The following is a 57,671-nucleotide window of genomic DNA, read 5'->3' as shown; positions in this document are numbered from 1 at the left end:
GAGTTTTGCATGACTGCCACCAGTAGTTAGCAAAGCTAACCATTTAATTAGCAAGACTAACTAAATGGTTAAATTAAAGAAAAGAAAATGAAACACCAAAGGCTAATTCGTACAGCGGAGGCCTTTGGTTTAATTTAAAATGACTTATTGCTCAATGCTTTATTCAGTAAAGCTTGTAACTGCTCAGCTTCTTGCTGATTTAATTGTTGCATCATTTGTTCAGAGATATCTTTGTAAACCACCTGCTCCAAAGACATTTTTTCTGCGACTTCTTCTGTCAGCAATACACGCTTAGCACGGGCATCCTCATTACATGCGATGCGTTTCACCAAACCCTTTTTTTCCAAACGAACAACCATTGTCGATGCGGAAGGCTTAGTCACTTGCAACTCTTCTGCAAGATCGGTTATTCGTACACCCTCAGGGTAAACCTGAATCACACGTAAATAATCGAACTCATTAAAGCTTAGATGTGATAACGGATCTTCTTTGGCATAAACACGCCAAGCTTTGGCGCAAAAACGCTCTAAATCAATCAAGCTTTCTTCTAGTGCCATAAAATCCACCACCACTTAGTTAGCAAGGCTAACTATTTTAAATGAGTCACTCATCAAGTTCAATCATAAAAAAGCCGCTCTCATCGAGCGGCTCTAAATCATTCAATTTCCTGCTTCTTAGCTGCCTTTAGCTTGGCCAATCTGTCTTGCTGTAATTGATCGTAGATTTGTGCCAGTTCCAAGAAGGAATACCGGTGCTCAACATAATCATAAACGTTGAACGAAATCGCGAGCTTATAAAGTGAGATGGCACTTGCGATGTCACCTTCAAGCTGATTACGCTTTCCAAGGTAGAAATACGTTTCCGTCAATCGTTCAGCTAGGCGATAATTCTCTCTCGTTCCATCCATAATGGCTTTAAGAGCGTCTTCGTCCGAGACGTCTCGCAACATGATAGCAACAAGAACCCATCCCCACTCTTCACTACGATCTCGTAAATAACGCTGTTGAAGATTGGCTTTTGCTTGCTCTGGATTTTGCTCAGCTTCGATGATGTACAGCCATAATGAACGAAAAGGATCCGTTGGCATTTCTTGATAGTGCTTGGTCATATCTTCTAAAGCGAGATCGATTCGGCCACCATAATACAGTGCAATCGCACGGTTGCGCTCAGCATAGGTATTATCCGGAGCCAACTCTATGGTCGAGTCAAACGCTTCATAAGCCGCGTCAAACTCACCCACTTGGGTGAAATACACCCCCAAAAGATTGAAGATATCCGGTTGAGCAGGATTCAACTGCAAAGACTGGTTAAAGTCCAAACGGGCAAGATCACGCAAACCAACGCTATCGTAGTAGCTACCGCGCTCATAATGCATTTTAGCGCGTACTTCATCACTGAGATCAGGACGTTGTAGCAACTGCGATAAACGCGCGATTTGTACTTCTTGTTGAACGCTAGGCTGAAGTGGCACCGCCATCGGTGGATATAGCCACTTTTGTGCTGATTGCTGAGAAGTATTTGCACAACCGGTCAGCGCGATAGCAACACATAAACTTGCGGTTTGAAACCATTTCACTAATTGATACTCCTGTTTGGACCGCTCAAAATTTATTTCTCTTAATGCAATATAGGCGATAACCTCGTTTGAGGTTAATGCGTCGAAATAAACCAAAAAAAGGGGAGCGAAAATGCTCCCCTTTTATAACATGCTTTCAGGCCCTTAATCTAATAAAAGGCTGAAAGTCTCATTTTGTCTTACTCGTCTTTCGCAGCTGGTGCTTCAGCAGCAGCTTCTTCAGCTGGCTTTTCTACCGCTTCTTTCATGCTTAGACGTACACGGCCTTGGCGGTCGATTTCAAGAACTTTAACTTGAACTTCTTGGCCTTCAGCTAGGTAGTCAGACACTTTCTCAACACGTTTTTCTGCGATTTGAGAAATGTGTACCAGACCATCTTTGCCTGGAAGAACCGTTACGAATGCACCGAAGTCAGCTAGACGTGCAACTTTACCCGTGTAGATACGGCCAACTTCAACTTCAGCAGTGATCTCTTCGATACGGCGGATAGCTTCTTTCGCAGCAGTGCCTTCAGTTGCAGCAATCTTGATAGTACCGTCGTCTTCGATTTCGATAGTTGTACCAGTCTCTTCAGTTAGAGCACGGATAACTGCACCACCTTTACCGATAACGTCTTTGATCTTCTCTGCGCTGATCTTCATTGTATGAATACGAGGAGCAAATTCAGAGATGTCTTCACGAGCACCAGAGATAGCTTCATCCATTACAGATAGGATGTGCTTACGTGCACCTTGAGCTTGGTTAAGCGCAATTTGCATGATCTCTTTAGTGATACCTTCGATCTTGATGTCCATTTGAAGTGCTGTGATACCAGTGTTAGTACCCGCTACTTTAAAGTCCATGTCACCTAGGTGGTCTTCGTCACCAAGGATGTCAGAAAGAACAACGAAGTCGTCGCCTTCTTTAACAAGACCCATTGCGATACCCGCAACAGAAGACTTGATTGGCACACCTGCATCCATAAGAGCAAGAGAAGTACCACATACAGAAGCCATTGAAGAAGAACCGTTAGATTCAGTGATTTCCGATACAACACGTACTGTGTATGGGAATTCATCAACAGAAGGCATTACTGCTGCGATACCGCGTTTAGCCAGTTTACCGTGACCGATTTCACGACGCTTAGGAGAACCTACAAAACCAGTTTCACCAACACAGTATGGAGGAAAGTTGTAGTGCAGTAGGAAGTGATCTTTACGCTCACCTGTTAGCTCATCAATGATTTGAGCATCACGCTGAGTACCTAGAGTTGCCGTCACGATAGCCTGAGTTTCACCACGAGTGAATAGCGCGCTACCGTGTGTGCGAGGAAGAACACCAGTGCGTACATCTAGTGCACGAACCATGTCTTTTTCACGGCCATCAATACGAGGGTTACCCGCGATGATGCTACGACGTACGACTGTTTTCTCTAGATCATGGAAGATAGTGTGAATTTCTTTTGTATCCGCTTCAGGATCTTCAGCAAGAAGAACTTCATTTACTTCCGCAGCGATCTCATTGATACGGTCGTAACGAGCCATCTTCTCAGTGATTTTGTAAGCCTCAACAAGCTTCGCTTCTGCTAGCTCAGCAATCTTATCTTTAAGTGCTGTGTTTTCTTCAGGAGCAACCCAATCCCAAGCAGGAGTTGCTACTTCTGCTTTGAATTCGTTGATAGCTTTGATAGCAACTTGTTGTTGATCATGACCGTAAACAACCGCTGCTAGCATTTCTTCTTCAGTTAGGTTGTCCGCTTCTGATTCAACCATCAGTACGGCTGACTCTGTACCTGCAACAACAAGGTCAAGCTTAGAAGTTTCTAGTTCAGTTTGGCTAGGGTTAAGTACAAGCTGACCATCGATATGACCAACACGCGCCGCACCGATAGGGCCGTTGAATGGAATGCCAGAGATAGCAAGAGCAGCAGAGGTACCGATCATTGTAACGATATCTGGCTGAACATCTGGGTTTACAGACATTACTGTCGCGATAACCTGAACTTCGTTTTTAAATGCGTCTGGGAATAGCGGACGGATTGGACGGTCGATTAGACGAGCTGTTAGCGTTTCGCCTTCAGAAGGACGACCTTCACGCTTGAAGAAACCGCCTGGGATTTTACCCGCAGCGTAAGTACGCTCTTGGTAGTTAACCGTTAGTGGGAAGAAGTCTTGACCTGCAACGGCTTCTTTTTTACCTACAACAGATACGAATACAGACGTATCATCCATTGTGACCATAACTGCTGCTGTAGCTTGACGTGCAATAACGCCAGTTTCTAAAGTAACTGTGTGGTTACCGTACTGGAACGTTTTAACAACTGGTTTTTCGAACATTGTTATTCCTTGTTTCTAATCTTCCTTTAGTGCTTAAAGAAATCTTAGATGTGTTAATTGACACTCAAGGCATTACGAATCGCGACTAGTAAAAAGAAACTCGGAAATTCCTTTTGAATAGTCGCGACCTTTTGGTCGACGTGGTTGACTGTAATGCTATGAGCTTTTGAGAAAACCTCTTACGAGGTTTAGCCGCCAGTATTATAACGGCATAAGTCTAATTTGGCTAAATTTAGGCAACAAAAAAGGGGCATAAAGCCCCTTTTTAGACAAACTGCTATGCAGTCGCTGATTAGCGACGTAGGCCTAGACGTTTGATTAAGTCTTGGTAGCGAGCTAGGTTTTTACCTTTTAGGTAATCTAGAAGCTTACGACGACGAGAAACCATACGTAGAAGACCACGACGGCTGTGGTGATCGCCTTTGTGCGCTTTGAAGTGACCTTGTAGGTGGTTGATAGAAGCTGTAAGTAGAGCTACTTGAACTTCTGGTGAACCAGTGTCGCCTTCGCCTTGTGCGTATTCTGCAACGATTGCTGCTTTAGTTTCTGCATTCAGAGACATAATTCTCTCCTAATAAGAGTAGGTTTAAAGTTGTAGCAGCCAATCTCTGATTCAGCCGCTACGCGAAGCGCGGATTATAGGGAAATTTCCTATCTCGTGCAATATAAAAATACCGACACTCAGGTCGGTATTTTCAATCATTTACTTGGATGCGACGTCATCTCGGAACACAACCAATCGCTTAGGAGCGATTTTGCCATCTTCGTTCATTTCGCCAACGCCAATAAACAAACGCTCTTCACCCATGGTAAGGCGAAGTGAGCCTTCGGTAGGCGCACCAAATACTTGAACAGGTTGCCCATGCTGAACCATATCCGCCAGTTCAGGCACTAAGTTGACTTCTGGTAAGTCTTCTACCGCTGTATCCATTGGTAACAGCAATGGGTCCAATAGTTCTCGAGGAGCGCGTTCTTCACGGTGTGCTTGCTCTAGTAACTCATTCAGTTGCTCAAGTGTCACCATCTTCTCGTAAGGGTATTTCGCAACACCAGTGCGTCGAAGCATAGTTACGTGCGCACCACAACCTAACATTTCGCCTAGGTCATCCACGATGGTACGAATGTAGGTGCCTTTTGAGCAATGAACTTCCATCTCGACTTCATCGCCTTCAAAACGGTGAAGAACAATCTCGTATACCGTGATCTTACGAGATTCACGCGGAACTTCGATGCCTTTACGAGCGTATTCATACAAGGGTTTACCTTGATACTTCAACGCAGAGAACATGGAAGGCACTTGATCAGATTCACCACGGAACTTATCGATGCACGCTTCTAGCTTGTCTAACGTAACATCGACTGGACGCGTCTCTACAACTTCACCATCCGAGTCAGACGTATTGGTACGTTCACCCAGCTTTGCGATCACACGGTAGCGTTTATCAGAATCAAGAAGAAACTGAGAAAATTTTGTCGCTTCACCCAAGCAAATTGGCAGCATGCCTGTCGCTAATGGGTCCAAGGCTCCAGTGTGGCCTGCTTTCTCGGCAAAGTAGATTCGCTTTACTTTTTGCAGTGCATCATTGGAAGAGATACCTGTTGGTTTGTCCAACAGTATAACGCCATTAATTGGACGACCTTTACGACGACGAGCCATTATTCTTCGTCCTCACGACCAGAATCTTTTTGCTTTTGTTTGTCTGAACTAACGACTTCAGACACTAGGTTAGACATACGCATACCTTCAACAAGCGTATTGTCATAGTGGAAGCGGATTTCTGGCGTTAAACGTAGACGAATACGCTTACCTAACATCATGCGAATGTGCACTTCGTGCTCACGTAGTGCAGCTAGACATGATTCTGGTGTTTGCTCACCCACACATAGGAAGGTTACAAATACTTTTGCGTAAGCAAGGTCACGAGAAACTTCTACGTCTGAGATCGTTACCATGCCAAGGCGTGAGTCACGAACTTCACGTTGAAGGATCATCGCTAGTTCTTTTTGCAGCTGCTGTGCAACGCGCTGCGTGCGGCTAAATTCTTTTGACATATCTTTACTCTTATATAGAAAGAATGGGGGGTTGGTCAAAGCCAGCCCCCCATGGTGTATTCAACAACCAATTACTACTTATCTTTCAAAGACAATATTAGTAATTTTAGTCAATTAGTCTAGAGTACGTTTAATTTCAACGATTTCGAAGACTTCGATTTGGTCACCAACGCGAACATCATTGTAGTTCTTAACGCCGATACCACATTCGTAGCCATTCTTAACTTCTTGAACGTCATCTTTGAAACGACGTAGTGACTCTAGTTCACCTTCGTAAATAACAACATTATCACGCAGTACACGGATTGGGTTGTTACGCTTGATCACACCTTCTGTAACCATACAACCAGCGATAGCGCCCAGTTTCGGTGACTTAAACACGTCACGAACTTCAGCAAGACCAATGATCTCTTGCTTGAATTCTGGAGCAAGCATACCGCCCATTGCTTGTTTCACTTCGTCAATCAATTGGTAAATGATTGAGTAGTAACGTAAGTCAACAGCTGCGGCTTCTACAGCACGGCGAGCAGAAGCATCTGCACGAACGTTAAAGCCAAGGATGATTGCGTTTGAAGCTTCCGCTAGTACTACATCAGTTTCCGTAATACCACCAACACCAGAACCAACGATGTTCACTTTAACTTCGTCAGTAGATAGCTTAACTAGTGAGTCTGCGATTGCTTCTACAGAACCTTGAACGTCTGCTTTAAGTACAACGTTAAGTTCAGCAACTTCACCAGCAGTCATGTTAGAGAACATGTTCTCTAGTTTAGATTTCTGCTGACGAGCAAGCTTCACTTCACGGAACTTACCAGCACGGTAGTTAGCTACTTCACGCGCTTTACGCTCGTCACGAACTACTGTTGCTTCATCACCTGAAGATGGTACACCTGAAAGACCTAGGATCTCTACAGGGATAGATGGGCCAGCCGAAGTAATTTCTTTACCTAGCTCATCACGCATTGCACGAACACGGCCGTACTCTTGACCACAAAGAACGATATCGCCCTTGTTTAGCGTACCTGATTGAACAAGTACTGTTGCAACTGGACCACGACCTTTATCTAGACGAGATTCAACAACAACACCAGACGCCATGCCTTCTTTCACTGCTGTAAGTTCTAGAACTTCAGATTGAAGAAGGATTGCTTCTAGAAGAGCGTCAACGTTTGTACCCTGTTTCGCAGAGATGTGAACAAAGATGTTCTCACCGCCCCACTCCTCAGGAATAACATCGTATTGAGCAAGCTCATTCTTAACGTTATCTGGGTTCGCGCCTTCTTTATCGATCTTGTTCACAGCAACAATTAGAGGAACGCCTGCCGCTTTCGCGTGCTGAATCGCTTCTACTGTTTGTGGCATTACGCCATCGTCTGCTGCAACTACAAGAACAACGATATCTGTCGCTTGAGCACCACGAGCACGCATTGCAGTAAACGCTGCGTGTCCAGGAGTATCAAGGAACGTGATCATGCCGTTGTCTGTTTCAACGTGGTACGCACCAATGTGCTGAGTAATACCACCCGCTTCGCCAGAAGCAACGTGTGTGCGACGGATGTAGTCAAGTGTTGACGTTTTACCGTGGTCAACGTGACCCATGATAGTAACAACTGGAGCACGTGGAACTGCTTCCGCGTTAGTGTCACGGTCAGATAGTACCGCTTCTTCCAGCTCGTTCTCTTTACGAAGAACTACTTTATGGCCCATTTCTTCAGCAACAAGTTGTGCTGTTTCTTGGTCGATCACTTGGTTGATAGTCGCCATAGCGCCCATCTTCATCATTACTTTGATAACTTCTGTCGCTTTAACCGACATCTTGTTAGCAAGTTCTGATAGAACGATCGTTTCGCCAATTACAACGTCTTGCTTAGCAACCGTTGCTGACTTATCAAAGCCATGCTGCATTGAAGTCGGTTTAGCAAGTTTGCCTTTACGACCTCTACCGCCACGTTGGTTGTTACGGCCACCGCGAGCTTGGTCGTCTTTACCTGAAGCTTTTTTCTTCTTACGACGACCGCTCTCTACTTTGCGATCTGCTTCATCTTCGGCTTCACGTGCGTATTGTGAAGTCGTTACATGGTAATCTGTATCTTCCATATCACCCTTTTTCTCTTCTGCAGCAGACCAACGCTCTTTATTCTTTTCAGCCAATTCGCGAGCTTCTTCAAGCTTGCGCTGACTTTCCTCTTCAGCCTTACGCTTAGCTTCTTCTTCCTGACGACGTTTAAGCTCGTCGGCCTCTTTTCGCGCTGCTTCTTGCTTAATTTTCTCTTCAGCATCACGCTTTGCTTTTTCTTCAGCATTGCGTTGTGCATTCGTATCTACGTCTCGCTTCGCTTTTTCTTCAGCTTCACGTTTCGCTTTTTCTTCCGCTTCACGTTTTGCAGCTTCTTCAGCTTCACGTTTTGCAGCTTCTTCAGCTTCACGTTTTGCAGCTTCTTCTGCTGCACGTTTTGCTGCTTCTTCTGCTTCACGTTGTGCTGCTTCTTCAGCTTCACGTTTCGCTTCATCTTCAATTGTGCTGCGCTTCACGTATGTACGTTTTTTGCGCACCTCAACCTGAACATTCTTACTCTTACCACCACCCGCGTTCACACTAAGTGTACTACGAGTTTTACGCTGAAGCGTAAGGCGAGTCGGCTCTGAATCACCTGATTTATCACCGTGTTCTTTCTTTAGATGAGAGAGAAGCTTCTGCTTCTCTTCATCAGTAACATTGTCAGAGCTCGCCTTTTTAATGCCAGCGTCAGCAAGTTGTTCAATCAAGCGGTCGACTGGCGTACCAATCTCATCACTCAGTGCTTTAACTGTTAATTGTGTCATGCCGCTTCCTCCTTGCCGAAAATTATGCTTCTTCGCCGAACCAACAGATGTTACGTGCGGCCATAATTAGCTCACCTGCACGTTCTTCGGTCAGGCCTTCGATACCTTCTAAATCGTCAATACCTTGGTCAGCAAGATCTTCCAGTGTCGCTACACCTTTCGCTGCCAATTTAAATGCCATCTCACGCTCAAGACCTTCAAGTGCAAGCAGATCTTCAGCTGGTTCTAGACCTTCAAAAGACTCTTCTTGTGCTAGTGCGATCGTCGTTAGTGCATCTTTTGCACGTCCACGAAGCTCTTCGATTAGCTCTTCATTCAAACCATCGATTTCTAGTAGCTCGTTAACTGGCACGTATGCGATTTCTTCTAGCGTTGAGAAACCTTCTTCAACAAGAAGTTGAGCGAAGTCTTCTTCAATATCTAGGTACTTCATGAAGTTTTCAATAGATGCTTGTGATTCTTCAGCGTGTTTCTTCTGAAGATCAGCAACTGTCATAACATTCAGTTCCCAACCTGTTAGTTGAGATGCTAGACGCACGTTTTGACCATTACGACCGATAGCTTGCGCTAGGTTGTCAGCTTCAACTGCGATGTCCATTGAGTGCGCATCCTCATCAACGATGATAGAAGCAACATCAGCTGGCGCCATTGCGTTGATAACGAATTGAGCTGGGTTATCATCCCAAAGCACGATATCGATACGCTCACCACCAAGCTCGCCAGAAACAGCTTGTACACGTGCACCACGCATACCAACACACGCACCTACAGGGTCGATACGTTTGTCATTTGTTTTGACAGCGATCTTAGCGCGAGAACCAGGATCACGTGCCGCGCCTTTCAACTCGATAATATCTTCAGCGATTTCAGGCACTTCAACACGGAATAGTTCTGCCAGCATTTCAGGCTTAGAACGAGTGATGAACAGTTGGAAACCACGTGCTTCTGGCGCGACTTTGTAAAGAAGACCACGAACGCGGTCGCCTGGACGGAAGTTTTCACGAGGAAGTTGGTCATCACGTAGGATTACCGCTTCAGCGTTGTTACCAAGGTCAAGTACGATTGTGTCGCGGTTTACTTTTTTCACAACGCCAGTGATTAGATCACCTTCATTGTCGATGAACTGCTCAACGATTTGTGCACGTTCAGCTTCACGAACTTTTTGTACGATAACTTGCTTAGCCGTTTGAGTCGTAATACGGTCAAACGTTACTGATTCGATTTCGTCTTCTACGTAGTCGCCAAGCTCGATTGAGTCATCTTCGTACTGTGCTGCTTCTAGTGAGATCTCTTTTGTAGGGTTCTCAACGTCATCAACAACTAACCAACGACGGTAAGTCACAAACTCACCAGTTTTACGGTCAATGGCAACACGTACGTCGATTTCGATTTCGTATTTTTTCTTTGTAGAAGTTGCTAGAGCAATCTCAAGAGCCTCAAAGATACGCTCACGAGGTACCGCTTTTTCGTTCGATACCGCTTCTGCTACCGCTAAAATTTCTTTACTCATTGTATTTAGCCTCTAAGCTTAAACTTTTTTAGGGAACTAAAATTTAGGGATCAGGTTAGCTTTGGAAATGTTACTTAGAGCAAACTCTTCTTGCTGACCGTCTACAGTAATTGTCACTGTTTCGCCATCAACGCCGTGGATAATACCTTTCCACTTACGACGGTTTGCTACAGCCATTTTCAATACGATGCTGACCTCGTGACCAATAAATTGCTCGTAATGTGCTGCTTTAAAAAGTGGTCTTTCTAAACCTGGAGAAGACACTTCTAGGCTGTAAGCAACAGAAATTGGATCTTCAACGTCTAAAACCGCACTAACTTGGTGGCTAACTTCTGCACAGTCGTCCACGTTAATACCATTTTCATGGTCAATGTAGATGCGTAACGTTGAGTGCGCGCCTGCACGAATGAATTCTAATCCAACCAACTCATAGCCTGATGCCTCTACTGGTGCTTCAAGCATTTCAGTAAGTTGTCTTTCTAAACCAGTCATTTAACCACTCCAGAAACAAAAAAAGGGCTCAGAGCCCAATCAAAAAACCAAGCAGTCTCTGAGCTATTTCAAAAAGCTCAGATAACAAAAAACCCCGATAGTCGGGGTTTTATGCTGCTGGACCCTGATACGTTAAGAATAGCCAACAAATGCTTCTCTTAACTCGTAGTGTGGTTAGCACTACGCAAACTTGCCAATCTACGATTTCTTCTTAAAGAAAGAGATTGGTTGCGGGGGCCGGATTTGAACCGACGACCTTCGGGTTATGAGCCCGACGAGCTACCAAGCTGCTCCACCCCGCGTCCGACTTGCTGAGCATTATACTCGCAAACAAGTGATTTACAAGTTTGTAAATACATGGTGCCGAGAGAGGGACTCGAACCCTCACACCTAAGGCACTAGCACCTCATGCTAGCGTGTCTACCAATTTCACCATCTCGGCATCAAAACCTTACAGCTTATTGAGGAATTTCATCACCCGCAGGGGCTGGAACTTCACTCGCTGCATCCTTAACTTGTTCAACAACTGGTTGACCTAATGTTGGGTCTACCCATTGTGATTCAATCTTGTGCGTAGACATACGACCAAGCAACAAGCTAACGATAAAGAATACGGTTGCTAAAATAGCAGTTGTTCGGGTTAAGAAATTACCTGAGCCGCCAGCACCAAACACTGTGTTTGAAGCACCAGCACCGAACGAGGCTCCCATATCTGCGCCTTTACCTTGTTGAATCAACACAAGGCCAATCACACCAAGCGCTGCCAACAGGTAAATCACAAGTAGAACTGAAAACATTTTTTCCACCTATGTTCCAAATTGTTGAGCCAGCGCCGTTCAAGAGAATAAATCATAATTGAACAAGGCTAGCGACCTCCTAACGGGAGGCGGAGCAATACTAGCGAAAGCCGGTAACGCTGACAAGGGAAAATTAGTAAAAAATCAATGCCAATGCGCTAAGCGCTCAAAAAAAGGGCAAAAGATGCCCTTTTCATACACTCCACACTTTAACGCAATGATTAACAACTTGCTTTTACAGCTTCGGCAATTTTCAATGCAGAGCTTTGAACTAACTCGCCATCCTCACCTTCCACCATAACGCGAATCAAAGGCTCTGTGCCAGATTTACGCAGTAATACACGTCCTTTATCACCCAGCGTCGCTTCTACTTCGGCGACGGCGTTTAGTACTGCTTGAGCTTCAAGAGGATTACTTTCCCCTGCAAAGCGGACATTTTCTAGAACCTGAGGATACAACGTCATGCCTTGCGATAGCTCATGCAAGGACATATCGCTGCCAACTACAGAAGCCAGCACTTGCAGTGCTGCGACAATCGCATCGCCCGTGGTGACTTTATCTAATAAGATCACATGGCCTGAGTTTTCAGCACCAATTTTCCAGCCCTTTTCTAGCAGTTGTTCCATGACATAACGGTCACCAACAGCGGCACGTACGAATGGAATGCCTAGCTGCTTTAAGCCATTTTCCATGCCCAAGTTAGTCATCAACGTACCAACTACACCACCCTTTAGCTCGCCACGACGAAGAGCATCACGAGCAATAATGTAAGCGATTTGGTCGCCATCGACTTTGTTGCCAAGGTGGTCAACCATAATGATACGGTCACCATCACCATCAAATGCTAAACCAAGGTGTGCTTGCTCTTCAACGACACGCTTTTGAAGCGCACGAACATCTGTTGCGCCCACTTCTTCATTAATGTTGATGCCGTTAGGCTCTACGCCCATTGCAATAACTTCTGCGCCAAGCTCTTTGAAGACATTTGGAGCAATGTGGTACGTTGCACCGTGCGCACAATCTACCACGATTTTAAAGTTTGCAAGACTCAATTCGGATGGGAAAGTACTCTTACAGAATTCGATGTAACGGCCTGCAGCGTCATTTAGACGAGTGGCTTTACCAAGTTCTGCAGACTCAACACATTCAATGTCTTTATCCAGCTCTGCTTCAATCGCCAACTCGATATCGTCAGGTAGCTTAGTACCTTCAGAAGAAAAGAATTTAATGCCGTTGTCGTAATATGGGTTATGCGATGCAGAAATCACAATCCCCGCCTCTGCGCGGAAAGTTTGAGTTAAATATGCCACTGCTGGGGTTGGCATTGGACCAGTAAATGTTGCTTTAAGTCCCGCTGCAGCAAGGCCTGCTTCTAATGCAGATTCAAGCATATAACCGGAGATACGCGTATCTTTACCTATAATAACTTTCTTTGTGCCTTGTTTTGCTAGTACACGACCAGCAGCCCAGCCAAGCTTAAGTACGAAGTCCGGAGTGATTGGGTATTGTCCTACTTTACCGCGCACACCGTCAGTACCAAAGTAACGTCTTTTATTCGACATAAACTTTCCTTTATTATTTTTAAATATTGTTTTTCGTCATCTCAACAACTTTCATTGCTTCGATTGTCTCTTCAAAGTCATGCACACGAATGATCTGCGCGCCTTTCATTGCTGCAATCGTAGCGCAAACAACACTCGCATTTGTACATTCAGCCGCTGGCTTATCCAACAATTTAAAAATCATTGATTTACGAGACATGCCAGCCAAAATTGGCAGGCCGAATTCATGAAACTTTTCAAGATGAGCGAGCATATGATAATTGTGTTCTATCGTTTTGCCAAAGCCAAATCCAGGATCGAGAATCAGTTGAGATTTATCAATCCCTGCTGCTTCACATGCCGCGATACGTTCTTCTAGAAAGGCTGATACGTCGCTCATCACATCATCATAATGAGGTGCAACTTGCATGGTTCTAGGTTGACCTTTCATATGCATCAGACAAATTGGAAGCTTTGCTTCTGCTGCGACTTCGAGAGCACCAGGCTCTTGCAAAGATCGAATGTCATTGATCAAGTCAGCCCCAGCATCAATTGCTTGACGCATAACTTCCGCTTTACTGGTATCGACCGAAATCCACACATCGTACTTTTCACGAATGGCCTTGATTACTGGGACAACACGTCGAAGTTCTTCTTCTAGAGACACATCTGGCGCGCCAGGCCTTGTCGACTCCCCACCAACATCAACAATGCTTACACCAGCCTTTATCATTTTATCAACTTGAGCAAGGGCGAGTTCAATCGAGTTGTATTTACCACCATCGGAAAAGGAATCCGGAGTCACATTTAGAATGGCCATAACATGTGGACGGGAAAGATCTAAAGATTTGTTATTTGCTGTAATCATCATCATAAACACAAAAACCCCGAGATAACTCGGGGTTTATTATTATCAACACTCTTTATTCAGAGTCTTTCTTTTCAGGCGCTTCGCTAGAAGTCGCTTCTGGAGAGCTAGACTTTTCTGCATCTTTCGCAGCGTCTGTTGCTTCTTCTTTAACTTCTGGCTTTGCTTGAGGCTTCTCGCTGTCTTCAGGTTTGCCAGTTGAGTTATCACTCCAACCCGCAGGCTCACGAATTTCAGCTTTGCGCTCCATTAAATCATCAATTTGACGAGCATCAATGGTTTCATACTTCATCAGCGCATCTTTCATCGCATGCATGATATCCATGTTTTCTTGAAGAATCTTCTTCGCACGGTCATAGTTGCGGTCAATGATTTGACGAACTTCATCATCAATCAGTTTCGCCGTATCGTCAGATACATGCTTAGTCTGAGTCACGCTACGACCAAGGAACACCTCACCTTCATCTTCTGCATACAGTAGAGGACCAAGCTTTTCAGAGAAACCCCATTGAGTCACCATCTTACGAGCAATATCAGTTGCACGTTCAATATCGTTTGACGCGCCTGTTGAGACTTTATCAGCACCGTAGATAAGTTCTTCTGCTAGGCGACCACCGTACAAGCTAGAGATCATAGACTCTAGGTGCTGGCGAGACATGCTGACACGGTCTTGCTCTGGTAGGTACATAGTCACACCCAACGCGCGACCGCGTGGAATGATCGACACCTTGTACACTGGATCGTGCTCAGGTACTAAACGACCAACAATTGCGTGACCCGCTTCGTGATAAGCCGTTGACTCTTTTGTCTCTTCAGACATCACCATTGAACGGCGCTCGGCACCCATCATGATTTTGTCTTTCGCTAATTCGAATTCAACCATAGAAACGTTACGCTTGTTACCACGCGCAGCAAATAGCGCCGCTTCGTTGACTAGGTTTGCTAAATCAGCACCAGAGAAGCCTGGTGTACCACGAGCGATTAGAGAAGGCTCTACGTCACCTGCTAGAGGGACTTTACGCATGTGTACTTTTAGAATCTGCTCACGACCACGTACATCTGGCAATCCAACCACCACTTGGCGGTCAAAACGACCAGGACGTAGCAATGCTGGGTCAAGAACGTCTGGACGGTTAGTAGCAGCGATTACGATGATACCTTCGTTACCTTCGAAACCATCCATTTCTACTAGCATTTGGTTTAGTGTTTGCTCACGTTCATCGTGACCACCACCAACACCAGCACCACGCTGACGACCCACCGCATCGATTTCATCGATGAAGATAATACAAGGCGCTGCTTTCTTAGCTTGTTCGAACATGTCACGTACACGAGATGCGCCGACACCCACGAACATTTCTACGAAATCTGAACCCGAGATGGTAAAAAACGGTACTTTCGCTTCACCAGCAATGGCTTTCGCTAGAAGCGTTTTACCAGTACCGGGAGGACCTACCATTAACACACCAGTAGGAATCTTACCGCCCAGTTTTTGGAAGCGGCTTGGATCGCGCAAGTAGTCCACCAGCTCTTTCACGTCTTCTTTTGCTTCGTCACAACCTGCAACGTCAGCAAAAGTTGTCTTGATTTGTTCTTCGCTCATCATTCGAGCTTTGCTCTTACCAAAAGACATGGCGCCTTTACCGCCGCCGCCTTGCATTTGACGCATGAAGAAAATCCATACACCAATCAGTAAGATCATTGGGAACCAAGAAATGAAAATAGTACCAAGCAAGCTCTGCTCTTCTGGAGGCGTGCCCTGTACTTTCACGTTTTGGTTAATTAGGTCATCTAGAAGCTTTTGGTCATACACTGGCATATAAGTGACCATTTTGGCACCGCCGCCACGACGAACAAAGCTAATTTCACCGTCTTTAAAAGTTGCTTCTTGAATCTGGCCTTGGCCAACTTCCTGTACAAACGTGGTGTAATCCACGGTTCTGCCATTGCTTTCTCCAGGGCCAAAGCTCTGGAATACCGACATCAATACGACGGCGATAACAAGCCACAGAATTAAATTTTTTGCCATGTCACTCAAGGTGTAAGCCTCTCGATAACTAATTGTAATTAAAGGTAGGGTACTACAGTTCATTCACTGTAGCTATAGTGTTAACACGCTCTCAAGAGAGCAAAATGGTTAACCTTTGTAACCAGTGGCTACAACAAAGACTTCTCGAGAGCGAGCTCGCGATGAGTCTGGTTTTCTAATTTTTACGGCTTTAAACATGTCTCGGACTTCTTTCACATACTGATCGAAGCCTTCCCCCTGGAAAACCTTTACGACAAAGCTACCATTAGGCGCTAGAACTTGTCGACACATATCTAAAGCCAATTCAACTAAATACATAGCACGAGGTTGGTCAACAGAGTTATTTCCCGCAATATTAGGTGCCATGTCAGACATTACTACGTCTACCATTGAAGGTTGGATTCTTTCTAGCAAAGCTTCCAATACAGCATCATCGCGAAAGTCGCCTTGTAAAAAGCTGACCCCCGCAATCGGGTCCATAGGAAGCAAATCACACGCAATGATCTGACCACTGTCTCCTACTATCTTAGCAGCATATTGAGACCACCCGCCCGGTGCCGCACCCAAATCGACGACTGTCATCCCAGGCTTTAACAATTTATCTTTCGTTTGAATCTCATCGATCTTGAAATAAGCACGTGAGCGATAGCCTTTTTTACGAGCCTCATTCGCGTATTTATCATCAAAGTGTTCTTTCAACCAACGACCAGAACTAGCCGAATGTTTTTGTTTACTCATTTTAATCCCAACAAGGCGCAAATTGGAGCTATTGTTTTAATAGGCGCTACCTATTACTCAATAAATTATAGTCTTCAGCAATAGATGGCGTTAAAATAGCTTTTTTCAACCCTTATTTTAAAGAAAATTGGCCGCGTAATGAACCTAAGCACCAAACAAAAGCAGCACCTTAAAGGCCTAGCTCACAGTTTAAAACCTGTCGTGCTAATGGGCGCAAATGGACTTACAGAAGCCGTGCTAGCAGAAATTGAAATCGCTCTTAACCATCACGAACTGATCAAAGTAAAAGTTGCTTCAGAAGATCGTGAAACAAAACAGCTAATCATCGACGCTATCGTACGTGAGACGGGCGCAGAAAAAGTTCAGACTATTGGTAAAGTGCTTGTGCTGTACCGCCAGTCTGAAGAGCGTAAAATCGAAATCCCTCGTAAGTAATTCTACTTACGTTGCTGAAGAAAAAAGGTCGCCATTGGCGACCTTTTTGCGTTTTATTGGAGTAACAAAATTACTCTCAACGACTTAGATGTATTCTACTCGATCGATTTCGAAGTCTTTCGCGCCACCCGGAGTTTGAATAGCAACCTCATCGCCTTCCATCTTACCGATCAAGCCACGAGCAATTGGTGAGCTTACTGAAATACGGCCAGCTTTAATGTCTGCTTCGTCATCACCAACAATTTGGTATGTTTTTTCTTCTTCGGTGTCGATGTCAATCAAGGTTACGGTTGAACCAAAAATAACTTTACCCGTGTTCTCCATCTTCGTTACATCAATAACTTGAGCAACTGACAGTTTGTATTCAATGTCACGGATTTGTGCTTCACAGATACCCTGCTCTTCTCGAGCGGCGTGATATTCTGCGTTCTCTTTTAAATCACCTAACTCACGAGCTTCAGCGATTGCCTCTGAAATTTGAGGACGTAGTTTAAGTAGACGATCGAGTTCTGCACGTAGCTTTTGCTCGCCACGTAGTGTCATTGGAACTTTTTCCATTTTATAACCTCAAGCCCAAATGGGTCTTTGGACAAAAAAAAGCCCACCCTGCCATAGGGCTGGGTAGTGCGCTTAAAGATGTATTTCATTTAGTGTAAACAAACTCCCGGACGAAATCATCTTAATTCGAAAGGCTGTAAGACTATGCACTTTCGGCATAATGATATAAGTCACTTTTAGAACGATTCTAGAGTGCATCACTGTCGCAATTTGTTGAAAAACAACACTGTTCATTACACCAAAAACATCAAAAAAGATAAAAACTAATCAATGTCAGATGAATGTTATAGCCACAAAATACCATTTAAAACAAAAAGTTAAATCAAAAACCAGAACAATCGAACAGTGTTCATCGATACGATTTATATCATTTTACTAACTCATACGGAAACTTTAGCAGTAAAACATGTCCAGCGAGTTGTTAGATCAAAGGCTTACAAGGGCGAATTATACCGCTCATTGGCCGATTATAGACCAACAACTTGTGAGAGATTACCTCTCCCCCATACAACAATGATTATGGACAGCTAACTAGGACAAATAAGATGAAAAAGACTCTAATTGCTCTTTCTGTATCTGCAGCAGCTATGGCAACTGGCGTAAACGCAGCTGAACTTTACAACCAAGACGGCACTTCTCTAGAAATGGGCGGCCGTGCTGAAGCACGTCTATCTATGAAAGATGGCGACGCTCAAGACAAATCTCGCATCCGTCTAAACTTCCTTGGTAAACAAGAGATCAATGACAACCTATACGGTGTTGGTTTCTGGGAAGGTGAATTTGAGACTGCTCAAAACGGTACTGTAGACGGCGACGACAAGAGCGATCTAGAAACTCGTCTTGCTTACGCTGGTCTTGGCGGTGCTTACGGTGAGTTCGCATACGGTAAAACTGAAGGTGCACTAGGCGTTATCACTGACTTCACAGATATCATGGCTTACCACGGTAACTCTGCAGCAGACAAACTAGCTGTAGCAGACCGTACAGACAACATGATGGCTTACAAAGGTCAATTCGAAAACCTAAGTGTTAAAGCAAGCTACCGCTTCGCTGACCGTGTAGAACAAAACGGTGAATACTCTGATAACAAACAAGACGGCTACTCTCTATCAGCTATCTACGCTGTAGCAGACACTGGTCTTGAGCTTGGTGCTGGTTACGCAGACCAATACGATGCAAACGAGTACATGCTAGCTGCATCTTACACAATGTCTGATCTTTACTTCGCTGGTATCTTCACAGATGGCGAAAAAATGACTGACACATTCAACAACACTGTTGATTACACTGGTTACGAACTAGCGGGTGCTTACACGCTAGGTCAAACAGTATTCACAACGACGTACAACAATGCAGAAACTGACAACGAGACTTCTGCAAACAACTTCGCTGTTGATGCTTCTTACTACTTCAAACCTAACTTCCGCGGTTACGTTTCTTACAACTTCAACCTAATTGACGCTGGCGATAAGTTCGGCTCAACTAGCGGTAAGACAGTTGCGAACAAGATCGATGCTGAAGACGAGCTAGCTCTAGGTCTACGTTACGACTTCTAATTCCGGTCTTTGACTAGAATATCGAATGCCCGCTTCAAGCGGGCATTTTTTATACTCCATTTTAAGCCGCGCGCCTTTCTCTCATGTCTCATTCCTGATGACATATAAAGCATTTCTTTAGTTACCTAGCATATTGAAAGGACTTGCGTATACTCAATCACATAACTCACCTTAGAAAGTATCATTATGCGTTTACGTTGGCCCTTGCTCATATTCTCTTCATTACTTTCTGCTTTTTCACAAGCGTACCCTCATCAAGAAGTGTTGCCGGAAGGCTCTCGCATCAGTTTAGTCGCGGAAAAACTCAGTGAGAATGCTGAACTTGACGGTGTTCATCCTACCGAACAACTGTTCCCACCAGCCAGTACATTAAAAATCGTCACAGCATTAGCGGCAAAGTTAGAGCTGGGTGATAACTTCCGCTTTCGAACCAAGCTAGAAGCGTCGAGCTCAGACGCAGTGATTTACTTTGTCGGCGATCCAACGCTCCAAACCAACGATTTAAAATCACTTCTTACCCTAGCCAAGAAAAATGGCTTAAAACGTATTGACGGTGACTTATGGCTCGATAACAGCGCATTCACTGGTTACAACCGTGCAGTGGGCTGGCCGTGGGATATCTTGGGAGTTTGCTACAGCGCTCCGGCATCGACCATCACACTCAATAACAACTGTGTGCAGGCTTCTATCTATACGCAAAAAGACGGTGGGACTCGAGTCTACGTACCTGAGCATCAACCTATTCGTGTAACAAGTACTGTCGAGACCGTTTCTAAAACGATTAAGAAAAGTCGTCATTGCGATTTAGGCTTAGTCGCAAATCCTGATAACAACTACAAGCTAACTGGATGCTTAGTTGAGAGGGAGAAACCATTGCCACTTAAATTTGCCGTTCAAGATCCCGAACTTTATACCAGCCATAGATTGGCAGCTCTGCTTAAGCAGCTCAATATTGAGTTATCAGGAAAGATTAGGATCGGTTCGGCTCCGGAAAAGCAGCGCAAGCTAATCGCCATGCATCAATCAGAGGCACTACCAGACATTCTGGAAGAAATGCTTAAAAACTCTGATAACTTGATTGCAGACACATTAACCAAAACACTTGGCGCTAAGTTTTTTGTTCAGTCAGGTAGCTTTGCCAACGGTACAGAGGCGATCAAGCAGATCATTTTCGCCAATACTGGTATTGATATTCGTAATGCGCGCCTAGAAGACGGCTCAGGACTTTCACGAAACAATCGTATTTCCGCCACCAAAATGGCGGAAATTCTTCGTTATATTTGGAAGCACGAAGACGAGCTTAAACTGATCGCCATCATGCCGAAGTCAGGTGAGTCAGGCACACTAAAGTACCGACAAAGTATGCGAAAGTTGCCAATTAAAGGACAATTGATCGCCAAAAGCGGCTCCCTCTACGGAACTTACAACATGGCCGGATATGGCTTGGATAAAAATGGTCAACCTAATACCGTTTTTGTTCAGTTTGTTTCAGACTACTTCCCAGAAAAAAGGGACGATAACAAACCTGTCATCGCCCCTATTACACATTTTGAGCAGCTTTTTTACAATGATATTGTGAACTTTAGTCAGGCGATACCCAAGAAATAGTTCACCACATTAAAGTATATCCACATCCCTGAAATATCGACGATAGATGCAAGCACTGGACTCACCAATACCGCTGGGTCCATCTTGCAAGCTCGTGCAATAATTGGTAGCAGCCCACCTAATGTTGTAGAAATCGTTACTTGGATGAATAACGCAACCGCTATTGCCAATGCGATATCGGTAAGTTCAAAGCCCCCTGTTGATTGACCGGCACTAAATAACATAATACGTCCAATCATCACGATAGCGATCGCTAACGCAATAAATAGAGCAACGCGGCTCTCTTTCCACAAAACTTCTAGCCATTGGCGTTTCTTTAGCTCCCCAGTTGCAAGAGCACGAATCACCAAAGTTGCAGCTTGTGTTCCTGTATTACCACCAGCCGCAGCGATCACAGGCATGTACACCGCAAGCAAAACGAGCTGGCTAAGAGTGTCCTCATACTGAGCAATGATCAAACCCGACACAATCCCTAAAAGTGCCAGTGCAATGATCCACCCAATACGCTGCTTCACGTGCCCCAAAACACTAGTCGATAAATAACCATCAGGTGTATCAACTTCAGACATATGCAAACCCAATTGGTGAGCATAATGACGTGCGCGTTTGTCATGGCCTGCTTGCTCAAGTTGAGCAATAAGACTATTCACATAACCGACAGAGCAATGCTGCAAAATACCTACCGCCTCATCAATCGGCATGATCGTAAGCAAATGGACTTGTTGCTCTTGCTCATACTGCAAAAATGCATTGCGAGCTGCACCAATTTCTACTTCAGAAAAGTTTGGTGTTGTTTCAATAAAAGTGTTGTTCATTACCGTCATGGCGAATCTCCCGATTGGCATTGGTAACGACCATCGACAAGGCACGCAAAGTTAATCTTGCATACTTAAAGTCACACAACAATTAAGATGCACAGAGAAAACCAATGCGGATGCACTGTCTATTCAGAATGTATGAAGGAAATAACGAGAAGAAAATTAGAAAAGATGCCTCACCACTTAGGTAAGGCGGAGATCGCCAATACCGAAGCGGGTTATTTCGCTCCCTTGCTCTTACTCACCCAACGACTGGGAGGATGGTCGGTATTGTTCATGTAAATCTCCGATAACGCTGCCATTATTGGCAGCGTGAGTATAGTAGCAAAGTTCAACATGTTTGGAAGTTTTACTTTGTCTTTTTCGCTAAATTTTTATACAAAAAAAGCGCCCATCAGGCGCTTTAATTTGCAGCGATTATTGATTACTGAATAGTAATACGTGCAAATTTACGTTTGCCTACTTGGAACACGTAAGTACCCGCTTCTGGAGCAAATTTGCTGTCCGCAATTTTTTCACCATCCATCTTCACAGCGCCCTGCTTAACCATACGCATCGCATCTGACGATGATGGGCATAAGCCAGCTTCTTTCAACAGATTGCTCACTGGGCGACCTGCATCAAAATCAAATTCTGGCATTTCATCAGGAATTTGGTTCTTCGCAAAACGGTTTACGAATTCTTGCTCTGCCGTATCTGCATCAGCTTCGCTGTGGAAACGAGCAATAATTTCTTTTGCTAGCAATACTTTGATGTCACGAGGGTTTTTTCCCGCTTCTACATCAGCTTTGAATTGAGCAATCTCTTCCAGAGGACGGAAAGATAGCAGCTCGTAGTAGCTCCACATTAGGTCATCAGAAATAGACATGATTTTACCAAACATTTCGCTTGGCGCTTCGCTGATACCGATGTAGTTGTTTGCTGACTTAGACATCTTCTTCTCGCCATCAAGGCCCACTAGAAGAGGCATCATAAGTACAACCTGTGGTTTTTGACCGTGAGACTTTTGCAGTTCACGACCCATTAGCAGGTTGAACTTCTGGTCAGTACCACCAAGCTCAACGTCAGTTTCCATTGCTACTGAGTCCCAACCTTGTAGAAGTGGGTACATGAACTCATGAATAGCAATTGGCTGACCACCCGCGTAACGCTTTTTAAAGTCATCACGCTCTAGCATACGAGCAACGGTTTGGTTTGCAGCAAGACGAATCATACCTTCTGCACCAAGCTCAGATAACCACTCAGAGTTGAACTGAATCTTAGTTTTTGCAGGGTCTAGAATTTTGAATACCTGCTCTTTGTAAGTTTCAGCATTACGCAATACGTCTTCGCGGCTTAGCGGTGGACGTGTTGTGTTTTTACCTGTTGGGTCACCAACCATTGCAGTGAAGTCACCAATTAGGAACGTCACCTCATGACCTAGCTCTTGGAACAAGCGAAGCTTATTGAAAATAACCGTATGACCTAGGTGAATATCTGGAGCCGTAGGATCCGCACCCAATTTAATACGTAGAGGACGGTCTTCTTTTAGTTTTGCGATAAGCTCTTCTTCTGGAATCAGCTCTTCAACACCGCGCTTAATCTCGGCTAGTGCAGCTTCAATGCTCGCCATTCTTGTTCACTCCCACAGATTTGGCAAAAATATAATAGCTGAACATATTACTTGAATAGCGATGCATTTTGAAACACGTTAGACTAGGTAGTTGTCAATTTTTCCGTTTAATTTAGCAATCAAGTACCTCATGCATTCGATTTTTGTCCGACTTCCACTCTTGCACAAAGTATTGATCGGTTTTTTTAGTGCGCTGATTATCTTCGCGCTCTTCTTTTTACCTGATCCGCAAGACCTAGACCCGCAGCAGAGCCGATTAAAAGTTGGTCAACATTATCCTGTGCCAGTTTCCCTAGAACTCAGTGCACTAAACAGTTCGTCTCCAGCGTCCCCCGCTGTACTGCGTTGGGAAACGTACAAAGTGAAAAATGGTGAGAGTGCCGCCATCTTGTTTAGTCGCGTGGGGCTTTCTGCCCGCCTATTGCATGAGCTTGTCTCATCAGACAAAGAAGTGGAAAAGCAATTAACCCGACTTCGACCTGGCGATCGATTGCAATTCGGTTTTGATGAAAACAACGACTTAGTACAGTTAAGAAGAACATTAAGCGCATTCGAAACTTTTCGTATCACGTTAAAAGACGGTAAATACGTCTCAGAAGTCGATAAAAAAGAAGTCGACTTCCAGTACAACTACGCTGAAGCCACCATCAAATCAAACTTTTGGAATGCGGGAATATCTTCTGGATTAAATGGTAACCAAATCATGGAACTGGCTGGCATATTTGGTTGGGACATCGACTTTGCTTTAGATATTCGTAAAAACGACAGCTTCCGAGTGCTTTACCAAGAGGAAGTGGTAGAAGGTGAAGTAATCGGTCGTGGAAAAATCATTGCTGCGATCTTTAAAAACCAAGGCGATACCTTCACCGCAATACTGGATCAGAAAAGTGGCAAGTATTACGACGAAAATGGACGAGCAATGAAAAAAGCGTTCTTGCGCGCGCCGTTGGATTTCCGTCGAGTTTCGTCTAACTTCAACCCACGCCGCTTACACCCTGTAACGGGACGCGTTCGTCCTCATAGAGGCACGGACTATGCGGCACCAGTGGGCACCCCGATTTGGGCGGCTGGCGATGGTGTCGTTCAAAAATCGTCTTACAACAAATTTAATGGTAACTACGTTTTCATTAAACATAGCAATACTTACATTACCAAGTACCTGCACTTAACTAAACGTACAGTACGAGCTGGTCAACGCGTTAAACAAGGCCAAACCATTGGTACGCTTGGCGGAACAGGTCGTGTAACAGGCCCTCACCTGCACTATGAGTTCCTTGTGAATGGTGTCCATAAAAACCCGCGCACGGTGAATTTGCCACAATCTAAATCCCTAACAGGAAAAGCGAGACAAACTTTCATGGCAAACGCGAAAATTAGCATGGACAAACTTGAGCGCTACAGCAAACTGTTAGCAATGAAGTAAATTGATGCATTGAAAAGGGCAGCTCAGCTGCCCTTTTTGTTTCTTTAATATCATTACGATGAAGCTTACTTTTCGGAGTGATGCTCTCTCCCGAGCATGAGCAAGCATGGTGTCAGAACCAGCGTTAACAAAGTCGCAAACGCCAAACCACCCGCGACAGCGGTCGCAAGCTGAGACCACCATTGAGTGCTTGGTGCGCCAAACTCCACTTTCTGATTAACTAAGTCGATGTTCATTTCTAACACCATTGGCAATAAGCCTAATATGGTGGTCACCGTCGTAAGTAAAACGGGTCTTAAACGCTGCACACCCGTACGCAAAATAGCCTCAGATTTTTCTAAACCACGCTTACGCATCTGATTATAAGTATCGATTAAAACAATATTGTTGTTTACCACGATACCAGCCAACGCAATCACTCCAATTCCCGACATAATGATGCCAAATGGCTTTTGGAAAATAAGTAACCCAGCGAAGACACCAACGGTAGAAAACAACACAGCACTGAGGATTAAGAAAGCTTGATAAAAGCTATTAAACTGCGTAATTAAAATCAAAGCCATCACACCAAGCGCGACAATAAAAGCATTTTGCAAGAATGCTGATGAGTTTTCTTGCTCTTCATTTTGACCCCGAATCTTATATTCAATGCCTTCCGGTAAGTCGAGCTGTTCCATTCCAGCGGCAATCTTAGGTAACTCAAGCGCCAAATTGTAACCTTCCACCATATCCGCTTTAATATTGATAACTCGATGACCGTCGACCCGACGAATAGTGTCTTGCTTATGATCTGGTTTGATTTGAGCAAAATTCGTAATCGGTACCAGACCAGCTGCCGTTTTCACTCTCAGTTGATCAAATCGACCTATGTCGCGCTTATCTTGCGGATAGCGCACCAAAATATCGACTTCTTCATCCGCATCATCGGGCAAATAATCGCCTATTTTCAAGCCGTTCGTAACAAACTGGACGGTATTCCCGACTAAAGTAGCATCCGCTGCAAAGCGAGAGGCGTCATCTCGCTGGATATCAATTTGCCAATCAATCCCTTCCTTATTAGTGGTATCACTCAAGTTGGTCAGTGCAGGATTACCATCAGCCCAGTGTCGTACTTTTTTGGCTGCTTCATCTAACGCACTAACACTCAAGTTTCGCGATGAAACTTCAATCACGAGATCATGCTCGACAGGCGGTCCTGCGTCCGGGAATTTATACTCAAGTTCAACACCATAAAAGCGATCTGTGGTCTCTTTTAGTTCCTCAATAATGGTTTTCACTTTTCGTCGATACTGCCAATCCACAGGAGTTATTTGAATCTGGCCAATCTCGTCCCCATTATCGCTCGACCCCGTGCGCGTGTAGACACTTTCAAACTCGTCATGACCGAGCATCACCTTCTCGATTTCGCGCATAACAACATCTTTTTCGTGAATAGACAGGTCACCATAAGAACGAACTTTAACGGTAAAAAAGGCTGGGTCCACTTCAGGGAAAAACTCTGCACCCAAGCCAGCCTTGTTGTAAGTGAAGCCGACACCTGCCGCTAGCAGTATCGCGCTGAATAATACTTTCCATGGGTGACGAATCGCCACCGACAGAGTCTGGTAATAAAGCTTGGTAATGCCTGTCGCTTTTTCAAAGTTGCCGTTATGCAGCTCAACCATTTCTCGCTGAGCTTTCTGATTGACTACTTGAGGCTTGCCAATGATCCCACCGATGACAGGAACGAACAGCAACGCCATCATCAGCGAAGCGGCCAAGGTAGCAATTAAAGTAAGTGGTAAGTACTTCATGAACTCACCTGTGATGTCTGGCCAGAAAAGTAACGGAGCAAACGCAGCCAATGTGGTTGAAGTGGATGCGGTAATTGGCCATGCCATCCGCTTTGCTGCATCTCGATAGGCTTCTTTACGTGGCGTACCTTCTTGCATGCGCCTGTCAGCAAACTCTGTCACCACAATGGCACCATCTACCAACATGCCCACCGCCATAATTAAGGCAAACAGTACGACGATATTGACCGTCAACCCAAATACCGATAACACCAACAACCCAGTCAAGAACGATCCCGGAATAGAAATACCTACGAGAAGCGCGGTCCTAACCCCCAATATGGCAATAATGACGATCACGACGAGGATAATTGCGGATAAGATATTGTTTTGTAGATCACTGAGCATCAATTTGACATCGTCGGATTGATCCCAAGTGTATTTGACTTGCAAATTGTCGGGCCACTCGGCTCGCTGTTGTCCCTGAGCCAGTACTTCTTTTACCAGCTCGACCGTTTCAATGATGTTTTCCCCTGCCCGTTTTTTTACGTCCAAAACGATGGCAGATTCACCATCTAAACGAGCAAAACTTTCAGGGTCGCGAAATGCACGTCGTACTGTCGCCACATCGCCAAAGGTGATCACCTCTTTGCCATTCACTTTGATTGGCAGTTCAAGCACATCTTTCAGTGAATCAAACACCGATGGGACTTTTACCGAAAAGCGTCCATACCCAGTATCGACAAATCCCGCTGCAACCACTCGGTTATTCAAGGCGATTAAATTATAAATATCCGCTTGATCGAGACCGTAGCTTTCCATCAATAGCGGATCGACAACTATTTCCACGATGTCTTCGCGATCCCCTGCGATTTCAACCTCAAGAACCTGACGGAAACTCTCCAAACGATCTCGTAGCGTTCTGGCAATCTGTACAATGGTCCGCTCTGGTACGGTGCCATATAGAACAACAGTCAAAACGGGCTCTTCAGATGCAAACGTGACTTCATTTACCGTTGGCTCATCACTGTCCTCTGGCAATTTTGGCTTCGCAAGGTCAACGGCGTCTCGGACATCTGCCATCGCTTTATCAAGATCCACTCCAACACTAAATTCCAGCGTCACCGAAGCATGACCTTCTGATGCCACAGAGGTCATCTCTTTTACGCCTTCAATAGAGCGCAACTCTTGCTCTATTGGGCGAACTAATAAACGCTCGGCATCGACGGGAGAAATGCCTTGATGTCCAACGGAAACGTAGATAATAGGAATGGTAATATCAGGGCTCGATTCCTTGGGGATCGTGACGTAAGTAATGACACCGGCAATTAAAATCATCACTAATAATGTCAGCATGGTGCGAGCGCGGGATAACGCAGCATCAATCAGAGTGTACATAAGTGCTCCTTACTGCTCACTAGCCGCTTCAACAACTACGTCATCAACTTTATTGGCCAGCACCTGATCGCCATCGCGTACAAACCCTTGCCCCAGCACGATAATATCGGCTCGCTCTCCTAACCCAGAGAGCCAAACACCATCATCCTCGGCCTTAACGAGCTGAATCGGAACAAATTCCACATGCTCATTACGCAGTGTTTTAACACCTAAATTACCTTTTTCATCGAGTGCTAGCATTGCAGCCGTAATCTTTACCGCTAACACTTCACTCAACGGCAACTGTACTTCAGCACTCATACCGGCCGGAATTCTTGCGTCTTGGTTATCAATTTCGATTTCAATTGGAAAGGTGTTAGTAGAAGCAGAAGAAACACGCCCAATGTAGCGTACCCGACCTTGATAATGCTGTTGGTTAATGGTTCTTACATCGGCTTGTAGGCCTTCCTTAAGGTATTGTATATGCCGCTCACTGACATCGGCTTCAATCACCAAAGTGTCCAAATCAATGACCGTCGCAATAGGATCGCCAATCCCTACAAAGTCGCCTAACTCAACAAAGTGGTGATCAACAATGCCATCGAATGGTGCTTTCACCTCGGTATTTCTTAATGCCGTTTGCACGTTGCTCAAACTCGCTCGAGCATCCACCAATGCCGCTTGTGCTGTCGCAAACGCAACTTCGCCCTGTAGTCCGCGACTTTTTAGCGATTTAGCTGCATTAAACTCTTTCTCTTTAACCAACAGCATCGCCTGAGCCCGCTTGAGCTGAATACCAAGATCGCGCGTGTCGATGCTTGCGATCACTTGCCCCTGCTTGACTGTTTGACCTTTTTCTATATTGAGGCTGACTATTTTACCCGCGACTTCAGCGCCAAGGCGCGCTTGACGATTGGGGGCAGTCCGTCCATACAGTTCGATGGTTTTACTTGTGGGTTCAGCAATAAAAGTGTCGAACATCACCTTTGCAAGTGGCGTGGTGTTCGTTGAAGAGGATGAAGAATTGAGATTATCATCTTGTGCTTTCAGTTGACCGATTGCCAGCCATGCAACAAGAAGCAATATGAGGATAAGAGATACTAGCCACGGGCGCTCGACAATGCGACGTCCGAAAGACGATCCAGACATATAAAGTCCTTTTTATTATTTCTCTGCATATTCTGCGAGAGCGACTTTACGTGACATCCTTCTACGTAAAGTTCAGGCAGCCACTGGCTGCCTGATTAGTGTTAATTACACACTGAACGATGCACCACAACCACATGTTGTCGTTGCATTTGGGTTGTTTACAAAGAAGCGCGCTCCTTCTAACCCTTCTGTGTAGTCAACAATGCCGCCAACGAGATATTGCAGACTCATAGGGTCTACAACCAGTGTTACACCACTGTTTACGATTGTCGTATCGCCTTCGTTTACATTTTCATCAAAAGTAAAGCCGTATTGGAAGCCGCTACAGCCGCCACCAGTAATGTATACGCGCAGTTTCAATGCTGGGTTTTCTTCTTCAGCAATCAATGCTTTAACGCGAGATGCTGCTGCGTCAGAAAAAGATAATGGTACGTTTACTTCGCTCACGAAGACCTCTCTCACTCGTGTAATGCGTCAAGCCTGAAGCAAGACGTCAAATTTGTGCTAATTGAGACGATTATCCAATACCTGACAAACTCGTTCAAGTATTCACCGCCGATTCTTTATAACAGATGCGGATATATAAGATTACACTGCGAAACAACACATAAATTAAGCAAAACGTTTCTAACTTGATTATAGCTAGGTACAATGCGCTCCACTTGGTCCGAGCAATCAAAAGAGGATAACCCCATGACCAAATCATCAGAGCTGTATCAAAAAGCTCAGCAAACCATCCCTGGCGGTGTCAATTCACCAGTTCGTGCATTCAACGGCGTTGGCGGCTCTCCGCTATTTATCGAACGAGCAGACGGTCCACTGATTTTTGATGCCGATGGTAAAGCGTACATTGATTACGTTGGCTCTTGGGGTCCAATGATTCTTGGCCACAACCACGCGGTTATCCGCGAAGCCGTCATTGACGCAGCGCAACGCGGCCTTAGCTTCGGCGCACCAACTGAACTTGAAATCGCGATGGCAGAGTTAGTTTCTGAACTTGTTCCATCAATGGAGCAAATCCGCATGGTAAGTTCTGGTACAGAAGCGACTATGAGCGCGATTCGCCTTGCACGTGGCTTCACTGGTCGCGACAAGATCATGAAGTTTGAAGGTTGTTACCATGGTCACGCAGACAGCTTACTAGTAAAAGCGGGCTCTGGTGCACTGACCCTTGGTCAACCAAGCTCTCCTGGCGTTCCTGCAGATTTTGCTAAGCACACGCTAACAGCAACATTCAACGACCTAGATTCTGTACGCGAGCTATTCGCTGCTAACAAAGGCGAAATCGCTTGTATCATCGTTGAGCCAGTTGCAGGCAACATGAACTGTATCCCACCAGTGGAAGGCTTCCACGAAGGTCTACGTGAAATCTGTGATCAAGAAGGCGCGCTACTGATTTTTGATGAAGTAATGACAGGCTTCCGCGTGGCACTTGGTGGCGCACAAGCGCACTACAACATCAAGCCAGACCTAACGACACTAGGTAAAGTGATCGGTGGTGGTATGCCAGTGGGTGCTTTCGGAGGTCGTAAAGAAGTAATGCAATACGTTGCGCCAACGGGTCCGGTTTACCAAGCGGGTACGCTTTCTGGCAACCCTGTCGCAATGGCTGCAGGCTATGCATGTTTGAACCTTCTAAAAGAAGAAGGCAACGAAAAACGCCTAGCTTCAAAAACCAAACAACTAGCAGATGGCTTTAAGTCTCTAGCAGAGAAACACGGTATTCCTCTGGTTGTGAACCAAGTGGGCGGCATGTTCGGCTTCTTCTTCACTGACCAAGAAAAAGTGACTTGCTACGAAGACGTAACGAAGTGCGATGTGGAACGCTTCAAGCGCTTCTTCCACTTAATGCTCAAACACGGTGTCTACCTAGCGCCTTCAGCGTTCGAAGCGAGCTTTACTTCCCTTGCTCACGGTTCAAAAGAAATCGATGCCACGCTAGAAGCGGCTGACCGCTGTTTTGCAACTCTTGCAGAAGAAGCAAAGTAATCGCTTAAAAGCTGCGATAACTAATTTAAAAAAGGACCATCACGGTCCTTTTTTATTGCCAATTCAATATAACCAATACTGCTAAAACACCAATAACAATGCCAAACCACGGTATTCGTTTGGCTTTTTTCTCGGTTTGACACTTTTTATCACCGTTGCAACAACCCATAGTTCATCTCTTGATTGATAACCGACTGATTTGTGGTCATTATAACAAGGTATATTGCTCTGCTCTAATTCGGCATTGTCATAAGCTTGAAAGAGTTAAGAGTGCAAAGTAATAAAGGTTCAACGCCATCTTTGAAGGCGCAAACCGTAAACGTCACCTGTAAGTTGGACTAATCTCATGCCAAATAATGTAAAAATAACGTCGAGTCACCGAGTGCTAATGGTCGCTTTACTCGCCGCTGCTTTTGCTTGCTACTTATTGGTTGAGCCATACATCAATTCCATTGTGATGGCTTTTATCATTTCTTTGCTCATGTTTCCGGTACACGAATGGTTTGAGCGAAAAATTCCCAAGCACCCCAATATGGCCGCACTGCTGTCATGTGTCGTCTTGACGTTTATTATCGTTATCCCACTGCTATTTGTGTTTGCAGCCATTGTTCAACAAGGCTCTGTTTTTTCACAAAATACGTACAACTGGGTCACGAATGGCGGCATCCAAGATATATTCCAACATCCTTTCGTTATCAAAGGTTTAGCTATAGTTAATGAGTACTTACCTTTCGATAAAATCGAGCCAAAAGCCATTGCTGAGAAAATTGGTCAATTTGCTACATCGTTTGGCTCTAACTTAGTTGCTATCAGCGCCAAGATTTTAGGAGACGCCACCAACTTCCTAATGAACTTCTTCCTGATGCTGTTTGTGCTGTTTTTTCTGCTTCGTGACCACGACAAAATTATCTCTGCGATTCGTCATATTCTGCCACTCTCACGTAGCCAAGAAGACCGCATATTGACAGAGATAGAGCAAGTTTCTAAATCAGCCGTGATGGGCTCATTCATGACAGCGATTGCTCAAGGTCTGGCTGGCGGTATCGGTATGTGGCTCGCTGGCTTCCCTGGGTTATTTTGGGGAACGATGATGGGCTTTGCATCATTCATTCCAGTGGTCGGAACCGCACTAATCTGGATTCCTGCAGCGGCGTACTTGTTCTTAACAGGCGATATGACTTGGGCTATCTTCTTGACGGTGTGGAGTGTGGTCGTCGTTGGTTCTATTGATAACCTATTGCGTCCGCTGCTAATGCAAGGCAGCGCAGGCATGAACACCCTAATGATTTTCTTCTCGTTACTGGGTGGTCTACACCTGTTTGGATTGATCGGCCTGATTTACGGTCCACTGATTTTTGCCGTGACAATGGTACTGTTTAATATCTACGAAGAAGAATTCAAAGACTTCCTCAACCAGCAAGACAACAGCTAGTCACAGCTTAATCACTTCAAGCTTGGGGCAGATTGTGCGAAAATCTGCCCCAATTATTTCTGATGAACCCAATTTATGTCTGCTTATATCGCTCCTAGCCAAATAGCTCAGCGTCAGCTCGAGTACTTCAACGGAAAACATGTTTTAGTTGCAGGTGAAGTCGAAGATCTCTTTCCACTTGAACTGACCAAACACTGTGAATCTGTGGAAGTCTTCACTTCAAACTACAGCTTCTACCGTCAAATTCGCACTCATAACAAGGTTAAAAGCCATTTTGGTTCTGAGTTTAATACTGAGACACAAGCAGACATGGTGCTTTTGTACTGGCCTAAAGCCAAAGCCGAAGCCGAATACCTTCTGGCGATGTTGATGGCGAAACTAGGCGTGAACACTGAAATTGTAGTGGTTGGCGAAAACCGCTCAGGTGTTAAAAGCATCGAGAAGATGTTCAAAGAGTATGGCCCGGTCAATAAATACGATTCCGCTCGTCGCTGTTCATTTTACTGGGGCACTTGCCTCAATGAACCAAAGCCGTTCAATCAAGCAGACTGGTTTAAAACCTATACGGTCACACTTGGTGAGCAATCACTGACTGTTAAGAGTTTGCCTGGAGTATTCAGCCATGGCGAATTCGATTTAGGTAGCCGCCTATTACTCGAAACCTTACCTACTCTATCAGGTAAAGTCCTCGACTTTGGATGTGGTGCTGGGGTATTAGGTGCTTTCATGGCAAAAGCCAATCCAGAAATTGCGATTGAGATGTGTGACATTAACGCGCATGCCATCACATCGAGCCAAGCTACACTAAAAGCCAATGGATTAACCGGCCATGTATTCGCCTCTGATATTTACTCAGACACTGCCGACGATTATCGTTTTATCATCAGTAACCCACCTTTCCACAGTGGTTTGGATACGAACTACAACGCAGCAGAAACACTCTTGGGTCAGGCTCCAAAGTATCTCGATAGCCATGGTGAAATGATCATTGTCGCGAATAGCTTCTTAAAATATCCACCAATTATTGAGCGAGCGTTTAATAATTGCGAGACGCTAAATAAGACCAATAAGTTTTCTATCTACTACGCGAAAAAGTCATAATCTTCCCTCGCGCAGGTACAAACCTGCGCGATTTTTTCTCAAAAACTCAACACTCATAAGAAAAACTGCGTCACCCTGCACGCTTTACAACTAACTTTCTTGTCAAAGAAAAAAAACTCGTTAATTTTGTTAATTCTATCTAGTTGAACATCTTATCCGTTTTTAACGAGAACCTCGGCAGCGATGTACATTTTAGAACTGCCCTTTATGAGTTGTAATCTTATCCATGTTTAAATTCTACAAAAAACAGAAATTTAAGCGCCTTCAGAGTACACTGATGACCGCATTTCTGGTGCTCAGTATCACACCTCTTACTATTACTGCGATTTTTTTCCTACAGTCCCACAGTAAAGATCTGCAAGAACAAAGCACCTCACACTTGTTGTCTGTTCGAGATACAAAACAACAGCAAATTATAGACTACTTTGAGGCGCGGGAAACCGAAGTCATGGGCTTTGTGCGCTCTGAACTGGCTTACGCCAGTGGTGGTCGATTCTACGGTCTCGTCAATGCTTTTAGTCGTTTAGGCAATGACATTGAAGAATCTCGTAAAAATGCCCAACAGCGCTACATTGAAGGCAGCGGAGATCAAATCAAAACGTCAACGTTACCCGAGTCTTCCAACTATGTCGGAAGTGAACGTTACCGACTCTTACATAAACGTTACCACTGGGCCTACTTGGAGCTCCTCAAGCGCTCTGATTTTAATGATATTTTGCTGGTCGATATCAACGGTAATGTCACCTACTCGATCAACAAAGACGATAACTACGGAACAAACTTATTATCAGGCCCCTACAAAGACTCAGCACTTGGCAAAACCTTCAAGCGTCTAGCTGATGACGTCACTGAACGCCGTAAGGTGAATGAAGACTACACCCCTGTGATTGTGTCTGACTTCGAACTGGAAGGTGGTAAACAAGTCGCTTGGTTAGGTGCTCCAATTGTTCAGCAAGGCTACCTACACAGCTATGCTATGTTCCGCTTACCAAATAATGGCATCACGAAGTTAGCCGCAGACGCCAACCGAGAGTCATCCATTAACACCTTACTGGTTGGAAATGATCACCAACCTCGCACAATTAACACCAAGCAAGATGACATTAAGAACAGCTTAGAAGTGATCGATAAAGCACTCTCTGGTGCATTTGGCGTCGGCACTTACACGAACGGTTTAGGTGAAGAGTTCATCGCTGCTTATGCACCGATTGAAACGCGTGGTGTTATTTGGGCACTCGTCGTGCAATTACCTGAAAACGAAGCTTTCGCTCGTATTCATCAACTAGAAAAACTGTTTGTTATCGCCATGCTGATCGCCATCATTCTAGTGGTAATCGCTTCCCATTATTTATCAAACTTTATTACTTCTCCGTTGCTGAAGTTAACTTGGGCTGCCGAAAAAGTGTCTGCCGGAGATCTTGATGACACCACCTTTAATACGGTTCGCAAAGATGAAATTGGCCGTCTTGCGCTGAGTTTTGAACGAATGCAACGCTCTATTCGAGAGAAAATTCAAACCATTAAGAAGCAAAATGAAGAGCTCGAGAGCAACATCCAGATCATTCAAAAACAAAATGATGAACTGCAATTGGCCGACAAACTTAAAGATGAGTTCTTAGCCACCACTTCTCATGAACTCCGCACACCATTGCACGGCATGGTCGGAATCGCTGAGACTTTAGCGTCCGGCGCTAACGGTGCTATCCCTGCTAGCCAAAAATATCAGCTTGATATCATCATTAAAAGTGGGCAACGTCTCGCAAACCTTGTTGATGACTTATTGGATTATCATAAAATGCGTTACGGAAGCATGGATATCCAGAAGTCAGCGGTGAGTTTAGCCAGTGCAACGCGACTGGTACTAGAGCTTTCCAGTCATTTACTCGGAAATAAAACCATCCGTATCATCAACCAAGTACCAGCGGATTTGAAAGCGGTGTCTGCCGATCCTCAACGCCTTGAACAAGTGTTATATAACCTGATCGGTAATGCGATTAAGTACACCTCAGAAGGTAAAATCGTTATCTCCGCCAATGTGGTTGATGATCATGTTCGTGTGCAAGTTGTGGATACTGGACAAGGTATTCCAGCAGAACATCTTGAACATATTTTCGAACCACTTATCCAAGCGGGACAAGACGCAAGTCGCTATCGTCAAGGTGCGGGGCTCGGGCTTTCGATTAGCCGTCAATTGATTGAGTTGATGGGTGGCTCGTTATACGTCAGCAGCCAGCCTATGGTCGGCACCACCTTCAGTTTCACGTTACCACTTGCCAGTGAAGAAGAGATCCAAACAACTCAAACCCTTGCAGCGCACGGACACTTCCAGATTCCTGAAATCGATGTAGAGAACAATGAAGACTTATCACTGCCAGAGAATCCAGACGGCCCGTTACTGTATGTCGCTGACGATGAGCCAGTAAACCTGCGTGTGCTTGAGAGCTTCTTACGTTTAGAGGGCTATCGCGTACGTACCGTCTCTGATGGACCAGAAACATTAGCACTCGTTGAGCAGGAAAAACCGGAACTCCTGTTATTGGATATCATGATGCCAGGCATGAGCGGCTATCAAGTCTGCAGTGAATTACGTGAAACTTATGACCATGCCGAGCTACCTATCATTATGCTCACCGCGCTTAGTCAAACAGAAGATCGTGTACGAGGCTTTGAAGCAGGAGCCAACGACTATTTATCTAAGCCATTCAATAAACAAGAGCTAGCTGCGCGCATCCAAGCGCACTTAACGGCAAGCCAAGCTGAAATGCGCCACATGGAGAATAAGATACTTGAATCTGAACTTCGCCAACGAGCGGCTGTAGAGGCAAGCTTATTAGAAACTCAAGGGCGATTGTTGGAACAACTGGAATCGGCTCCTGAAGCGATTATCTGTTTGCGTGAAGATAAACGTATCCGGTTTGCTAATGAAGCTGCTTGCAAGCTATTCAAGCGTAACTTAGAACAATTAAAACGTTCATCTGCCGATGAGTTGATTGCACCTAAGTATCTGACCGTCAAACAACCTCATTACTGTGGCAAGATTGATATCTATATTGAAGATATTCGTCAAAACATCGAAGCAGACATTCTTAAATTACCTGAAGGCTCAGGCTTAGATGTCATGTATATCTTTAATGTTGGCGGAGGAGCCAATGCCGCTCGCATACACAACCTAGAAACCGCAGTAGAGGTGCTTTCAAGTTATGCTTTTGATGGCGATAAAGACCAGCTGCAGAAGCTGAAAGAACTCGGTGGAGAATTTACACGCCTTGCAGACAAAGCGCTTGGTAACAAAAAAGACAAACAAGAGCTAATGCGAGAAATTCTGGTCGACGCAATGACACATGCCTTAGAGTATTGGGAGTCAGTCACTGGTGAAAGTAAATTCGCATTTGCCGAACAAAGTGGCTTATGGCGCGTTTATCTTGACCGTAGCACTCTGCAAACACGCACTTTGGATAAATACATGCGTATAGAAACGCTGCCAAAAACGCCACGTTGGAGAACGGTATTGAGCTCGATAGAATTCATCCTTGAACACTGTAAAGAACAGAGTCCTGAGCGTGCGTACATCGAAGCTCAACGAGATAAACTACAGCGACTGTTGACCAGCTAATACCTATCAAAAAACTAGCCCAGCGCATACGCTGGGCTTTTTATTATCCAAGCCTTCTCTTTCTCTAAAGACGAACAAGACAGCGACTCTCTACCGTTACCACATTAAAATGCCGAATAAGCCTCTGGACGAAGTTGTCCATGGTAGGCACTCCAAACATACGCTTCTATCACTCTAACCTGCCCAAATTAGGTTGAGTCGAGCGAATAAAACACTTCATTTTCACAATAAAAAAAGAGCAATAAATGAGAGAAAACTGTCGATAAAAGAGACTATTTTTCAGATAACAAACGGTTTTTAACCAACAATTGACAGAGATTGCGAACTCAATCACAACAGAACGGCAGATTAATTTTTAGCTAATTAATTAACACATTTTCTGCATGTGAGCGAGATCTCCGAACCAGGAAGAGAATCATAAGGCTTTTATTTTAAATAGATTATAGGTTAGCAATCACTAACACTCACTATTAATAAGGATATAAACTGCGACGCATATCAACGTTTACTTTTTGGTCTATCTCTAGTCAAAATTAGCCAAAATAACGTTTATAACGGAGAGTGACGATATTTTAACGTTTTTAACGAGAATCGAGTTTGATTATTTTCTGGATAAGGTGTTTTCTTACTCCTGCCTAAGGCCTACAGGCCACTCTTGGCGAAACTCAATGTTGTAATGAGTAATGCATAAACAAGAGGTAGGTCTTGGAGAGTGTTTATCAATTGATGACATTCAATTCCATTTAGTGAAATGAAAGCAAATAGTAAGGAACAGCTATGCTTGCCAATATTAAAAAAACAGCACTAGCAACAGCAATTATTGCAACGGCTACTACAGGTTTTGCATCGGTAGCTACTGCGGCTGAACGCAGTGAACTGACTATCCACCCTAAAGAGTTTACAACTTTCGTTCGTAACTTTAACCCTTTCTTGGGTGCAACTAACCTGCACACAACAACCGACTTTATTTACGAGCCGCTCGTTGTTTTTAACGAAATGCACGGTAACACGCCAGTATTTCGTCTAGCAGAAAACTTTACCATGGCTGATGACCTAATGAGCGTGACCTTCGATATTCGTAAGGGCGTAAAATGGTCTGACGGCAAAGCGTTTACCGCTGATGACGTAGTTTATTCTTTCAACCTAGTTAAAGAGAAGCCAGAGCTAGACCAATCTGGTATCAACTCTTGGGTTACTGGCGTAGAGAAAGTTAACGACTATAAAGTTAAATTCCGTCTAAGCGAAGCAAACTCAAACGTTCCTTACGAAATTGCGAAAGTACCAGTTGTACCTAAGCACGTATGGAGCAAAGTGAAAGATCCAGCAACATTCACAAACGAAAATCCAGTAGGTAGTGGTCCATTTACCGAAATCGACACTTTTACACCACAACTATACATTCAGTGTGAGAACCCGAATTACTGGGATGCTGATAACCTAGATGTAGACTGTCTACGAGTGCCACAAATCGCGAACAACGACCAATTCTTGGGCAAAATCGTTAACGGCGAAATGGATTGGACGTCTTCATTCGTACCAGACATCGACCGCACTTACGCTGCAGCAAGTCCGAATCACCACTACTGGTACCCACCAGCGGGTACTCAAGCGTTTGTAGTGAACTTCAAAAACCCAGACGCGGCGAAAAACGAAGCACTTACTAACGTTGACTTCCGTCGTGCGTTCTCTATGGCGCTAGACCGTCAAACGATTATCGACATTGCATTCTACGGTGGCGGTACAGTAAATGACTTCGCTTCAGGTCTAGGCTACGCATTCGAAGCTTGGTCTGACGAAGAGACGCACAACAAGTACAAAGGTTACAACACATACAACGCCGAAGGTGCGAAAAAGCTTCTTGCTAAAGCAGGCTTCAAAGATGTAAACAAAGATGGCTTTGTAGATACACCATCTGGCAAGTCTTTCGAGCTTCTCATTCAATCGCCAAACGGTTGGACTGACTTTAATAACACTGTACAACTAGCTGTTGAGCAACTAGCAGAAGTAGGCATTAAAGCACGTGCTCGTACTCCAGATTTCTCGGTATACAACCAAGCAATGCTAGAAGGTACATACGACGTTGCTTACACCAACTACTTCCACGGTGCGGATCCACACTTGTACTGGGACAGCGGCTACAACTCGAAGCTACAGTCTGGTGACGGTATGCCTCGCTTTGCAATGCACTTCTACAAGAACGATAAGTTAGACGGTCTTCTTAACAGCTTCTACAAAACCGCTGATAAGCAAGAACAGCTAGAAATCGCTCATGGTATCCAGAAGATCATTGCTCAGGACCAAGTAACCATTCCTGTGCTATCTGGCGCGTACATGTATCAATACAACACAACTCGCTTCACTGGTTGGTGGAACGAAGAAAATCCTAAGGGCCGTCCAAACATTTGGGCTGGTATCCCAGAGCGTCTACTTCACGTACTGGACCTAAAACCAGTTAAATAAGTAGAAGTTCATTTCAAGCGGCATACATCCCGTGTGCCGCCTATAAAAATCCCTTGTTAACGAAACCAATATGTGGCGCTCGTCGTCAGGGGATTTTTCGCTCTAAATTTCGCTAGGAGCGACCTGAAACCAGAAACAGGGAAAAAATCTGGGTGAGTAAGGTGTGAGTTATGGGTTATTTTTTAAGACGTTTGTCGTTCTATCTTGTCGCGCTCTTAGTTGCAGCGACGTTAAACTTTATTATTCCGCGAGCAATGCCTGGTGACCCAGTCACCATGATGTTTGCTAACGCTTCTGTACAGGTGACGCCAGAACGAATCGCAGCAATGAAAGAACTGCTCGGTTTCGTTGATGGGCCGATTTACATTCAGTACTTTTCATACATTAAAAACATTCTAAGTTGGGAGCTAGGTACATCAATCCAGTTCTACCCTCTTTCAGTTAACTCTTTACTAGGTAGTGCATTTGGCTGGTCTCTCTTCCTAGCTGGAACTGCGGTTGTACTTTCTTTCTCAATCGCTTCTGTACTCGGCATTTTTGCCGCCTGGAAGCGCGGTAGTAAGTACGATGCATTCGTAACGCCTGGTACATTGATCATTCAAGCTATCCCACAGATGGTTATCGCAATGTTAGCGCTGTTTACCTTTGCGATTGGCCTAAAATGGTTCCCATCTGGCTATGCTTACACGCCAGGTACTATCCCTGATTGGTCAAGCTGGGAGTTCATCAAAAACGTGGGTTACCACGCAGTACTCCCGCTATTCTGTGCAACCATCGTTCAGATCGGCGGCTTCCTCGTCAATATGCGTAACAACATGATCAACCTTCTTGCCGAAGACTACATCACGATGGCGAAAGGCAAAGGGCTTAGCGAGAACCGTGTCGTCTTCAATTACGCCGCACGTAACGCGCTACTTCCAAGTGTAACCGCGCTATCTATGTCTTTGGGTATGGCCATTGGTGGCCAATTGATCATCGAGATGATTTTCAACTACCCAGGTTTAGGCACCGTGCTACTTAACGCAATTCACGCTCGTGACTACCAAGTACTTCAAGGTCAGTTAATTATCATGACGATGTTCATGCTGTGCTTCAACTTAATGGCTGACATGCTGTACATGATTCTAGACCCTCGCCTACGTACGGGAGGCAAATAATCATGAAAGAACTATTCAAACTTATTTTAGGCAACTCATTCGCTCGAATCGGTCTTGGTATTGTTACCGTATTCGTATTCGTTGCGATCGCAGCTCCTTTACTTACGAAACATGCGCCAGACAAGCGAACCGGTAATCCACACGAATACCCAAGCTTTGTCGTAAAACAAGCGCAAAATAATCCTGATGGCTGGGTAGCTAAAAATCTAGCAGATGATCGTCGTACGCTGATTATGTCGAAAAAGGCTGATCACGTTCTGGGAACTTCACGTATGGGTCGTGATATTTGGTCACAAGTGGCTTACGGTGCACGCGTATCGCTAGGTGTCGGCTTTGGTGCAGGCATCATCGTATGTTTCCTAGCGACGGTCATTGGTATCTCGGCAGGTTACTTCGGCGGCAAAGTGGATGACATATTAAGTGCAGCGATGAACATCATGCTGGTAATCCCTCAATACCCATTACTCTTTGTACTGGCAGCCTTTATTGGCGAAGCAGGTCCACTCACCATTGCCTTGATTATCGCTGGTACCTCTTGGGCGTGGGGCGCGCGTGTTGTCCGTTCTCAAACCATGGCTCTACGCGAGAAAGAGTTTGTGAAAGCCGCTGAAGTATTGGGCGAATCTTCATTCCGCATCATCTTCGTTGAAATTTTACCAAACCTAATCCCGATTGTCGGTGCAAGCTTCATCGGCTCAGTAATGCTCGCTATCAATACTGAGGCTGTAATCTCGTTCTTGGGCCTGGGCGATGCCAACACCATCAGTTGGGGCATCATGCTCTACAACGTGCAAACCTCATCAGCGATGTTGATTGGCGCATGGTGGGAAGTATTAGCACCTTGTATCGCCTTAACTCTTTTGGTGACTGGTCTTGCTCTACTTAACTTTGCCGTTGATGAAATTGCTAACCCACAGCTTCGTTCTCACAAAGGCATGAAACGCTGGAAGAAACTGGCAGAGAAAGACAAGAAAGAGCGCGCGCCTGAAATGGCACCACAAAATGCACTATGGAGCGGAGATAAATAATCATGACTGCACCACTAATTTCTATCCGTAACCTATGCGTAGATTACATCACAGATGCGGGCGATGTCCGCGCCTGTAACAACGTTAGCTTTGACATTGCGCCAGGTGAAGTCTTTGGCCTGGCAGGTGAATCTGGCTGTGGTAAATCCACAGTTGCTTTCTCGCTCATGCGTCTTCATAAGCCGCCAGCATTCATCACTGGTGGTGAGGTCATCTTCAACGGTGAAGACATCATTAAGTACAGCGATGAACGTATGCAATCATTCCGCTGGAGCGAGATGTCGATGGTGTTCCAAAGTGCAATGAACGCATTAAATCCGGTGCTTACGATGGAAGAGCAGTTTTGCGATGTCATCATGCGCCACACCAACATGACACGTGAACAAGCGAAAAAGCGCGCCGAAGGATTGTTGGAAATCGTTGATATTCACCCAAGCCGCTTGAATGACTACCCACACCAATTTTCTGGTGGTATGCGCCAGCGCTTAGTCATTGCGATTGCTCTGGCTCTCAATCCAAAAATGATCATCATGGATGAGCCAACGACGGCACTCGATGTTGTGGTTCAGCGTGAAATCCTACAAAAGATCTATGCACTAAAAGAAGAGTTCGGCTTCTCGATCCTTTTCATTACCCACGACTTGTCACTCATGGTCGAGTTCTCGGATCGAATCGGCATTATGTACTCCGGTGAGTTAATTGAAGTCGCCCCTTCTAAGCAAATTCTGGAAAGTCCTTACCACCCTTACACTAAAGGTTTGGGTAGCTCTTTCCCTCCACTAACTGGTCCTAAAACCAAATTAACTGGTATTCCAGGCAACCCTTTGAACCTATTAGAGATTCCTCGAGGCTGCCGCTTCCAAGCCCGCTGCGACCGCGTCCACGAAGCTTGTACACGAGTACCAACTCAGCTGCGTCAAATTGAACCTGGTCGTTTTTCAAATTGCCACTTATACGGCGACACGATTGCTCAAGCTAAGGTTTAACAACAAAAAATAACGCTAGCTAAGAACAAAATTACACTGGAGAGAATTATGAGCAAACAACTCGGCGAACTGCTGATTGAGGGTAAACATGTCGTTAAGGACTTCCCTTTAAATAGTAACTCAATCAAGCAGTCAAAAATGCGCGCGATCAACGACGTGTCATTCAAGATGTACAAGAGCCGCGGTTTGTCAGTAGTAGGTGAATCAGGCTCTGGTAAATCTACTACCGCTAAAATGATAGCTAAAATGTACGCCCCTACAGAGGGTGTGATCGAATACAGAGGTCGTGATATCCAAGATATTACCTCTCGACATGACTTGATGACATACCGTGAAGGCGTACAAATGGTATGGCAGGACCCATTTGGCTCACTAAACCCTACACACAATATCTTTCACCACATTGCTCGCCCGTTGCTGATCCATAAAAAGATTGCACCAGGCAACAAAAAGGAACTGGAAGAACGTGTGTATGACCTACTAGAACAAGTTGGTCTGATTCCGCCAAAAGAAACCGCGCAAAAGTTCCCGCACCAGCTATCTGGCGGTCAACGTCAACGTGTAAACCTAGCTCGTAACATCGCTGTAGGTGCAGAAGTGGTATTGGCAGATGAGCCAACATCAATGCTGGACGTGTCAATTCGTGCTGGTGTTCTTAACTTGATGGAAGAGATGAAGTTCGAGAAACAAATGTCTCTGCTTTACATCACTCACGACATCGCAACGGCGCGTTACATTGCTGAAGATCTCGCGGTTATGTACGTAGGTCACATGGTTGAATGGGGGGATACTGAGGAAATCATTCACGATCCTCAACACCCATATACGCAACTGTTGGTATCTGCTGTGCCTGATCCATCGAAGTCTATTCACGAGAAGCTGAAAGGCAACAAAGGGGAAATCCCACTTTGGACACCGGATTCAGTCGGCTGCCCATTTGCAGGACGCTGCGTACACGCAACCGATAAATGTCGCGAACGACTACCAGGCGTCACTCAGCTTTCTGAGAACCACTTTGTTCGCTGTTACTTATTTGAAGATTAATTATAACGAGGGTCAGGTTCAGCCTGACCCATTCCTGTTTTATCGTTTCCCGGAGACATTGAATGCTGCTACTGACTAACCACATTGGTTATGAACATCTGGGCCCAAAGAAAGCCATTGTCCAGACCGAACAACCACACTTGTCTTCTTACACTGCTCAATTGATTTGTGCCACTAGCGAGCAAACCGTGGCAACTTTTGCGGTTGAAGAACAAGGTAAAGTGGCGAACTGGCATCAGGGCTATTTCTACCTCATCGACTTTTCATCTTTCACAGATTCAGGCGACTACTTCCTGCAAGTGGAAGATACGCGCTCTTCCTCTTTCACCATTAGCGAACATATTCTGTTGGATCAAACTTTGTCGGATGTGATCCACTACTTCAAATCACAACGTTGTGGTGGGATTTTCGATCAACAAGATCGACAAGTTCCAGTGCTCAGCGCCAACCAAACGGTTGATGTGCACGGTGGCTGGTATGACGCATCTGGAGACGTTAGCAAGTATTTAAGTCATCTTTCATACGCTAATTATTTGAACCCTCAACAAACCCCAATGGTAGTTTGGAACATCCTAAAAGGGCTTTCATTGCTTGAAGGAAGCGAAGACATTGCAGCTTTCACACGTACACGTCTTATTGAAGAAGCCCTGTTCGGTGCAGACTTCCTTGTTCGTATGCAAAACGAAAAAGGCTTCTTCTACATGACGGTCTTTGATAAGTGGAGCAAAGATACCGCGCAACGAGAAATTTGTGCCTACGAAACGCAACTTGGTCACAAATTTGACGACTACCAAGCAGGCTTTCGACAAGGTGGCGGTGTCGCCATCGCAGCGCTGGCCGCGGCGTCGCGTTTAAGTGTTCACGGCGAATACGATCAACAGAAATACCGCAACGCTGCTGAAAATGGTTACTGGCACTTAAAAGAGCACAATACGCAGTACCTCAATGATGGTGAAGAAAACATTATCGACGAATATTGTGCGCTACTAGCCAGTGTAGAACTGTTTACAGCCACCAAAGAAACTCGCTACTTGGAAGAGAGCCGTTTGTGGGCACAACGCTTAGTTGCTCGCCAAATGAGCGACGAACAGATTCAACACTTCTGGTCAGCAAACCAAGACGGCAGTCGTCCATACTTTCACGCTGCCGAAGCAGGTCTACCGGTTATTGCCCTATGCGAATACCTAGCAATTGAAGACGACTCCGTACAGACAGAATCGGTAAAACGCATCGTTAACCGAGCGTGTGAGTTTGAGATCAAAATATCGAATAAAGTGACCAACCCATTCGGTTACCCTCGCCAGTATGTTAAAGGCGTAAATGAGTCAAAACGCGATGCATTTTTTGTCGCACACAACAATGAATCCGGCTATTGGTGGCAAGGCGAGAATGCTCGATTGGGCTCACTCGCAACCATGGCGTATCTTGCTCAACCGCATATAGCATCGCAAGAAATACAGCAACAACTTTCCGTATTTGCTCAAGATGCATTGAACTGGATTGTAGGCTTAAACCCATACGACATGTGCATGCTTGATGGCCATGGTCGTAACAACCCTGATTACCTTCCTCAACATGGTTTCTTCAACGCTAAAGGCGGTGTGTGTAACGGAATCACTGGCGGCTTTGAAGACGAGGAAGACATCGCATTTAACCCACCAGCACAAAAAGACGACATGTTACAAAACTGGCGCTGGGGCGAACAATGGATCCCGCATGGCGCTTGGTACTTACTCGCGATAATGAGTCAAGCTCAGCATATTTCTCAGTTGGCAAGCTCTAAAAATATTAAGGAACAATAATCATGGGGATGTATTTTGTCGGTATCGATGGTGGCGGCACGTCATGTCGAGCCAGGATTAAAGATTCACAAGGTAATTTTCTTGGCGAGGCCAAAAGCGGCAGCGCCAACATCATGCTAGGTGCTGAAGTTGCAATGGCTTCGATTCTTGAATCCATCACTTCGGCTGCCGAGCAAGGTGGCCTGACACAACAAGATTTTACATCGATGCATGTCGGCTTAGCCCTTGCAGGTGCTGAGCACAAAGCATCTTGGCAAGCCTTTATGTCTCTTCCTCATCCGTTTGCCAGTATGACTCTTAATACTGATGCTTACGGCGCGTGCGTTGGTGCACACAATGGCGAAGATGGCGCAATCATGATCGCAGGAACGGGCTCTTGTGGCATCTACCTTAAAGGATTGGAGCAGCACGTTGTCGGTGGTCGCGAATTCCCTATTTCGGATCAAGGTGGCGGCGCAGTGATGGGGCTTCGCCTAGTTCAACAAGTGTTGTTAGCAGAAGATGGCATCAGAGAGAAAACGCCTCTAGCACAACACGTCATGGCGCATTTCGAAAATGACGTCGATAACGTGGTGGCTTGGTCTAAACAAGCGCTTCCTCGTGATTATGGCCAGTTTTCTCCTGCAATTTTCCAACATGCAGAACAAGGTGATGCACTGGCAATTGAGATGCTGAAGCAAACTGCAGCTGATATAGAAATGTTTCTCGTGGCATTAAACAAGTGCGGCGCAACGCGTATTTGTTTAATGGGCAGCATTGCTGAACGTATTTTACGTTGGCTTTCGCCCCCCGTTCAGCAATGGGTTGTTGAGCCACAGTTTGACGCGATTGAAGGCGCAATTATGTTTGCAGGTAAACCTGAACATAACCTTTACTCGCTCAGTGCGGCGTAGGAGTAGATATGGAATATCGTGTTGATCTCGTCGTCCTATCAGAGCAAAAGCAAAACTGCCGTTTCGGACTGACTTTCCATAATTTGAGCGATCAAGATCTCCACAATTGGAGCCTGATTTTTGCTTTTGATCGCTACATTCTGCCCGATAGTGTTTCGAATGGTCAGCTCAAGCAAATTGGCAGCTACTGCACCCTAAAACCAGAAGGGTTGGTGCTGGCAGCTAACCATCATTTTTACTGCGAGTTCAGTATTGGTTCGAACCCATTCCGTTACTATTCTGATGGATTCAATGAAGCCTTGGTCAACTTTGAAGTCAACGGCAACCTTCAGCGAGCTCAAGTCGATGTCACGCCGATCGTATTGGCTTCACCTTACCGTGAACGTAGTGAGATCCCTTCCAGCTTGACGCATGCGCAGCCTTTATTGCCAAAACCAAACCATATAGAAGTCAGCGATCACTGCTTTAGCTTTAATCATCACGCTGGCGTTGCGGTTTATTCAAACCTAGCCAATTCAGCTAAAGAGTGGTTACTTGAAGAGCTTAAGCGCATTCATCAATTTGAGTTCGCATCAGACAATGGCAGTCAGATCATCTTCAAAGGCAACCCAACCTTGGATGAAGGCGCTTACAAGCTGAAGGTAGCAGAAGAGGCGATCAAAATTGAAGCAGGCTCTTCGTCTGGTTTTACCCATGCTTGTGCAACGTTATTGCAACTGATCAAAGTTGGCGATCAACCGAATTCCATGGAAGTGGTTTGCTGTTCGATCAAAGACCGACCACGTTTTCGTTACCGCGGTATGATGCTAGATTGTGCTCGCCATTTTCACTCCGTTGAGCAAGTCAAACGTTTGATCAACCAGTTGGCTCACTACAAGTTCAATACATTCCATTGGCACCTTACCGATGATGAAGGTTGGCGAATTGAGATCAAATCATTGCCTCAACTAACCGATATTGGCGCATGGCGTGGGTTGGATGAAACCAATGAGCCACAGTACACGCACCTTGCTGAGCGTTACGGCGGTTTTTACACTCAAGAAGACATCAAAGACGTGGTTGCCTTTGCTTCGAAACGAGGCATCACTGTTATCCCTGAAATCGATGTACCAGGCCACTGCCGAGCTGCCATCAAGTCGTTACCACACCTATTGGTAGAAGCAGAAGATACCACTGAATACCGCAGCATTCAGCATTACAACGACAATGTCATTAACCCAGCTCTGCCGGGGAGCTATGAGTTTATCGACAAAGTGTTGGAAGATGTCTCCGCGTTATTCCCAGCCCCTTATGTTCATATCGGTGCGGATGAAGTACCTAACGGCGTATGGTCAAAAAGCCCAGCGTGTCAAGCACTAATGGAACAACTGGGTTACAGCGACTACAAAGAGTTGCAAGGGCACTTCTTGCGTCATGCCGAAGACAAACTGCGCAAACTTGGCAAGCGCATGCTGGGTTGGGAAGAAGCACAGCATGGCGACAAAGTCAGCAAAGACACAGTGATCTATTCGTGGTTAAGCGAAGAAGCGGCGTTGAACTGCGCGCGCCAAGGTTTCGATGTGGTGCTACAACCAGCGCAAACCACCTACCTAGATATGACCCAAGACTACGCACCAGAAGAACCGGGCGTGGATTGGGCTAACCCGTTGCCGCTAGAAAAAGCTTACAACTATGAACCACTCGCTGAAGTGCCAGCCGACGATCCAATACGTAAACGCATTTGGGGCATTCAAACAGCATTGTGGTGCGAAATCATCAACAACCAGTCTCGTATGGACTACATGGTCTTCCCGCGCTTAACCGCAATGGCAGAAGCATGTTGGACAGACAAACAACACCGAGATTGGACCGACTATTTATCACGTTTGAAAGGCCATCTACCTCTGCTTGATTTGCAGGGAGTGAATTACCGTAAACCGTGGAAGTAATACAAAACTGATGTCGAAACATCACGCTTGAAGAGTTTTTAAATTTTGGCTGCAGATGCAGCTTAGTAAAAAGGAAAGACACAAATGAAATACGGCTATTTCGATAACGAGAATCGTGAATACGTCATTACTCGCCCTGATGTACCTGCTCCTTGGACCAACTACCTAGGTACAGAAAAATTCTGTACCGTTATCTCGCACAACGCGGGTGGCTACTCGTTCTACAACTCTCCAGAATACAACCGTGTTACTAAATTCCGTCCAAACGCGACATTCGATCGCCCAGGACACTACGTTTACCTACGTGATGATGAGACGGGTGATTACTGGTCAATCTCTTGGCAACCAGTCGCCAAAAGCCTAGACGAAGCGAACTACGAAGTTCGTCATGGTTTGTCGTACTCTAAGTTCAAATGTGAATACAGCGGCATTAGCGCAACCAAAACGCTCTTTGTACCAAAAGGCGAAGACGCGGAAATTTGGGATGTGGTCATCAAGAACACCTCTGACAAACCACGTACGATCAGCGCATTCTCATTTGTTGAGTTCTCATTCAGCCACATTCAATCTGATAACCAGAACCATCAGATGTCTCTGTACTCTGCTGGTACGTCATACAACGAAGGCGTGATTGAGTACGACCTGTACTACAACACGAACGATTTCGAAGGTTTCTACTACCTAGCTTCAACGTTTGACCCAGATTCGTACGACGGTCAACGTGACAGCTTCCTTGGCCTATACCGTGACGAAGCAAACCCGCTAGCGGTAGAACAAGGTAAGTGTTTCAACACAGCGCAAACGTGTTACAACCACTGTGGCTCTCTGCACAAGCAATTCACTATCCAACCGGGTGAAGAAGTTCGTTTTGCTTACATTCTAGGTATCGGTAAAGGCAACGGTGAGCGTCTACGTGCTAAGTACCAAGACCTTGCAGAAGTCGACAATGCATTTGAGGGTATCAAAGCGCACTGGGATGAGCGTTGTGGCAAGTTCCAAGTGAAATCACCAAACGAAGGTCTAGATACCATGATCAATGCTTGGACACTGTACCAAGCAGAAACTTGTGTGGTGTGGTCTCGTTTTGCTTCGTTCATTGAGGTGGGTGGTCGTACTGGTCTTGGTTACCGCGATACAGCGCAAGATGCAATCTCAGTTCCTCACGCTAACCCAGCAATGACGCGCAAACGTATCGTTGACCTACTGCGCGGCCAAGTGAAAGCGGGTTACGGTCTACACCTATTCGATCCAGACTGGTTCGATCCAGAAAAAGCGGATGTTAAACCATCGAAATCCCCAACAGTTGTTCCTACTCCATCTGATGAAGACAAGATCCACGGTATTGAAGACACGTGTTCTGATGACCATCTATGGCTAGTTCCAACCATCTGTAAGTACGTGATGGAAACGGGTGAGCACAGCTTCTTCGACGAAGTGATCCCTTACGCAGATGGCGGCGATGCAAGCGTTTATGACCACATGAAAGCTGCGCTAGACTTCTCAGCTGAATACGTGGGTCAAACGGGCATCTGTAAAGGTCTACGTGCCGACTGGAACGACTGTCTAAACCTAGGTGGCGGCGAGTCTTCAATGGTGTCTTTCCTACACTTCTGGGCGCTACAAGAGTTCATCGACCTTGCAAAATACCTAGGCAAAGAAGCTGACGTTGAGAAATACACCGAGATGGCAGCAAACGTGCGTGAAGCGTGTGAAACACACCTTTGGGACGAAGAAGGCGGCTGGTACATTCGTGGTCTAACGAAAAACGGCGACAAGATTGGTACAGCGCAACAAAAAGAAGGTCGTGTACACCTTGAGTCAAACACTCTTGCGGTGCTGTCTGGTGCGGTATCTCAAGAGCGCGGTGAAAAGGCAATGGACGCAGTCGACGAGAATCTATTCTCTGAATACGGCCTACATCTGAACTCACCATCATTCGCAACACCAAATGATGATATCGGCTTTGTAACGCGCGTTTACCAAGGCGTAAAAGAAAACGGTGCAATCTTCTCGCATCCAAACCCATGGGCTTGGGTTGCTGAAGCAAAATTGGGGCGCGGTGACCGTGCGATGAAGTTCTACGATGCACTCAACCCATACAACCAGAACGACATCATCGAAAAACGTATTGCAGAACCTTACTCGTACGTACAGTTCATCATGGGTCGTGACCACCAAGACCACGGTCGTGCAAACCACCCATGGTTAACAGGTACATCTGGCTGGGCTTACTTCGCTGTTACCAACTTTATCCTTGGTGTGCGTACAGGCTTCGATGGCCTGACTATCGATCCATGTATCCCAACAAACTGGCCAGGTTTCGAAGTGACTCGCCAATGGCTAGGTGCAACGTACAACATCAAAGTCGTTAACCCAGACTCAGTAAGCAAAGGCGTTAAGTCGATTACTGTGAACGGTCAGGCAGTGAACGGTGCATCTGTACCAGTTCAAGCGGAAGGTTCCGTCAACGAAGTGATCGTAACACTAGGTTAATCGCTTCAAAACGTCCCAATGCACTTTTGCTTTTTAGCTTGTGCATTGGGTTCGCTAGCAAAATTTTAAGGCGCGGCGCCTTGCCGCCCTTATTGAGGTTCGAATCATGATCAAATTTGGTACAGGCGGCTGGCGCGCATTCATCGGTGAAGAATTCACTAAAGATAATGTTCGTTTGGTTGCTCAAGCAGTTGCAAACATTACGAATAACGAATCTGTTGCTGATCGCGGCTTTGTCATTGGCTATGACCGACGCTTTCTGTCTGACAAAGCTGGCCGTTGGTTTGCCGAAGTTTTAGCAGCAAACGGCATCGTCGTTAGCTTTATCGATAAGTTTGTTCCAACGCCTATCGTAATGTTTAAAGCGAAGGAAATGGGCTGCGCTTACTCGGCATGTATTACGGCATCGCACAACCCGGCCGATTACAACGGCATTAAAGTCTTCATTGAAGGCGGTCGTGATGCAGATGAAATCATCACCCAGAAAATCGAATCACAAATCAATACGCTCACTGCACAAGATGTAAAAAGTGTCGATTTTGAACAAGCGGTTGAAGATAAGCTGATTCAAATTATCAACCCGATGAACGAATTCGTAGATTCGATAATTAACTTTATTGATATCGAGTCGATCAAAAAAGCCAACCTACGCGTTTTGATTGACCCGATGTTCGGTGTCGCAAAAAATGCACTGCAAACCGTATTAATCAACGGCCGCTGTGACGTTGATGTGATTAACGATGGAAAAAACCCAGACTTCGGTGGGTTAATGCCTTCGCCAAGTGCTGCAACACTCTACCGTTTGATGCACCTAGTAAAAGAGCAAGGTTACGATATTGGCATCGGTACCGATGGCGATGCGGACCGTCTTGGTATTATTGACGAAAAAGGTAACTTCATTCATCCGAATGAAGTCCTGATTCTACTTTATTATTACTTATTGGAGTACAAAGGTTGGACAGGTTCCGTGGTACGTAACATCGCGACGACTCATCTTCTCGATAAAATTGCTGAAGACCACGGTGAAAAATGCTTTGAGGTACCAGTAGGCTTTAAGCACATCAGTTCTCAAATGGAAGCTGATGACTCACTGATTGGTGGGGAAAGCTCTGGCGGCCTAACCATTCGCGGCCACATCAAAGGTAAAGATGGCGTCTTCGCGTCTAGCTTGTTAGTTGAAATGATTTCAGTAACAGGCAAGAAATTGTCTGAGTTGCTAGATGAAATCTACGGTAAGTACGGCTACGCGTACATGGCAGAAGGTGATTGCAAATTCAAACCAGCGCAAAAAGAAGCCCTGTTCAACAAGATATATGTTGAAAAACAACTGCCTGAGTTTGAGTTCGATATTGAAAAAGTCAGCTACGAAGATGGTGCGAAAGTGTACTTCAAGAATGGCGGTTGGATCATCGCCCGCTTCTCTGGTACTGAGCCACTACTGCGTATTTTTGCAGAAATGCAAGATAAGGACACTGCGGAACGTGTTCTTCAACAGTTTAAAGACTTCTTATCTTTATAACTGACCTTGTGCCCGCTTCGAGCACTTCGGCTACGCTTGTCATGTAATTAAAGCTGTCGCTAAGGGGAAGAATACTTGCCCGGCATCACTGCCGGGCTTTTTTATTATGTGTAGGCAGGCATAAGAGAATAGTAAAGGTACCCAGTAACGTTATGCGAATGCCAGCACGCCCTGCGTTTCAATTTTCACAGCAACAGACTCACCAATATTTAATGCCTGCGATGCTGTAGCCAACAAACGGTCGCCATTCGCATCAATCACGTAGCGGCAATGGTCGCCCATAAAGTGCTGCTCCAGCACCGTTACTGAGCTCTCTTCATCGGATTGAATTTGCACATGTTGCGGCCTTAGCAACAAAGAGCATTCAGACTGCACTGGGATCTCTTGTTGGGCTGTGGCTTCAACCACACCCAAGTGGGTTTCATATTCTGAATCCGAAACTCGTTTAGCGGCCAGATAGCTACCACCACCTAAGAAATCCGCAACAAACTTACTTGAAGGCTGGTAGTAAAGCTCAGATGCCGTACCATACTGCTCGATAACACCATTGTTCATCACTGCCATTTTATCCGCGAAGGCAAAAGCCTCTTCACGGCTATGCGTAACAAAAATGGCAGTCACGCCTTGCGCCTTAAAAATCTTACGGATCTCACTTATCAACTCATGGCGAACTTGCGTATCAATATTAGAGAACGGCTCATCTAGCAACAATAAGTCTGGGCTATAAGCTAATGAGCGAGCAATCGCAACACGCTGCTGCTGTCCACCAGACAACTGATGTGGATAACGATCGCCATAGCCTTGCAAATGCACGAGCTCGAGCATCTCTTGAACTTTGCCATTTTTCTCTTTTGTCGAGTAATGCTTTAAGCCAAAGGCAATATTTTGCTCCACCGTCAGGTGAGGAAAAAGCGCATAATCTTGGAAAATCATCCCTATATTACGCTGTTCTGGTGGCAACCAGTTCTCCCCATCATCAATCGTGACGCAATTTAAGCTCATTTCGCCTGACGTTAATGGCAATAGCCCTGCAACGGCTTTTAATAGTGTTGTTTTTCCGCAACCACTTGCACCTAGTAAACAGACAATTTGCCCTTGTTCCACCTCAAGAGATAATGATTCGAGTACGGTTTGATCATCATATTGGCAAGTTAGGTTTTTAATTGATAATGCGCAGCTCATCAGTGATTTTGCTCCAGTGAACGGTTAACAACAACAAGCGGGATCAACCCAACAAGAACCAACAGAACCGCAGGCAAAGCGGCCAATTCTAAATGCTCATCCGAGGCGAAGTTATAAACGTATGTGGCTAGTGTTTCAAAGTTAAATGGACGAAGTAATAGAGCCGCATTGAGCTCTTTCATCGACTCGATAAACACTAACAGAGCCGCAATCAGTGCACCACGTTTAACCAGCGGAAAGTGCACACGCCACAGCATGGCATTAGGCTTACAACCCATGGTGCGAGACGCCATATCTAACGAAGGCGAAATTTTATTTAAATTACTTTCGATACTACCAATCGCCACCGCTGAAAAGCGCACAACCATGGCAAAAACCAGGGCGAACATGGAGCCAGAAAAAATAAGTCCCGGTCTTCCCCATTCCATGGCTTTAGCAAAGTCGTTGACGCGGTGATCCATAAACAGTACTGCGACCATCACACCAATCGCTAATACGGTTCCTGGCACTGCATACCCCATCGAAGAAAGACGCATAAATGCCAAGCTTTCGCGCTTGCCATTGACGCGATGGGTAAAGTTAACGATCAGTGCGACAGCAACACCAATAATGGCGGCAATAACCGACACGACCAAACTATTCCATGCGTATTCACGAAACTCGGGGGTCCAACTCTGCGCAAAGTAAGTTATCGCATAATCAATCAGCTGTAGTAATGGCAAAATAAACGCGACCGAAACCAAGCCCCAACACCAAACCAGCGCGGTCCACTTTTTCCAGCCCGTCAACTCATAACGAAAATCTTCGTGACTGTTAAATTGGCTTTGAAAAAGCTTTTGTTTACGACGACTGTAGCGTTCTGCACTGAGAAGCAGTACTACAATGACGAGCATCATGGCAGAAATCTTGGCTGCAGCATTAAGATTAGAGTATCCCAACCAAGTATCGTAGACCGCTGTGGTTAACGTATTCACAGCGAAGTAACTTACAGTACCAAAGTCACCGATAGTCTCCATTGCGACCAGCGACAAACCCACAGCGATAGAAGGTCGCACTAATGGCATCGAGATGCGCCAAAAGCTTTCCCATGGAGAGCATTTGAGCAAACGCGCGCTTTGCAACAAAGAGACATTTTGCTCCATAAATGCAGCTCGACACAGCAAATACACATAAGGGTACAGCACTAAAGCCAACACAAAGGTCGCGCCAGGCAAGGTGCGAATATCAGGGAACCAATACTCGCCAGGTCCCCATCCGGTTACATCACGCAAAAAGATCTGAATCGGTCCTGCAAAATCAAACCAATCAGTAAAAATATAACCAATGATATAACCTGGCATCGCAAGAGGTAGCACCAATGCCCACTGCAACCATTTTTCGGTCGGCAGTTTACACATGGCCATTATCCAAGCGCTTGGTATACCAAGAATTAAGGACAACACCATTACGCCAATAGTGAGCGCAACCGTGTTAAAAATATAAGTCGGCATGACTGTCGCCATTAAATGGGCAAACAAATCATCCGTTTCACCAATTGCGGTGTAGAAGATCGCTAAGATCGGCAAAACCAGTAACAGAGTTATTACCCCACTACTGGTTTTCCATAAAGAGTGTTTATCTTTCATCGCCTAATTACTGCAAGGCTGTATGAAATACAAATGCTGTTGCAAATACATCTCATATCCTTTAATCAAATGGGGGTACTGTTATACCCCCACAAGGAATTAAAGGTCAAATTTCACTTCGTCTAATAGCTTAATTGCCGCTTCGTGGTTGGCTGCAATATCGTCTAGAGAAAGCTTGTCTGCTTTAAAGTCACCCCAAGATTCCACAAGTTCAGAACGCTTCACGCCTTCTTTAACAGGGTACTCGTAGTTAACTTCTGCGTACATCTGCTGCGCTTTGTCACCCGTTAGGAATTCCATTAGCTTCACAGCATTGTCTTTGTTTGGAGAGTACTTCGCCATCGCCATACCAGAGATGTTTACGTGAGTACCTGTAGTCTCTTGGTTAGGGAAGTTGATGTAAACTGCATCTGCCCAAGCTTTTTGCTCTTTGTCATTAACCATTTTACCTAGGTAGTAGCTGTTACCTAGAGAAACATCACATAGACCTTCTTTGATCGCTTTAACTTGTGCACGATCGTTGCCTTGTGGTTTGCGAGCAAGGTTTGCTTTCACGCCTTCCAACCACTCTTTGGTTTCTGCTTCGCCATTGTGAGCAATCATTGCTGAAACTAGAGAAACGTTGTACGGGTGCTTACCGCTACGAGTACAAATTTTACCTTTGAACTCTGGCTTAGCTAGATCTGCATAGTTGAAATCTGCGCCTAGTTTACCTACGCGATCACGTGAAGAGTAAACACTACGAGAGCGTAGAGTTAGGGCAAACCACTCATTCTCTTTATCTTGGTATTGAGCTGGTACGTTTTCTTCAATGATTTTGCTATCTACTTTCTGAACTAAACCTTTGTTTGTCAGTTCAGCTAGACGACTGATGTCTGTCGTAAGGATAACGTCAGCTGGGCTGTACTCGCCTTCTTGAGCTAGCTTTTCTGCTAAGCCTTTTTTAGCAAATTTTACGTTTACTTTGATGCCAGTTTCTTTAGTGAACTCGTTGAACATAGGTTCAACTAGGAAAGGTTGACGGTAAGAGTAGACGTTCACTTCTTCAGCAGCCATTGCTGTTGGAGCTAAGGTTGCGCAAGTTAATGCTGAAAGAGTTAGCAGTTTTTTCATTGTTTAATCCTTTACCATGCTAATGATAACGTTTATCAGTTGCGTTATTATATGTATGTTCAATAAGAAGACAATGACAAATATTAAAAAACCTGCTCATCGGAGCAGGTTTTTATATGTTGAGAGTGTAACTATTTATTACAGGCTATTGATTACTTCACAGTGACAAATTCTGGGTACGCACCGACGCCACAATCATGCATGTCCATACCTTCCATTTCTTCATCTTCCGTGACGCGAATTCCAACGGTTGCTTTCAAGATAGCCCACACAACTAGGCTGGCACCAAATACCCAAGCAAAGATAACGACAGCACCTAAAAGCTGCGCACCGAATGTAGCATCGCCGTTGCTTAGAGGCACAACCATCAAACCAAAGAAGCCACAAACACCGTGCACTGAAATCGCACCGACTGGGTCATCAATTTTTAGTTTATCTAGGCCAATGATGCTGAATACGACTAGCGCGCCAGATACTGCACCGATAGCAACTGCATATAATGGCGATGGTGATAGAGGATCTGCGGTGATAGCAACCAAGCCAGCTAGCGCACCATTGAGAATCATCGTTAAATCCGCTTTGCCCCAAGTCGTTTTACATACAAATAGCGCCGCAATAGCACCTGCAGCAGCTGCTGCGTTGGTGTTTAGGAAGATCTGACCTACCGCTGTTGCGTTCTCAAAGTCTGAAACCATCAACTGAGAACCACCGTTAAACCCAAACCAACCAAACCAAAGGATGAAAGTACCTAGTGTTGCCAAAGGCATGTTTGAACCTGGAATCGGGTAGATTTCACCGTTTTTGCCATATTTACCTTTGCGAGCACCAAGAAGCAATACACCAGCAAGAGCTGCAGAAGCACCAGCCATATGTACGATACCTGAACCTGCAAAGTCGCTAAATCCAGCTTCTGCTAGGAAGCCACCGCCCCATGTCCAATAACCTTCCATTGGGTAGATAAATGCGGTCAAAATTGCAGAGAAAACCAAGAAAGACCAAAGCTTCATACGTTCAGCCACCGCACCAGAAACGACGGACATTGCCGTTGCAACGAAGACGACTTGGAAGAAGAAGTCAGACTCTAGAGAGTGATCAGCCCCTTCTCCTTGGGTACCAATCAGCGCACCAAATGAAGGTAACCAGCCTCCTTCCCCGTTGTCGACATACATGATGTTGTAACCAACGATCAGAAACATCGTACATGCAATTGCGTACAAACAGATGTTCTTCGTAAGAATTTCTGTTGTGTTCTTAGAT

At 45.2% G+C, this 57,671-nt stretch carries 43 protein-coding genes and 2 tRNA genes (2 of these 45 cut by a window edge); 18 read left to right on the top strand and 27 right to left on the bottom strand.

Features of this window, described 5'->3' with window-relative positions; all coding sequences use genetic code 11:
• From FKN08_RS00470 to rlmE, 17 genes are all read right to left on the bottom strand, one after another.
• Positions 1–11: the beginning of an MATE family efflux transporter gene (locus FKN08_RS00470; RefSeq protein ID WP_109169503.1), read on the bottom strand. Its footprint begins 1,336 nt before the window's first position; 11 of the gene's 1,347 nt are visible here — the first part of the coding sequence; it begins with the start codon at positions 9–11; its stop codon lies beyond the left edge, outside the window.
• Positions 12–134: 123 nt separating this feature from the next.
• Complete coding sequence (locus tag FKN08_RS00465) at positions 135–557, bottom strand: MarR family transcriptional regulator (protein ID WP_005394653.1); 423 nt, start codon at positions 555–557, stop codon at positions 135–137.
• Positions 558–655: 98 nt separating this feature from the next.
• Entirely contained in the window at positions 656–1,576 is a 921-nt protein-coding gene (nlpI, locus tag FKN08_RS00460; RefSeq protein WP_012841449.1) for a lipoprotein NlpI, read from the bottom strand.
• 179 nt (positions 1,577–1,755) lie between these two features.
• Positions 1,756–3,891, bottom strand: a complete 2,136-nt coding sequence (pnp, locus tag FKN08_RS00455; protein ID WP_005394655.1) for a polyribonucleotide nucleotidyltransferase — start codon at positions 3,889–3,891, stop codon at positions 1,756–1,758.
• Between the two features lie 292 nt (positions 3,892–4,183).
• The gene (gene rpsO / locus FKN08_RS00450; RefSeq protein WP_005380094.1) at positions 4,184–4,453 is read right to left on the bottom strand and encodes a 30S ribosomal protein S15; all 270 of its coding nucleotides are present in this window, start codon (positions 4,451–4,453) and stop codon (positions 4,184–4,186) included.
• 141 nt (positions 4,454–4,594) lie between these two features.
• Entirely contained in the window at positions 4,595–5,548 is a 954-nt protein-coding gene (gene truB, locus FKN08_RS00445) for a tRNA pseudouridine(55) synthase TruB (protein ID WP_170890998.1), read from the bottom strand.
• The gene (gene rbfA / locus FKN08_RS00440) at positions 5,548–5,943 is read right to left on the bottom strand and encodes a 30S ribosome-binding factor RbfA (protein ID WP_005380087.1); all 396 of its coding nucleotides are present in this window, start codon (positions 5,941–5,943) and stop codon (positions 5,548–5,550) included. Before rbfA ends, truB begins: the two co-directional genes overlap by 1 nt.
• A 114-nt stretch (positions 5,944–6,057) precedes the next feature.
• Complete coding sequence (gene infB, locus FKN08_RS00435; RefSeq protein WP_046875050.1) at positions 6,058–8,766, bottom strand: translation initiation factor IF-2; 2,709 nt, start codon at positions 8,764–8,766, stop codon at positions 6,058–6,060.
• Between the two features lie 22 nt (positions 8,767–8,788).
• Entirely contained in the window at positions 8,789–10,276 is a 1,488-nt protein-coding gene (gene nusA / locus FKN08_RS00430; RefSeq protein WP_005380084.1) for a transcription termination factor NusA, read from the bottom strand.
• Positions 10,277–10,312: 36 nt separating this feature from the next.
• The gene (rimP, locus tag FKN08_RS00425) at positions 10,313–10,768 is read right to left on the bottom strand and encodes a ribosome maturation factor RimP (RefSeq protein WP_005394659.1); all 456 of its coding nucleotides are present in this window, start codon (positions 10,766–10,768) and stop codon (positions 10,313–10,315) included.
• 225 nt (positions 10,769–10,993) lie between these two features.
• Positions 10,994–11,070 (bottom strand) — tRNA-Met (locus FKN08_RS00420).
• A gap of 56 nt (positions 11,071–11,126) precedes the next feature.
• Positions 11,127–11,210, bottom strand: a tRNA-Leu gene (locus tag FKN08_RS00415).
• A gap of 16 nt (positions 11,211–11,226) precedes the next feature.
• A complete protein-coding gene (secG, locus tag FKN08_RS00410) occupies positions 11,227–11,565 on the bottom strand; it encodes a preprotein translocase subunit SecG (protein WP_005394661.1) in 339 nt (112 codons plus the stop codon).
• A 221-nt stretch (positions 11,566–11,786) separates the two neighbouring features.
• On the bottom strand, positions 11,787–13,127 hold the full coding sequence (glmM, locus tag FKN08_RS00405) for a phosphoglucosamine mutase (protein WP_005394663.1): 1,341 nt from the start codon (positions 13,125–13,127) through the stop codon (positions 11,787–11,789).
• Between the two features lie 19 nt (positions 13,128–13,146).
• On the bottom strand, positions 13,147–13,977 hold the full coding sequence (gene folP, locus FKN08_RS00400; RefSeq protein WP_031780413.1) for a dihydropteroate synthase: 831 nt from the start codon (positions 13,975–13,977) through the stop codon (positions 13,147–13,149).
• 52 nt (positions 13,978–14,029) lie between these two features.
• Positions 14,030–16,003 (bottom strand): ATP-dependent zinc metalloprotease FtsH, encoded by a 1,974-nt coding sequence (gene ftsH / locus FKN08_RS00395; RefSeq protein ID WP_048625946.1) that lies wholly within the window; start codon positions 16,001–16,003, stop codon positions 14,030–14,032.
• Between the two features lie 108 nt (positions 16,004–16,111).
• Positions 16,112–16,741 carry a 23S rRNA (uridine(2552)-2'-O)-methyltransferase RlmE gene (rlmE, locus tag FKN08_RS00390; RefSeq protein WP_005388985.1) on the bottom strand — a complete coding sequence of 210 codons (630 nt, stop codon included), beginning with the start codon at positions 16,739–16,741 and terminating at the stop codon, positions 16,112–16,114.
• Between the two features lie 138 nt (positions 16,742–16,879).
• Between rlmE and yhbY the strand changes: the two genes are divergently transcribed.
• On the top strand, positions 16,880–17,176 hold the full coding sequence (gene yhbY, locus FKN08_RS00385; RefSeq protein ID WP_005380066.1) for a ribosome assembly RNA-binding protein YhbY: 297 nt from the start codon (positions 16,880–16,882) through the stop codon (positions 17,174–17,176).
• An 84-nt stretch (positions 17,177–17,260) separates the two neighbouring features.
• On the opposite strand, the gene greA is transcribed toward yhbY, so the two are convergent.
• On the bottom strand, positions 17,261–17,734 hold the full coding sequence (gene greA, locus FKN08_RS00380; protein ID WP_005380065.1) for a transcription elongation factor GreA: 474 nt from the start codon (positions 17,732–17,734) through the stop codon (positions 17,261–17,263).
• A gap of 545 nt (positions 17,735–18,279) precedes the next feature.
• Between greA and FKN08_RS00375 the strand changes: the two genes are divergently transcribed.
• Positions 18,280–19,290: a porin gene (locus tag FKN08_RS00375; protein ID WP_012841444.1), complete on the top strand. Its 1,011-nt coding sequence runs from the start codon at positions 18,280–18,282 to the stop codon at positions 19,288–19,290.
• Between the two features lie 186 nt (positions 19,291–19,476).
• Positions 19,477–20,898 carry a serine-type D-Ala-D-Ala carboxypeptidase gene (gene dacB / locus FKN08_RS00370; RefSeq protein WP_164666319.1) on the top strand — a complete coding sequence of 474 codons (1,422 nt, stop codon included), beginning with the start codon at positions 19,477–19,479 and terminating at the stop codon, positions 20,896–20,898.
• On the opposite strand, the gene FKN08_RS00365 is transcribed toward dacB, so the two are convergent.
• Both FKN08_RS00365 and tyrS read right to left on the bottom strand, forming a co-directional pair.
• Positions 20,877–21,722, bottom strand: a complete 846-nt coding sequence (locus FKN08_RS00365) for a magnesium transporter (RefSeq protein WP_012841442.1) — start codon at positions 21,720–21,722, stop codon at positions 20,877–20,879. The two genes, dacB and FKN08_RS00365, sit on opposite strands and share 22 nt — an antisense overlap.
• A gap of 418 nt (positions 21,723–22,140) precedes the next feature.
• Positions 22,141–23,328, bottom strand: coding sequence for a tyrosine--tRNA ligase (tyrS, locus tag FKN08_RS00360; protein ID WP_170890996.1), 1,188 nt, complete (start codon positions 23,326–23,328; stop codon positions 22,141–22,143).
• A gap of 130 nt (positions 23,329–23,458) precedes the next feature.
• Here tyrS and FKN08_RS00355 point away from each other — a divergent pair, with 130 nt between their 5' ends.
• Entirely contained in the window at positions 23,459–24,751 is a 1,293-nt protein-coding gene (locus tag FKN08_RS00355) for a peptidoglycan DD-metalloendopeptidase family protein (RefSeq protein ID WP_046875053.1), read from the top strand.
• Between the two features lie 65 nt (positions 24,752–24,816).
• Here FKN08_RS00355 and vmeK read toward each other — a convergent pair whose 3' ends face one another.
• From vmeK to erpA, 3 genes are all read right to left on the bottom strand, one after another.
• Complete coding sequence (gene vmeK / locus FKN08_RS00350; protein WP_170890994.1) at positions 24,817–27,921, bottom strand: multidrug efflux RND transporter permease subunit VmeK; 3,105 nt, start codon at positions 27,919–27,921, stop codon at positions 24,817–24,819.
• A gap of 9 nt (positions 27,922–27,930) precedes the next feature.
• Positions 27,931–29,049, bottom strand: coding sequence for an efflux RND transporter periplasmic adaptor subunit (locus tag FKN08_RS00345; RefSeq protein ID WP_170890992.1), 1,119 nt, complete (start codon positions 29,047–29,049; stop codon positions 27,931–27,933).
• 105 nt (positions 29,050–29,154) lie between these two features.
• On the bottom strand, positions 29,155–29,496 hold the full coding sequence (gene erpA / locus FKN08_RS00340; protein ID WP_005380031.1) for an iron-sulfur cluster insertion protein ErpA: 342 nt from the start codon (positions 29,494–29,496) through the stop codon (positions 29,155–29,157).
• A 246-nt stretch (positions 29,497–29,742) separates the two neighbouring features.
• On the opposite strand from erpA, the gene hemL reads away from it, so the two are divergent.
• From hemL to FKN08_RS00270, 14 genes are all read left to right on the top strand, one after another.
• Positions 29,743–31,038, top strand: coding sequence for a glutamate-1-semialdehyde 2,1-aminomutase (gene hemL, locus FKN08_RS00335; protein WP_012841437.1), 1,296 nt, complete (start codon positions 29,743–29,745; stop codon positions 31,036–31,038).
• A gap of 346 nt (positions 31,039–31,384) precedes the next feature.
• On the top strand, positions 31,385–32,470 hold the full coding sequence (locus FKN08_RS00330) for an AI-2E family transporter (protein ID WP_048625951.1): 1,086 nt from the start codon (positions 31,385–31,387) through the stop codon (positions 32,468–32,470).
• Between the two features lie 75 nt (positions 32,471–32,545).
• Positions 32,546–33,571 carry a 16S rRNA (guanine(1207)-N(2))-methyltransferase RsmC gene (gene rsmC, locus FKN08_RS00325; protein WP_047008959.1) on the top strand — a complete coding sequence of 342 codons (1,026 nt, stop codon included), beginning with the start codon at positions 32,546–32,548 and terminating at the stop codon, positions 33,569–33,571.
• A 226-nt stretch (positions 33,572–33,797) separates the two neighbouring features.
• Positions 33,798–37,184 carry a response regulator gene (locus FKN08_RS00320; RefSeq protein WP_139060599.1) on the top strand — a complete coding sequence of 1,129 codons (3,387 nt, stop codon included), beginning with the start codon at positions 33,798–33,800 and terminating at the stop codon, positions 37,182–37,184.
• A 777-nt stretch (positions 37,185–37,961) separates the two neighbouring features.
• Positions 37,962–39,644: an ABC transporter substrate-binding protein gene (locus FKN08_RS00315; protein ID WP_005394703.1), complete on the top strand. Its 1,683-nt coding sequence runs from the start codon at positions 37,962–37,964 to the stop codon at positions 39,642–39,644.
• A 170-nt stretch (positions 39,645–39,814) separates the two neighbouring features.
• Complete coding sequence (locus FKN08_RS00310; protein ID WP_005394705.1) at positions 39,815–40,801, top strand: ABC transporter permease; 987 nt, start codon at positions 39,815–39,817, stop codon at positions 40,799–40,801.
• A gap of 2 nt (positions 40,802–40,803) precedes the next feature.
• Entirely contained in the window at positions 40,804–41,829 is a 1,026-nt protein-coding gene (locus FKN08_RS00305) for an ABC transporter permease (protein ID WP_005394707.1), read from the top strand.
• A 2-nt stretch (positions 41,830–41,831) separates the two neighbouring features.
• A complete protein-coding gene (locus FKN08_RS00300) occupies positions 41,832–42,815 on the top strand; it encodes an ABC transporter ATP-binding protein (RefSeq protein ID WP_170890990.1) in 984 nt (327 codons plus the stop codon).
• A 48-nt stretch (positions 42,816–42,863) separates the two neighbouring features.
• Entirely contained in the window at positions 42,864–43,859 is a 996-nt protein-coding gene (locus FKN08_RS00295; protein ID WP_005394711.1) for an ABC transporter ATP-binding protein, read from the top strand.
• 62 nt (positions 43,860–43,921) lie between these two features.
• Positions 43,922–45,661 carry a glycoside hydrolase family 9 protein gene (locus FKN08_RS00290; RefSeq protein ID WP_170890988.1) on the top strand — a complete coding sequence of 580 codons (1,740 nt, stop codon included), beginning with the start codon at positions 43,922–43,924 and terminating at the stop codon, positions 45,659–45,661.
• 2 nt (positions 45,662–45,663) lie between these two features.
• On the top strand, positions 45,664–46,554 hold the full coding sequence (locus FKN08_RS00285; RefSeq protein WP_170890987.1) for an N-acetylglucosamine kinase: 891 nt from the start codon (positions 45,664–45,666) through the stop codon (positions 46,552–46,554).
• A gap of 8 nt (positions 46,555–46,562) precedes the next feature.
• A complete protein-coding gene (locus tag FKN08_RS00280; protein WP_170890985.1) occupies positions 46,563–48,482 on the top strand; it encodes a family 20 glycosylhydrolase in 1,920 nt (639 codons plus the stop codon).
• Between the two features lie 84 nt (positions 48,483–48,566).
• On the top strand, positions 48,567–50,975 hold the full coding sequence (locus FKN08_RS00275) for a N,N'-diacetylchitobiose phosphorylase (protein WP_170890983.1): 2,409 nt from the start codon (positions 48,567–48,569) through the stop codon (positions 50,973–50,975).
• 106 nt (positions 50,976–51,081) lie between these two features.
• Positions 51,082–52,494, top strand: coding sequence for a phosphoglucomutase/phosphomannomutase family protein (locus tag FKN08_RS00270; RefSeq protein ID WP_047008966.1), 1,413 nt, complete (start codon positions 51,082–51,084; stop codon positions 52,492–52,494).
• Positions 52,495–52,644: 150 nt separating this feature from the next.
• On the opposite strand, the gene FKN08_RS00265 is transcribed toward FKN08_RS00270, so the two are convergent.
• The 4 genes from FKN08_RS00265 to FKN08_RS00250 all read right to left on the bottom strand — a co-directional run.
• Entirely contained in the window at positions 52,645–53,676 is a 1,032-nt protein-coding gene (locus FKN08_RS00265) for an ABC transporter ATP-binding protein (protein WP_005396732.1), read from the bottom strand.
• Positions 53,676–55,301 (bottom strand): iron ABC transporter permease, encoded by a 1,626-nt coding sequence (locus tag FKN08_RS00260; protein ID WP_074191767.1) that lies wholly within the window; start codon positions 55,299–55,301, stop codon positions 53,676–53,678. Before FKN08_RS00260 ends, FKN08_RS00265 begins: the two co-directional genes overlap by 1 nt.
• A 99-nt stretch (positions 55,302–55,400) precedes the next feature.
• Entirely contained in the window at positions 55,401–56,414 is a 1,014-nt protein-coding gene (locus FKN08_RS00255) for a Fe(3+) ABC transporter substrate-binding protein (RefSeq protein WP_005386566.1), read from the bottom strand.
• 152 nt (positions 56,415–56,566) lie between these two features.
• Positions 56,567–57,671, bottom strand: the 3' portion of a protein-coding gene (locus FKN08_RS00250) for an ammonium transporter (RefSeq protein WP_046875065.1). It continues 125 nt past the right edge of the window; the window shows 1,105 of its 1,230 coding nt (coding positions 126–1,230); the start codon falls outside the window, past its right edge — the gene reads right to left on this strand; the stop codon is at positions 56,567–56,569.

The sequence above is a fragment of the Vibrio sp. 1-2 (7-a) genome, from assembly GCF_013048515.1.
In the GTDB taxonomy this organism is placed as follows: Bacteria; Pseudomonadota; Gammaproteobacteria; order Enterobacterales; family Vibrionaceae; genus Vibrio; species Vibrio diabolicus.
This window is presented reverse-complemented; position numbering and strand designations above follow the sequence as displayed.

Excerpts from the sequence above, each read along its gene's own strand:
- FKN08_RS00465 (WP_005394653.1), bottom strand. The coding sequence starts at position 557 with ATGGCACTAGAAGAAAGCTTGATTGATTTAGAGCGTTTTTGCGCCAAA.
- pnp (WP_005394655.1), bottom strand. The coding sequence starts at position 3,891 with ATGTTCGAAAAACCAGTTGTTAAAACGTTCCAGTACGGTAACCACACA.
- rpsO (WP_005380094.1), bottom strand. The coding sequence starts at position 4,453 with ATGTCTCTGAATGCAGAAACTAAAGCAGCAATCGTTGCAGAATACGCA.
- truB (WP_170890998.1), bottom strand. The coding sequence starts at position 5,548 with ATGGCTCGTCGTCGTAAAGGTCGTCCAATTAATGGCGTTATACTGTTG.
- rbfA (WP_005380087.1), bottom strand. The coding sequence starts at position 5,943 with ATGTCAAAAGAATTTAGCCGCACGCAGCGCGTTGCACAGCAGCTGCAA.
- infB (WP_046875050.1), bottom strand. The coding sequence starts at position 8,766 with ATGACACAATTAACAGTTAAAGCACTGAGTGATGAGATTGGTACGCCA.
- nusA (WP_005380084.1), bottom strand. The coding sequence starts at position 10,276 with ATGAGTAAAGAAATTTTAGCGGTAGCAGAAGCGGTATCGAACGAAAAA.
- rimP (WP_005394659.1), bottom strand. The coding sequence starts at position 10,768 with ATGACTGGTTTAGAAAGACAACTTACTGAAATGCTTGAAGCACCAGTA.
- secG (WP_005394661.1), bottom strand. The coding sequence starts at position 11,565 with ATGTTTTCAGTTCTACTTGTGATTTACCTGTTGGCAGCGCTTGGTGTG.
- glmM (WP_005394663.1), bottom strand. The coding sequence starts at position 13,127 with ATGTCGAATAAAAGACGTTACTTTGGTACTGACGGTGTGCGCGGTAAA.
- folP (WP_031780413.1), bottom strand. The coding sequence starts at position 13,977 with ATGATGATTACAGCAAATAACAAATCTTTAGATCTTTCCCGTCCACAT.
- ftsH (WP_048625946.1), bottom strand. The coding sequence starts at position 16,003 with ATGGCAAAAAATTTAATTCTGTGGCTTGTTATCGCCGTCGTATTGATG.
- rlmE (WP_005388985.1), bottom strand. The coding sequence starts at position 16,741 with ATGAGTAAACAAAAACATTCGGCTAGTTCTGGTCGTTGGTTGAAAGAA.
- yhbY (WP_005380066.1), top strand. The coding sequence starts at position 16,880 with ATGAACCTAAGCACCAAACAAAAGCAGCACCTTAAAGGCCTAGCTCAC.
- greA (WP_005380065.1), bottom strand. The coding sequence starts at position 17,734 with ATGGAAAAAGTTCCAATGACACTACGTGGCGAGCAAAAGCTACGTGCA.
- FKN08_RS00375 (WP_012841444.1), top strand. The coding sequence starts at position 18,280 with ATGAAAAAGACTCTAATTGCTCTTTCTGTATCTGCAGCAGCTATGGCA.
- dacB (WP_164666319.1), top strand. The coding sequence starts at position 19,477 with ATGCGTTTACGTTGGCCCTTGCTCATATTCTCTTCATTACTTTCTGCT.
- FKN08_RS00365 (WP_012841442.1), bottom strand. The coding sequence starts at position 21,722 with ATGACGGTAATGAACAACACTTTTATTGAAACAACACCAAACTTTTCT.
- tyrS (WP_170890996.1), bottom strand. The coding sequence starts at position 23,328 with ATGGCGAGCATTGAAGCTGCACTAGCCGAGATTAAGCGCGGTGTTGAA.
- FKN08_RS00355 (WP_046875053.1), top strand. The coding sequence starts at position 23,459 with ATGCATTCGATTTTTGTCCGACTTCCACTCTTGCACAAAGTATTGATC.
- vmeK (WP_170890994.1), bottom strand. The coding sequence starts at position 27,921 with ATGTACACTCTGATTGATGCTGCGTTATCCCGCGCTCGCACCATGCTG.
- FKN08_RS00345 (WP_170890992.1), bottom strand. The coding sequence starts at position 29,049 with ATGTCTGGATCGTCTTTCGGACGTCGCATTGTCGAGCGCCCGTGGCTA.
- hemL (WP_012841437.1), top strand. The coding sequence starts at position 29,743 with ATGACCAAATCATCAGAGCTGTATCAAAAAGCTCAGCAAACCATCCCT.
- FKN08_RS00330 (WP_048625951.1), top strand. The coding sequence starts at position 31,385 with ATGCCAAATAATGTAAAAATAACGTCGAGTCACCGAGTGCTAATGGTC.
- rsmC (WP_047008959.1), top strand. The coding sequence starts at position 32,546 with ATGTCTGCTTATATCGCTCCTAGCCAAATAGCTCAGCGTCAGCTCGAG.
- FKN08_RS00320 (WP_139060599.1), top strand. The coding sequence starts at position 33,798 with ATGTTTAAATTCTACAAAAAACAGAAATTTAAGCGCCTTCAGAGTACA.
- FKN08_RS00315 (WP_005394703.1), top strand. The coding sequence starts at position 37,962 with ATGCTTGCCAATATTAAAAAAACAGCACTAGCAACAGCAATTATTGCA.
- FKN08_RS00310 (WP_005394705.1), top strand. The coding sequence starts at position 39,815 with ATGGGTTATTTTTTAAGACGTTTGTCGTTCTATCTTGTCGCGCTCTTA.
- FKN08_RS00305 (WP_005394707.1), top strand. The coding sequence starts at position 40,804 with ATGAAAGAACTATTCAAACTTATTTTAGGCAACTCATTCGCTCGAATC.
- FKN08_RS00300 (WP_170890990.1), top strand. The coding sequence starts at position 41,832 with ATGACTGCACCACTAATTTCTATCCGTAACCTATGCGTAGATTACATC.
- FKN08_RS00295 (WP_005394711.1), top strand. The coding sequence starts at position 42,864 with ATGAGCAAACAACTCGGCGAACTGCTGATTGAGGGTAAACATGTCGTT.
- FKN08_RS00290 (WP_170890988.1), top strand. The coding sequence starts at position 43,922 with ATGCTGCTACTGACTAACCACATTGGTTATGAACATCTGGGCCCAAAG.
- FKN08_RS00285 (WP_170890987.1), top strand. The coding sequence starts at position 45,664 with ATGGGGATGTATTTTGTCGGTATCGATGGTGGCGGCACGTCATGTCGA.
- FKN08_RS00280 (WP_170890985.1), top strand. The coding sequence starts at position 46,563 with ATGGAATATCGTGTTGATCTCGTCGTCCTATCAGAGCAAAAGCAAAAC.
- FKN08_RS00275 (WP_170890983.1), top strand. The coding sequence starts at position 48,567 with ATGAAATACGGCTATTTCGATAACGAGAATCGTGAATACGTCATTACT.
- FKN08_RS00270 (WP_047008966.1), top strand. The coding sequence starts at position 51,082 with ATGATCAAATTTGGTACAGGCGGCTGGCGCGCATTCATCGGTGAAGAA.
- FKN08_RS00265 (WP_005396732.1), bottom strand. The coding sequence starts at position 53,676 with ATGAGCTGCGCATTATCAATTAAAAACCTAACTTGCCAATATGATGAT.
- FKN08_RS00260 (WP_074191767.1), bottom strand. The coding sequence starts at position 55,301 with ATGAAAGATAAACACTCTTTATGGAAAACCAGTAGTGGGGTAATAACT.
- FKN08_RS00255 (WP_005386566.1), bottom strand. The coding sequence starts at position 56,414 with ATGAAAAAACTGCTAACTCTTTCAGCATTAACTTGCGCAACCTTAGCT.